Origin of the sequence: Corynebacterium sp. HMSC05E07 (assembly GCF_001807225.1) — a bacterium.
GTDB classification, from domain to species: domain Bacteria; phylum Actinomycetota; class Actinomycetes; order Mycobacteriales; family Mycobacteriaceae; genus Corynebacterium; species Corynebacterium singulare.
The window spans coordinates 1-57,529 of the sequence record NZ_KV788225.1; the positions used below are offsets into that span (position 1 = coordinate 1).

Below are 57,529 nucleotides of genomic sequence, written 5' to 3' on the forward strand. Positions count from 1 at the left end.
CAGTCAAGTCAGAAGATTTAAATCAATACGCCCAAACAACTTACTGTTATTTACAATGACGCCGCTTGAAAAAGCGCCATCCGGCATACACCAACCATGCCGCACACACAGCACAACACAGCCAGAACAATAAAAACCAACCAACACAAAAAAGTACATTGGCACACTATTGAGTTCTCACACATCATCCGCACGTTCTTCGCAGCTAACATCTGATGGTTGCTGCTCTGAGCGGCTGGAGTTCATACTCTAGCTAACAAGTTTAATCTTTGTCAACTAGGAGTTAATCTCCGTGTCATCCGCTTGTCGCGGCGACCTCGATAAATATACGCATGGCCCCATATTTCGACAAATCGTCAGGTCATGGCCGATTTTTACTATTCGAAAAGTTCTAAGCTTCGCAAACGGTCTAAAACGACCAATGCCCGTCGAGAATTTCGACGGGCATGATGGCGGTTGCCTTAGCAGCAGATGGTTCGGCTAGCTCAGCTTCGCACCGGCAAAGTTCTTCTTGCCGCGACGCAGCACGAGCCACACACCGTGAAGAAGATCCTCTTCCGCCGGCTCCCAATCATCGGATTCGATGCGCTGGTTATTGACGTACGCGCCGCCCTCCTTAACGGTACGGCGCGCAGCGCCCTTAGAGTCCGCAAGGCCGGAGGCCACTAAAAGATCGATAATGGTGCGCGGCTCGTCGGCTGCGATCTCCGCTACCTCAGTTTCAGAAAGCGCTCCTGCCAGAGTGCCTTCATCCAGATCTGCAAGCTCTGCCTTTCCGAACAGAGCTTGGGCGGCAAGCTCTACAGACTTCGTGGCCTTCTCGCCGTGGACCAGTGTGGTCATTTCCTGAGCCAGGCGTCGCTGTGCCTCGCGACGGAAAGGCTCGTCAGCTACCTTCTGCTCGTAGTCAGCGATTTCTTCCTGAGTCAGGAAGGTAAACCAACGAAGGTAGTCAATAACGACGGAGTCCCCGGCATTCAGGAAGTACTGGTACCAGGCGTAAGGAGACGTCTTCTCCGGATCCAGCCACAGCTTGCCGCCACCGGTGGACTTACCAAACTTTTGCCCCTGCGCATCCGTGACGAGCGGAACAGTCAGGCCATGGACTTTAGCCCCATTGACGCGGCGGTTGAGGTCTACACCGGAAACGATGTTGCCCCACTGATCGCCACCGCCGATTTGGAGTACGCAATCATGCTCATTGTGAAGGTGTACATAGTCATTGGCCTGAAGAAGCATGTAGGAAAACTCGGTGTAGGAAATGCCATCCGATTCCAAGCGGCGCTTCACGGTATCGCGATCCAGCATGGTGTTGAGGGAAAAGTTCTTGCCTACATCACGCAGGAAATCGATGACAGACATCTGAGAAATCCAGTCAGCATTGTTCACCATGGTGGCAGCATTGTCGCCGTCAAAGTTAATGAACTGACGCAACTGCTTCTTGATCGCCACCAAGTTGTCGTTGATGGTCTCCTGGGAGAGCATGGAACGCTCCCCTACATCGCGCGGATCACCAATCTGGCCAGTGGCGCCACCGGCCAAGGCAATTGGGTGGTGTCCTGCTTCCTGGAAACGACGAAGCATAATCATCGGAACGAGGTGACCAGCATGGAGAGAATCTCCAGTCGGGTCGAAACCACAGTACAGAGTGATGGGCTCCTCACAGGCCTCGCGAAGTGCGTCGAGGTCGGTGGATTGGTTAATGAGACCGCGCCACTGCAGCTCATCAATGATGTTCATGAAAGCTCCTTTTTAGATGTCGATACCGTGCTGTGCTGTGAGGACTATTTTTCGGGCGGCCACGGGATCGTGTGGTCGACCAACATGACGGGGATGTCGTTCTCAATGGGATAGGCCACGCCAAGGCGTTCGTTGACCAAGACTTGCTCCTCGGCCAAATATTTCAACGGACCTTTATCCTGCGGACACACCAGGATGTCAAGCAGCTTCGGATCGAGACTCATAGTCGCTAACCCTACACCTCCTTAGATTCGATAGAGGGAAGGGTCCCGTCGTATTCGAGTTTGAGTGCCATCGAGTGATTACGCAGGTTTCGTACCGAATTCTGCGCAATAGCTTCACGGATTTCATCCATCTCACGGCCCAGGATTCCCAGCGACTCGCTCATCTCCTGGACTGCGACGGGATTCTTCAGGTCGGTGACCTCAAGGTAAGACTTCACCAGCTCGTCGGAGTGCTCTTGAATCATGTCGCGTACCAAAGCCTGCTGGTGTGGAGCATCATCCAAACGATGCCAGTTGTTCAGTACCCACAAAGCAGATTCATCGAAGGAATCCCACGCATGCTGGACGGGACCAGGGACCTTGCGGCGACGCAAGTTATAACGGATTCCCTCCAACGTACTGACTAGCTGGCCCGGGCCGGCCTTCGGCGCTTCGAGAACCTTCTCCTGCTTCGGCGGCGTCACCAATCCTGCCGCTGCACCTGCACACACCGCCACAACCGGCCAGAGAAAGCCCAATCCACCGCCGGTGAGCACGTGCAGGATGACAACGAGGGCCGTCACCACACAACCGACGACAACTTTTCGCGAATTCACAGCGTTCATAGGGTTTGCCTCCTAGGAGTAGGCGGAGTTGCTTTACTGGTAGGCACGGATTTCTTCGAATGCCGCAGCGAGATCACCGTTCAGGGCGTCAAAGGTCTTGCCGCCGGTGAGTGCTGCCAGTTCCTGCATTTCCTGGATGTTGGCTTCACCATACAAGATGACGAAGACGGGAATCTCCTTCTTCTCCGGAGGGAGCTGCTCATATGCTTCCTTGAACTGCGCGAACGTGCGTCCGCGAGTCACTTCACCATCAGTCATGAGAACCACAGTGCCTATATCTCCGCTGCTGGTGTCTACCTCGTTGAAGGCGGAGAGGACTGCTTCGAAGGTGGCGGTGTCGCCGTCGGCAACGAGACGCTCCACTCGATCCGCTAGCTCCTTCGTCGTTGCGGGGTTGTCCTTGTCAACCCGGGCACGGGTTGGCTGTTGGGGCTCGGAGGAGTACGGGATGAGTTTAATTTGCTCGCGGTTACGGAAGGCGACCTGGCCCTCGCCGTCGGCGGAGCCATCAGCAGTTCCGTCAATCAACGGAAGCAAACTGTTCTTGAGAAGGTCGATGCGCTGCCCTTCCATCGACCCAGAGGTGTCAAGGACCAAGGCCGTATTGCCCGGATTACGAAGCTCGTGAGCGAAGGCATCCCCTAGGGCCTCCACCGTCTTTTCATTGGCCGGGTACGGCAGCTCAAAGACAGTGCCCGGCAAGTCAGTGTCGTCAACTCGCAGGTGGTAGTCTTTAAGTTTCTCTGGGTGCTCACCCAGCCATTCAGCTAGAGCCTGAACCTTGCCTTCGGCCTCAGTGTCTTGCGAGCTGGACAGCGCTGACAGCGGGTAATCCGCAGAAATGACACCGTCGGAAGGGATGACCACCTCGAGGTCGGCTCCCTCGTCCTTAAGTTGGTACAGCACCGACTCATAATTGAAAATCGCATCAGCCTGCTCTGGGTGCTCTCGGAACCGATCTGCCAGCCAGCCCGAGGAACCCGACGTCAAGGTTTGGTGAGCAAAGAGCTTCTGGACCTTGCCTGTGGCCTGACGGATGTCTGCCTCAGAAAGCGCTCGACCAGTGTCAGCAAACGCCGTCGTCGCCGCAGACAGGGCGGAGAAACCGGAATTCGACGTCGTTGGATCAGTCATACCAAACGTAATCCCGGAGTCCGCTATCTCCTGCCACGTCGGCTGCTTCGTGGTCCAGCCCTTCTCGGTCGCGACGGAGGACTGCACTCCGAGCACCACTGGGGAGCGCGCCACACTAAATTCTTTCCCCAGCTTTCCGTCGGCACCAATAATGCGTGCAAAGCGGTTGGTAGCAAACCACGTGGCATCGTAGGTGCCATCGAATCCGCCCTGCTTGAGGGTATGAGAATTCGCTAGGGTGCCGTCCTCGGTGGTCATCGTGATATCAAAGCCGAGGTCCCGGGAGGCGTCATCAAGCACCGGCGCCAAAGGCTTCAGCTCCGTTGCTGCCACAATGTTGAGGCCGCCGCTAAAGGACGTACCGGAGCCAGGAGTATCCGTGTCATCGAGCAGACCCTCCAAGGAACATGCTGACAACACCATGGCGCTCATCATGGCAAGCAGCACTTTCACAGAGCGAAACATTCGCATTTTCCTTCCTGATGTTCTCACTGTCCGGTCCTAGCTCAGTTCCTTCAACAGCATGTCGTATTGATCCCACATGGGCGGATTTACCTCGTCATCATGCTTGAGGATGTAGTAGCCGTGTTGCAACCCAAAGTTTGCGAAATACTCGGGCTTCACAGTCCGGAGGCCACGTTTCGCCGCCGCTTCTTGGAAGGGCTCCTGACCCAATGCCGCAGCCATCATGTCTCCTTCCTCTGTGCGAGGGACCACCGTGCTGTTGAGTGATGCCGATGGACTCAAAAGCAGCGAGGTGTAGGCCGACATATCCTTACCGTCACGGACAAGACGAAGGTACTGCGCCTCAGTCGTCAGCACCATGGGCATTTCCCCCTTGCCCATCCGTAAAAAGGCATCAAGCATTCCCTGTGATGTGGTCTCACCGTAACCTTGGTCCGCTACGAGAAGGCGGGTGATCTCACCTGCGCGTTCGCGTACTCTCGCCATGTCATCGCGACCAACTTCTTCGGCGGCAGGGCCCATGGCTACGGAATTAATCTCAGCGGCGTATCGCAGGGCGGCATTTGACTCCGTCACTCGCGGTACCGCCACATCTACAGCACGAGGGGAACCAAAAGCCGGACTAATGTCCCGCCAACGTTTATCCTCTAGCGAAAGATCGACCAGCGTGTGAAGGTTGAGCGTTTTGTAGCCATTTTCCTCAGTCACCACGTTATGGGACTTCATGTCTTCGACAAGGTCGCTGTGCACGAGCGCAATAAGTGGTGTGGAAAAGACTTGTGTGGAACTGCCGTCCGACTGCGTACGAACAGTATTAGCGTCCCATGTCTCAAGAGTGTGCGCGGCACCGTCCAGCTCGGTCATAAAAAAGTCATACTTTTTGGGTGAGTTCTCGATGAGCCCAATCATGTCTGGTGCTGAAAACACATCGACTTCAAGCTCAATGTGCCGTTCTTTCAAGGCTTTTATCGTTGCGGGATCCTTGAAGTACTCCTCGTGCTCAGGGCTAATGGCACCTGTGATGTGGTGGACATCCTCAGAGGAATCAAAGTCTGGCATGGAAATTCCCCCACGCCCGATGACGATTGACACCACCGCAATCACAAGAAAAACCGTGGCGGCCACGAAAGACTTGCTGCGTCCTTTCGACGATGGGCTGCTCATGACCTAAATCATAAAGAGTGCTTGCCCACATCGCTGAACTTCACACGCACTCACCCCCACAAAAGTCCCCCGAATTGTCAGGAGCTCAAGCATTCGGAGAATCTCCTGCGGTGAGAAATCACTGAGATGGAGCGCGAGCTCACTGCTCGTCTTTCCTCGCTTGCCTTCGCCGCCAACCACTTTCCTGGTTGCGGCTGCGTCTTTCTCACAGTGGACAGCGACTGGCCACCTTCATAGTTCACAGCCGATGCAACCCCTTGTGCCACCGCCGAGGTGGCAATACAGGGGCCACAGCTTGCTGCCGTGGGAGCTCTCTATGAGCTACGTGGCCGGAATCACAGGGGTACTGGCCCAGTCGCGGAAGCTCGCCGTGAGTTCGTCCACGCGCTGGCGCTGCTCGGCGACTCGTACGCCGGCAGTGCCGCCTTTGGTCGCACGGGAGGCGACAGCACCATCAATGGTGAGTACCTCACGAACCTCTGGAAGCAGGCGCTTATCGACGCCCCTCAGATCCTCGTCCGAGAGATCCACGAGGTCCACCCCGCGGGACTCTGCCAGCTGAACACAAGCGCCGGAAGCCTCGTGCGCCTCACGGAACGGTACTCCCTGACGGACCATCCACTCAGCCAAATCGGTAGCCAGGGTGAAGCCGCGCGGAGCAAGCTCGCGCATGCGGTCCTCGTGGAAGGTCAATGTCTCTACTAGACCAGTCATAGCCGGCAGCAGGAGGTTGAGCTGTGCCACGGAGTCCACGATGGGCTCCTTGTCTTCCTGCAGGTCACGGTTGTACGCCAAAGGTTGGGCCTTCAGGGTGGACAGGAGACCGGTGAGGTTACCGATGAGGCGGCCCGTCTTGCCGCGAGTGAGCTCCGGGACATCCGGGTTCTTCTTCTGCGGCATAATTGAGGAGCCGGTTGACCACGCATCATCCAAGGTCACGTAGCCGTATTCCGGAGTGCACCAATAGACGATTTCCTCCGCCAAGCGCGACATGTCAACGCAGATCTGAGTCAGAACGAAGGCCGTCTCAGCAGCGAAATCACGGGAAGAAGTTCCGTCGAGGGAATTCTCCGCAGAAGAATCGAAACCGAGCTCCTCTGCAATGGCCTCTGGATCCAGGTGCAGCGACGAACCAGCAAGTGCGCCCGAACCATACGGCGAGACCGCCAGACGCTTGTCCAAATCCTGCAAACGTTCTAGGTTGCGCAGCTGCGGCTGTGCATGAGCCAACAACGAGTGCGCGAGAAGCACTGGCTGGGCTGCCTGGGAGTGGGTCTTGCCCGGCATGATGGCATCCGGGTGGGCCGCTGCCTGTTCAGACAACGCCTTGACCAGGTCGGTGACTTGGAGAGCAATGTCGCGAACGGCATCGCGTACCCACATACGGAACAACGTTGCCACTTGATCGTTGCGGGAGCGTCCCGCGCGCAGGCGGCCACCTACCTCTGGGCCGACGATGTCAATAAGACCACGCTCCATGGCTCCATGGACGTCTTCGTCGGTGGGCAATGGCCCGAATTCGCCAGAAGCTACCTTCTCCCCCAGCTCGGTGAGGCCGGAGAGCATGGTGTCGAGGTCGGCGTCGGAAAGCAGCCCAGCCTTATGAAGGACCTTGGCGTGTGCCTTGGACGCTAGAACGTCGTACGGGGCAAGGACCCAGTCGAAGTGAGTAGATACAGACAGGGCGAACATCGCCTCAGAGGGGCCGCCGGAAAAGCGGCCGCCCCATAGGGCACCCTCGTTGGTCTTGTGCATTGCTTCCTTTACTTACTTACCGGTGGGGAAACCGCCGTCGCGGTCACGCTGGTTGGAGATCTGGGTGGACAGGCCGTGCAGCTGGACAAAGCCCTTGGCAGCGGTCTGGTCGAAGGTATCGCCGGTGTCGTAGGTAGCCAGGTCGAAGGAGTACAGAGACTGGCCGGAACGGCGGCCATTGACAGTCGCGGTGCCAGCGTGGAGGACCATGCGGATATCGCCGGTGACGTTCTCCTGAGTGGACTCGGTAAAGGCATCGAGAGAGCGCTTCAGCGGGGAGAACCAGAGGCCGTCGTAGACCTCCTCGGACCAGCGAGCATCGGTCAGGCGCTTGTAGCGGGCCAGCTCGCGTTCGACGGTGACATCCTCAAGCGCCTCATGCGCCTTGATGAGGACCATGGCACCTGGCGCCTCGTAGACCTCACGAGACTTAATGCCAACGAGGCGGTCCTCCACCATGTCGAGGCGGCCAATGCCCTGGGCGCCGGCACGGCGGTTGAGCTCCTCAATGGCCTGCAGCACCGTCACCGGCTTGCCATCGATGGCGGTCGGCACACCTTTATCGAAGGTGATGGTGACCTCATCCGGGGCATTGCCCAGGTCCGGCTGCTCGGTGTAGGCGTAGAGATCCTTTGTCGGCGGGTTCCACAGATCCTCGAGGAAGCCAGTCTCAACGGCGCGGCCCCACACGTTCTGGTCGATGGAGAACGGCGATGCTGCGGACTGCTCAATCGGTAGGTTAATTTCCTCGGCGAAGGCGATGGCCTTGTCACGAGTCCACGCGTAGTCACGTGCCGGTGCGATGATCTCAAGGGCTGGGTCGAGGGCGCGGAAGGATACCTCGAAGCGAACCTGGTCATTACCCTTGCCGGTGCAACCGTGGGACACGTGGGTACCGCCGTGCTCTTGGGCAGCCTCAACGAGGTGCTTGACAATGAGCGGGCGGGAAATGGCAGAAACCAGGGGGTACTGCTTCATGTACATGCCGTTAGCCTTGATGGTGGGCAGGCAGTACTCGTCAGCGAACTCGTCCTTGGCGTCCACTACGATGGACTCGACGGCACCGCAGTCCAAAGCGCGCTGACGCACAGACTCCATGTCCTCGCCGCCCTGACCCAAGTCGAGGGACACGGCAATAACTTCACCGCCGATCATCTTGGCCAGGTAAGGAATGGCGACGGACGTGTCCAGTCCGCCGGAGTATGCAAGCACAACACGTGCAGTCATAGTGAGTTGCTCCTTAGAGTCATACAGATGCTATAAAGCTGATCGGATTTATATTATACAGACTTGCGTATAAATGTTAAATGCTGCGGTTGGTGAGTTTCTCCGCCAGCTCGCGGCCACCAATGTCCTCGCGCGCCAGAATGAAGATAGTGTCGTCACCGGCGATACAGCCCACCACATCAGGCAGTCCAACGCGATCGATGAAGGACGCAAGATACTGCGCGGCACCCGCCGGAGTACGGAGCATAGCGATATTTCCCGAGTAATCATGGGATACCACGAGCTCGTCCAGCATGCGGCGCAGCTTTTCACGAGGTCCATTGAGCTGGTCCTCGAACTGCTCCAGTTCACCTCCCACGACATAAAAGGACCGGCCTCCATCACGCTTAACCTTCTTGGCACCAAGTTCATCGAGGTCGCGCGAGAGGGTGGCCTGGGTGATGTCGATTCCTTCGTCGAGAAGCAGCTCTGAGAGCTGCACCTGACTGGTCACTCGGGTTCGATCAAGAATCTCCAGGATCTTGGCCTGGCGCGCGTTGCGAGTCGTAGGAGTCGTCGTCATATTTTTAGCGCTCCTCCTGGTGAGCCAGAAGCCACACCAGCAGTGCCTTCTGCGCGTGGAGACGGTTTTCCGCCTCGTCGAAGACACGGGACTGCGGGCCGTCAATGACCTCAGCGGTCACCTCATTACCGCGGTATGCCGGCAAGCAGTGCAAAAAGATAGCGTCGTCCTTTGCACGGGCCATCAACTCACTGTTGACTTGGTACGGAAGGAAGGGAGTACGGCGATCTTTGCCATCATCCTCCTGCCCCATCGATACCCAGGTGTCAGTGATGACGACGTCCGCACCTGCAAGCGCCTCGAGGGAATCGGTCACCGTCACCGTACCGCGCTCGCGCGCTCGGTCTACGAACTTCTTCTCGGGCTGGAAACCTTCGGGTGCGATGATCACCATCTCCATGCCTGCGGTGGCGAAACCCAGCATGTAGGAGTTAGCCATATTGTTATTGCCATCGCCCACATACACAGCCTTTAGGCCAGCCAGCTCGCCGAAGCTTTCGCGGCACGTCACGAGATCCGCCAGAATTTGGCATGGGTGGAGATCATCGGAGAGCGCGTTGATGATGGGCACAGTGGCCGTTTCAGCCATCTCGAGCAAATTCTGATGGGCGTAGGTGCGCCACACAATGGCCTCAACAAAGCGTGAAAGCACGGCTGCAGTGTCCTGGTACGTCTCGCCTTTGCCCATCTGGGTGGACTTGGTTTCAGTCACGATAGCGTGGCCGCCGAGGTGGGCAATGCCCGCCTCAAAGGAAAAACGTGTGCGCGTCGAGGTCTTGTCAAAAAGTACCGCCACCGACTTCGGCCCCTCCAAGGGGCGCTCGGAGAACGGGTCCTTCTTGAGCTTCAGGGCGAGGTCAAGAACCTCGGCTTGCTCCTGTGGCGTGAGGTCATCATCTGCCAAGAAATGGCGAGGACTCATCCAACTTCCTCCAATACTTTATGCAAGCGTCCGACGGCCTGCGCTAGTTCGTCATCGGTGATTACCAGCGGCGGGGTCAGTCGAAGGACCTCGCTACTGGGGGCATTAAGGATGAGACCGTGCTTGAGACCCACGGCCACAGCCTCCTTTGCCACCGCTTTATTTAATACAACACCTAGCATAAGCCCTCGCCCACGCACAGATGACACGAACGGGGAGTTCCCTACTTCACGGCGCAGCCACTCACCCTTACGGGTGACATCGGCGAGGAAGGGGGCGTCAACAAGCTCGAGTACTGCTGACGCCGCCGCACAGGACACGGGATTGCCTCCGAAGGTGGTGCCGTGGCTTCCGGGAGTGAACAAATCCTTAGCCTGACCACGTGCAATTGTGGCACCGATGGGCATGCCAGCGCCCAGACCTTTGGCCATGGTAATGACGTCTGGGAGTACACCCTCGTGTTGGAACGCGAAGAAATCCCCGGTTCGACCCACGCCAGTTTGCACTTCATCAACGATCATGAGGATTCCATGTTTATGGCAGAGCTCACGAATCGCCGTGAGGAATCCCTCGGGCGCGGGAATGACGCCCGTCTCTCCTTGGATCGGTTCCACAATGATGGCGGCCGTGTTGTCAGGGTCCTGCTCCACCAGAGTGGTCAAATAATCACTGTCCCCGTACGTGTAAAACTCCACGCCACCAGGGAAAGGTTCAAAATCCTTGCGCTTGCCGGGCTGGCCGGTCATGGCTAAAGAACCCATCGTGCGACCATGGAAGCCGTGGTGTGCAGCGAGAATTCGACGACGGCCTGTCAAACGCGCAAGCTTGAAAGCAGCTTCATTTGCCTCGGCGCCGGAATTAGAGAAGAACACGCGCGCATCCTTGTCCCCCACCTTTTCCAGTAGCTTTCCGGCGGCGTCGACCACGGGCTTGCTGGCGAAAAGGTTGGACACGTGCCCCAACGTGGCAACCTGAGCATTCACCGCTTCCACGATCGCTGGATGCGCATGGCCCAACGAGTTCACCGCGATACCGGCCAAGAGGTCAATGTAGTCCTTGCCTTCTTCGTCCGTGACAGTGGAACCATGACCGGACACTAAAGCCACTGGCGGGGTTCCGTATGTGTTGCTGAGAACCTCTCCCCACCGTTCGGTCAATGTAATGTTTTCAGTCACTGCGTATCGTCCTTCCTAAAGACGGTTCCCTCTGGGTAATCCTCACGGTTGTAGTTGTTGGGCAGCACCATCGTGCCAATGCCTCCCATGGTGAGCAGTTCCAACAGCACGGCGTGGGCAATGCGACCATCAATGACGTGGGCAGCATTTACCCCACTCTCGACGGCCATAAGGCACGACTCCATCTTGGGGATCATTCCGGAGTCCAGGCCGGGAAGGAGGTTTTTCAGCTTGTCAATCTCAATTTTGGACACGAGTGAGTCACGATTAGGCCAGTCGGTGTACAAGCCCTCCACATTGGTGAGGATGACAAGGCGCTCCGCCCCCAGTGCCTTGGCCAGCGCTCCCGCGGCGACATCGGCGTTGATGTTGTACACCTCGCCGTCCTGACCGGGCGCGATGGTGGATACCACCGGAATGCGACCGGCTTCAATAATGTCCATCACCGCCGCCGGGTTGACGCTGACGATATCGCCCACCATCCCGATGTCCGTCGGCTCACCGTCCACCTGCACCAGGCGCTTGCGGGCCGAAAACAACCCTGCATCTTCGCCAGAGGTTCCTACCGCGTACGGGCCGTGGGAATTAATGAGGTTGACCAGGCCGCGGCCGACCTGCCCGAAGAGCACCATGCGCACCACGTCCATGATTTCCGGGGTGGTGACACGGAACCCACCCTTGAACTCGCCCTCGATGCCCAGCTTGCCCAGCATCTCGTTGATCTGCGGTCCCCCGCCGTGCACCACGACAGGCTTGGCCCCCACCGTGCGCAGAAACACCATATCCGCGGCAAATGCAGCCTTGAGGGACTCATCCACCATGGCATTCCCGCCATACTTGACCACGACAATCTTGTCGCGGTAGTGCTGCAGCCACGGGAGCGCTTCTGCGAGCACCGTCGCCCGATCAGCATTGTTGAGGCCTTGAATCATGAGCATGTCCTCCCTAGGAGCTATACGCGGAGTTGATCTCCACGTAGTCGTGGGACAGGTCGGTGGTGCGCACGAAAGCCGTGCCGGCTCCACCAGTTCCCAGGTCCACGCGGACGTCGATATCCGCACCGGACAGGTCCACCTCGCGCGCGCCGGGCGTGCCTGTGGAAGCAACGCACACGGGCTGATCATTGAAGTAGACGGAAATGTTGTCGGGGTCCATGTCGGCCTCGGCCATACCGACGGCGGCCAGCACGCGGCCCCAGTTTGGGTCGGAGCCGAACATGGCACATTTGAACAGGTTGTCGCGCCCCAGTGTGCGGGCAGCATTGAGTGCCTGGGCATCGCTGCCGGTGCCCTCGACGGTGATCTTGACGCGCTTGGTGACACCCTCGGCGTCGGCCTGCAGCTGGTCCGCGAGGTCGGAGCACACCGCAAGGACGGCGGCGTCGAGCTCCTCCTGGCTCGGCTCCACCCCTGAGGCCCCAGAGGCAAGCAGGACCACGGTGTCATTGGTGGAGGTCGAGCCATCGACATCCAGCGTGTTGAAGGTGAGGTCGCTGGCCTTCTGCAGGGCGGACTGAAGGGCCTGTGCGCTAGCGACAGCATCCGTGGTGAGGCACACCAGCATGGTGGCCAGCGAGGGCGCCATCATTCCCACGCCCTTGCCCATCGCACCCACGGTCCACCCCGGACCGTCATAGCCAGCTTCTTTGCTCACGGTGTCTGTGGTCAAGATGGCCTCGGCCGCGGCGTGCGCATAGGCGGAATCTGCACCAAGATCGTGAGCCACCGTCTCAATGCCCGCGAGCACCTTCTCCATGGGAAGGGGCTCCCCGATGAGTCCCGTCGAGCATACGGCGATGTCCGCTGCAGTGACACCAGCCTGCTCGGACACTGCGGCAACCATCGCGGCGGCGTCCTTGTCGCCCTGCGCGCCGGTGCACGCGTTGGCGTTGCCGGAGTTATACACCACCGCCTTAAGCTTCCCGTTGGCCACGGCCTGGCGCGAGAGCTTCACCGGGGAGGCGACCACGCGATTGCGGGTAAACACCGCCGCGGCGTCGAAACGCGGGCCTTGGTTGACCACGAGGGCCATATCAGGCTTGCCGGAGGGCTTGATTCCGGCGGTCGTGGCGCCGGCAAGAAAGCCGGCAGGGGTGGTAATCATGGGGGTTTCTCCTTGAGATGATGATGGGATGAGTGGGTTAAGCGGACCTACCACAGTGGCGCGGATTAGGGCGCTACGGCGGCCATGGGAAGGCCGAGGGTTTCCTCCCACTTCTGAGTCAGGTTGAGGCACTGGATGGCGGCACCGGCGGTGCCCTTGCACAGGTTGTCGATTGCAGCGGTAATGATCAGGCGCCCAGCGTTGTTGTCCACGTGCGCCTGTAGGTGCGCCATGTTGGTGCCCACGACGTTCTGGGTTTCCGGCTGCTGGCCCTCCGGCAGCACGTGACAGAAGGGCTCGTCTGCATAAAATTCATTGAAGACCTCCGTCACGCGGCGCTGATCCGTTCCGTGCGTCAGCGGGGCGGTCACCGTGGCGAGGATGCCGCGCGGCAGCGGCGCTAGGACGGGAGTGAAGCTGATACTCACCTCATGCTCAGTGAATGGCTGGAGGTTTTGGACCACTTCCGGGGTGTGGCGGTGAGTCCCGCCGGGTTTGTAGGCCTTGAGGTTGCCCATGGTTTCCGCACCCAGTTGGGCCACAGAGGCCTTCTTTCCCGCACCGGATACACCGGTGATGGCGATGACAGACAGGTCCGGTTCCACGAGCCCCCGGGCCACGGCGGGAAGCGCGGCCAAGGTAATCGCCGTGGGGAAACATCCCGGCACGGCCACCCGGTTACTCCCCCGCAGCTGCTCGCGGTTACCGGGAATCTCCGGGATGCCGTAGGGCCAACTCCCGGCGTACTCGCCCCCGTAATACGCATCCCAGTCCGCCCGGTTTCGCAGGCGGAAGTCCGCCGCACAGTCGATGACCGTAACGCCTTCTCCCAGCTGGCGCCCGATGTCGGCGGAGTGGCCGTGCGGCAACGCCAAGAAGACCACATCGTGCCCGGATAGCACATCGGCAGTGGTGTCCTCGATGACCCTGCCTGCCAGCTGCGGCAGGTGCGGCATGAGCCGGGAGACTTCTTGGCCTGCCGTGGAGTGCCCAGTCAGCGCGCCGAGGCGCAGCTCACCGGACAGAAATGCTGGGTGGGATAGCAGGAGGCGGAGTATTTCGCCGCCCGCATATCCCGTGGCTCCGGCAAGTGTTACTGAAATAGTCATACAGCCACACTAGCAAATAATGCAGTGGGCTGTATGTTATTCAGTATTCAATTCTTAATCCCGCTTCCCCTTACAGTGCGCGGGAGGACACCTGACCCAGGCCCTCGGGCCCGGACACTGCAGTCTTGCCGGCATATCCCTTGTAGCCCTGCGGGGAGACGAAATGCAGGCCACCCTTCGCGTCAGCGATAACGGTGAGCTCGTTGTACTGGCGCACCTGGCCCGGCTGGATGTGGTCGAATGACGTGGACATGAGCCCCTGGTTGTAGCAGCCCGCGTACGTGCGGCCGGCGTAATAGCTGTACTGCGGCGCCTTCTGCCCCGGAGGGTTGCACTCCGGACGGGTGACGCGCGCACCCTCGGAGAGGCAGCTGATGTAGGTACCGTCCATAGTGGTGAAGTCGCACTTCACGGATCCATCAGAATTGGCAAAACCTTGAGCAATATCGGCCGACGCTAGCGGCGCGGACACTAGCGCGCCGCCGACGAGGGCGGCTGCAGCGAGGCGGGACACAGAACGCATAATGTCGAATTCCTTTCGTGGTGAGTAACGCTCTACCGGAAAGAATATGGCGCAGGACACATATGCGCCACCGCTAGGGGATCTTTCCCCGGATAGACCACCGACCCGCCATCCCCCACAACGGCGAAAGCCGCCCGCAGGTACGTACTAGACACGTAAGCTGCGGGCGGCTGAGGCGGAACGCCCCCTAAAAGCGGGAGCGGGCTCTGCCGATTTCTTTAGGCGCGCATCTCCGCGTTGAGGCGCTGCTTAGCCAACTCGGCGGCGGCCAGGCGGTGCTCGTTGACTTCGTCATCGGTCAGCGTGCGGTCGCTAGCGCGGAAGAGAAGCTGGAAGGCCAGGGACTTCTTGCCTTCACCCAGTTGCTCACCACGGAAGACGTCGAAGAGTTCCACGGACTCCAGCAGCTCGCCGGCGCCTTCTTCGACGACCTTGCGGACCTGCTCGGCCGGGGTGGTCTCATCGACAACCAGGGCGATGTCCTGGTGCAGGGCCGGGAAAGCGGACAGCATCGGTGCCGGGAACTTCTCCTCCAGCGGCAGTGCCGTCACATCCAGCTCCATCGCGCAGGTGCGGGCCGGAAGATCCAGGGCCTCGAGCACCTGCGGGTGCAGCTCACCCGCGTAGCCCACGACGGTCTTCGCCTCGTCCGTGAGGACAATGGCAGCACAGCGCCCCGGGTGCCACGGCAGCTGCTCGGCGGACTCGACCTCGACGTCGACGCCAGCGGCGCGCGCCACCTGACGCGCGGACTCGATGGCATCGGCGTAGGTGTAGGCGCGTCCGGCACCCCACGGACCCTCGTGCTCGATTGCGCCGGTGGCGACGGTTGCTACGTGCAGCGGCTGCTCTGGAAGGGTACCGAGGAGATCGGCGACGACCTCATCAGACGGGCGGGACTCCACCGACGGCATCGGGGAGGCTTCAGCGCGTTTGAAGGCCACCTGTTGGAGGCCAAAGAGAGCCAGGTCGCTGCGGCCGCGGGCGACGTTGCGGGCGATGGCCTCAAGCATGTTGGGCAGCAGCGTGGTAGACAGCACCGCCTTGTCTGCCTCGAGTGGGTTCTGCACCGGCACGGTCTGACGGCGCGGATCGTCCTTGTCCAAGCCCCAGACGTCGAAGGTGTCGTTGGCAATAAACGGCGCAGGCAGCACCTCGGCGTAGCCGGCGTAGGCCAGGCCATGACCGATAGCGCGGCGGCGCTTCTGCGCCGGAGTCAGGCCGCGTCCGCCGGCCGGGGTCGGCAGCACGGTCGGGATATCCTCCAGACCTTCCAGGCGCAGGACTTCCTCAATGAGGTCCACGTCCATGGAGATATCCGTACGCCACGTGGCCGGGGTAACCTGCAGCTCATCACCGTTGTCGGTGACGTCACAGCCCACCTCACGCAGGCGCTGGATGACAGTCTCACGGGAGTACTCCACACCGGCGTACTCACTGGGCTTCGCTGTGCGAAGGGAGATGGGCTCGCGCTTGGCGACGTCCCCCACGAGCGTCCGGCCGGACTCGATAGTGCCGCCGGCAATCTGCTGTAGGAGTGCGCATGCCATATCGAGAGCAACCTCAACAATCGCCGGGTCAACGCCACGTTCGAAGCGGCGAGAAGCCTCAGAGGACAGCTTGTGGCGACGAGAGGTACGCGCAACGGTAATAGGATCCCAGATCGCGGCCTCAAAATAGACATCCGTGGTTTCATCCGAAATCTCGGAGGTCGTACCGCCCATGACACCGGCTAGGGACTGGATGCCGTTGTCATCGCAAATAACAACATCCCCTGCTGACAGCTCACGCTTGACGTGGTCCAGGGTCTCGAACTTTTCACCCTCCGTAGCGTTGCGGACCACTAGGTCACCGCTAACGATATTCGCATCGAACGCGTGCATTGGTGCTCCAAGAAGAAGCATGACGTAATTGGTGACGTCAGTAGCAACATTGACGCTACGCTGGCCAGAAAGCATAAGCTCACGTTCCATCCAGAACGGAGTGCGGGCAGCCGGGTCGATGCCGCTGACCTTGCGCACACCGAATCGCTGAGCCTTGGTCTCCTCGCGCAAGTCAACAGCGATGAGCTCGCCCTGTGCCTCCGGCACGGCAGAGGTATCGATGCCAGCCACGCCCGGGTCTTGGGACACATCCGGGAACGTCAGGTCGAAGGCCGAAGCGACCTCTCGCGTCAGTCCACGTGCAGACAGTGCGTATCCGCGATCCGGGGTGATGTTGACGTCAAAGACGGTGTCTGACAGCCCAATGATGGGACGGGCGTCCTCTCCAATCTTGTCCGCTACCTCATCACCCAGCACGATAATGCCGTCAGCCTTCGGGCCGAATCCGAGCTCGGCGGCGGAACACATCATGCCGTTGGAGATGTGGTCATAGGTCTCACGCGCGGCGATTTTGAAACCGCCAGGCAGCTCAGCCCCCGGAAGGGAGACCACCACGTAGTCGTTAAGGCGGAAGTTTCGGGCACCGCAAATAATGCCCTGCAGCTCCCCCGTACCATTGGCCTGCCCCACGTTGACCTGGCAATAGCGAATCGGCTTCTTAAACTGCGTGAGTTCCTCGATCTCAACGACCTGGCCAATCACGAGCGGGCCCGTAGTCTCCGGAAGCGCCTCGTAGCCCTCCGTTTCGAAGCCCACGCGGACGAATCCGGAATCGAGGTCCTCAGAGGACACGCTCCAGCCGGAGTTTGCAGTGCCCAGGATGCGGGTAACCCAGTCTTGGGAAATAAGCATTGTTCTTCTCTATCCTTTCTGGGTTCTTATGCCTGCACGCCGAAGGGCAGGGTGAAGCGGACATCGCCTTCGACCATGTCACGCATATCGGTCAAGCCATTGCGGAACTGCAGAGTGCGCTCCAGGCCCATGCCGAAGGCGAAGCCGGTGTACTCCTCCGGGTCCACGCCCACGGCACGCAGCACGTTCGGGTTGACCATGCCGCAGCCACCCCACTCGATCCAGCCGGCGCCGCCCTTCTTGTTGGGGAACCAGACATCGACCTCAGCGGAAGGCTCAGTAAACGGGAAATAATTGACACGCATGCGCGTGGTGGTCTCTGGTCCGAAAAGTACCTTGGCCAAGTGCTCGAGCGTACCGCGCAGGTGGGCCATCGTCAGGCCTTTATCCACGGCAAGGCCCTCCACTTGGTGGAACACGGGAGTGTGAGTCGCATCCAACTCATCAGTGCGGAAAACACGGCCGGGGCAGGCGATGTACAGCGGTACGTCGCGCTCCAGCATGGTGCGGACCTGTACCGGAGAGGTGTGGGTACGCAGCACCTGCTTAGACCCTTCCTTTCCTACGTGGAAGGTGTCCTGCAGTGTGCGGGCGGGGTGATCCGGCTTGAAGTTCAGGGCATCAAAGTTGAAGTACTCAGCCTCCACCTCTGGACCATCAGCGATTTCCCAGCCCATACCCACGAAGATATCGGCGATACGCTCCGACAAGGCAGTAATCGGGTGCAGTGCACCGGTCTGCGCACGGGTAGTCGGGATGGTGACGTCCACCTTCTCAGCCTTGAGCTGCGCAGCGCGCGCTTCCTGCTCCAAGACCTCACGAATCTGCGCGAAGGTCTTCTCCACCTTGCCACGCGCCATGTTCACTGCCCGGCCAGCGTCTTTGCGCTGGTCTTTCGGCAGTTGGCCAAGGGACTGACGGGCCTGCGGGATATAGCCACCGTCACCAAGGTGATCGCGGCGTGCCGCGCTGAGCTCGTCGAGATCACTCGCGGCCTCGAAGGCAGCGATGGCCTTCTGCGCGGCGGCCTCGAGGGCTTCTTCGGTCAATTCGATCTGAGGTGTATCGGACACGTGCCTTAATTACCTTCTTCTCGCAGAAAAACTAACGCGAGCTATCTTACCGTGCTACCAGACACCTGTGCCCACCAGCCCTAGGGCAGTCAGAATGCTAGTTGGCCTGTTGCTTGGCTGACTCGTACAGGCAAATGCTGGCCGCCGTGGCCAGGTTCAACGACTCTGCGCGACCAAGAATCGGAATGCGTACCCGCATGTCCGCCTCATCTTGCAGATCGCCGAGCCCATGGGCTTCGTTACCAAACAACCATGCCGTGGGCTGGGAAAGGTCTGCGTCCGCGAGGTCTACTTCCCCATCCGCTGCCGTGGCCAACACCTGCATCCCGGATGAGCGCAGCTTTCCTAGAACGTCCTTGATATTGGGGTCTCGGGCAACGGGGATGTGGAACAGCGAGCCTGCCGAAGCTCGCGCCACCTTGCAGCCCAACGGATCCACAGTCTCCCCTGCAAAAATAACGCCATCAGCGCCCATAGCATCGGAGGTCCTAATCAGCGTTCCTGCATTGCCTGGCTCGGACGTGAGCACTGGAACAGACACCAGCTTCGGCTTACCCGCCATAATCTTGCCCGCTGTCCACAGAACAGGACGGCACACAGCGAACAAACCTGTGCTCGTTGCGGTATCCGAGAGATGCTTCGCTGCCTTATCTGTGATGGGATGCACGTAGACGTCCATATATCCGCATGCCGTCACAATATGGGCAAAACGCTCCGCAGCTTTTTCGGTCACAAAAACGTCCGTCGCCGCACCCGTGGATACTGCCGCATCGACGGCGTTTTCGCCCTCAATAATGAAGCGCTCTGCCTTCTTGCGGTTGGCCGTTCGGTGCAGTTTGGCGGCATTGACCACGCGAGGGGTGCGCTCCGTAAAGGCAGCCGAAAAATCTAATTCCATGGCCTTGACCGTACCCACCAATCGGGGCATTGAAAAGTCCCGCCGCGAGTGTTACTCCCCCGTCTAAACATCAACCCTCACCCCAGGACAGTGCGAGGGTTGATGATGGTGATAACGGGGAAACGTCGACAAGCACGGCGCCGAATTTCGCCAAGAATTCCTAGCGCAGGCCAACCTTTTGAGCCAGGTGAACAAGTGCCTGCGGGTTGATGCTGACAAGTCCGGTCTGCTGAGCAAGTGTCGCAAGCGCTGCCACTACAGCTGCGAGGATGCCCATACCGGCGGCAACGCCAGCGCCAAAGTTCGTGCTGCTGCCAGCTTCCCCATCGTGTTTCGGGGTCTTGCTGGGCTCGGACGGTTTCTCATCTTCGGACGGCTTCGGGGCTTCCTCGGACGGAGACTCGTCGCCCGAAGCAGTGGCACCTTCAGTCCACCACTGGTCGAAGACGAGATTGGCCACCGTGGTGTTGTCAATGAAATCACCACGCACCGGATCGGTTCCCGCAGCGTGAGCCTTAATGTCCGCAGAACCTGCGCCCTTGAAGAAGAATGGAACAAGCTGGTTCGTGTGCTGGCCGGAGTACCAGCCGTGGCGGCCAACCTCCTCCTTTGCGCCTACCATAGCGTTGAACTTGTTGTCCGCTTCGGGGTTCTTGTCCGTCGGAACCTCGTTGGCACCAGACAAGTATCCAGTCTCGTGGTCAGCGGTGACGATGAGGAGGGTGTCCTCCCAGGAGGAGTTCTTTTCAACCCACTCAATCGCCGCATCGACGGCCTTGTTGAAGTCCTGGGTTTCCTCAATATCGCGTACCGGGTTATTGCCGTGTCCAGCCCAGTCGATGGCACCGCCTTCAATCATGACGGAGAATCCATCGTCATCCTGGCCCAGCGCATTCAGCGCACCGGTAGTCATAGTGGGCAGATCCACAACATCGTTGAGTTTGTCCGAGTACGGGGCCTCGGCCTCACCGGTGCGGGAATTCTGGAGGGTGGAGCCTACCTGGGCGATGCCCCAGTACTTCGTGCCCGGCTCGACGTCACCGCCGGCCATCTTCTGAAAGTCATCGTTGGACTCAAAGTAGGTCCAATCAGTCTGGCCCTCAGATAGCTTGGCGTAATCATCCTCGTAGATGAAGCTGTAGTCCGGAGTATCGAGCTTCTCATGGTCGTTGTTGTAGAAGGGGTGGCCAGCGGCCATCACAAGGTCGAGGTCGCTGCCGAGCATCTCCTTGGTAATGTCCTGCAGCTTATCGCGGTCCATGTTGTGTGCGGCCCACGCAGCGGGAGTTGCCTCGGAGTAGGCCACCGAAGAGACTACGCCGGCAGACTTTCCCTGCTTCTTCGCACGCTCCGACATGTTTTCTTCCTTCATGCCGTAGTGCGACATGCCGAGGATTCCGTTGTTGGTCTTAACGCCAGTCGCCATAGCTGTACCCGCGGCAGCAGAGTCCGTGATCTTGCCCTCCGTGACATACTCATGGGTCTTCCACGCCTGTTCCGGATCGTAGGAACCACCCATAGGGAACGTTGCCATGGACAGTCGGTTGAACTCCTCATAGGACTGAACCGGCTCGCCGTCCTTCTCTTTAAGTTCCTCATCGCCGAAGTCACCGTCGACGAGGTACTTCGACTGACCTGTCTCATAGAGATTGGTCAAAGCTAGGTGGCCATAGCCCATGCCATCACCAATCATGTAGATGATGTTCTTGGGGCCAGTGTGAGTATCCTCAGCGGCAACCGCTGGGCTCATACCCAGGGCAACAACGGAGGCAGAAGTTACAACTGCCACGGCAGAGGTGGCGAAACGCGAGAGTGTCATCTGTGAAGTTATCCTTGCGAAACGTGACGAGTAATGAACAGCTGGAAGATTAATATTCACGCGTGACAGCCGGGCTACTGGTCTGTATGTAGAAGATGAATAAATAAATAACAACTATCGCGTTGGATGGCGGAAGCGCCGAACCCCAGGGACGCACAAAGCCCACCTGCTCCCAGTGTATGGGAGCAGGTGGGCTCTGGATGACGCTTCTACGTCAGGTGCTTAGGCAGCCTTCGGAGCGTTGACATCCTCCGGCAGAGCAGCCTTTGCGGCCTCGCACAGTGCGGAGAAAGCCTCGAAGTCATTGACGGCAAGCTCAGCGAGGATCTTGCGGTCGACCTCGATCTCAGCCAGGCGCAGGCCGTGGATGAGACGGTTGTAGGTGATGTCATTCATACGAGCAGCAGCGTTGATGCGCTGGATCCACAGCTTGCGGAACTCGGACTTACGGGCGCGACGATCGCGGTAAGCGTAAGTCATGGAGTGCAGCCACTGCTCCTTGGCCTTACGGTACAGGCGGGAACGCTGGCCGCGGTAGCCCTTAGCGGACTTCAGGATCGCGCGGCGCTTCTTCTTGGCGTTAACTGAGCGCTTTACTCGTGCCACAGTAATACTTCCTTATCTTGATTGTGAGTGTGTGGGGATGGGGAGTTCGGCGCTAACTAGGCGCGGCCGAGAAGGCGCTTGATGCGCTTGGTGTCTGCCTTGGCAACGTCCTCGGTGCCCTTCAGGCGACGGGTGCGCTTGGACGGCTTGCCCTCCAGAAGGTGGCGGCGGTTAGCCTGCTCGCGACGCAGCTTGCCGGAGCCGGTCACCTTGATGCGCTTGGCGGTGCCCTTGTGAGTCTTCTGCTTCATGAGAATTAAATCCTTAAATCCTAAGTGGAGCGTGGTCTACTTCTTGCCCTTGCGGACGGGTCCCAGGACCATGGTCATGTTGCGACCATCCTGCTTGGGGCGCGACTCCACGACGCCGATTTCGGCGACGTCGTCAGCCAAGCGCTCCAACAGGCGGAAACCGAGCTCCGGTCGCGACTGCTCACGACCACGGAACATGATGGTCACCTTAACCTTGGAACCCTTCTCCAGGAAGCGCACCACATTACCCTTTTTGGTCTCGTAATCGTGATCATCAATCTTCGGACGGAACTTCTGTTCCTTCACCACAGTCTGCTGCTGATTCTTACGGGACTCGCGGGCCTTCTGAGCCTGCTCGTACTTAAACTTTCCGTAATCCATGATCTTGGCTACGGGCGGCTTCGCGTTCGGCGCAACCTCGACCAAGTCAAGATCCGCTTCGTACGCAAGCTTGCGAGCATCGTCAGTTCGAACGATGCCCACCTGTTCACCACCGGGGCCAACTAGACGGACCTCGGGTACTCGGATGCGCTCATTAATGCGAGCTTCAGCGCTGATTGTGGTTCTCCTCGATTGTGGGGTTAGTAGTGTGCCTACCGTGACCACAAACGAATAAATCCCGGGTGCCACTGGCAACCGGGAGTTTCTAACAAGCACGCACCACTCACGTGGCACCTACTCTTTACCTTTATCCTGCACCTACACAAAGTGTGAAGCGCGGCTTCGGGTGGGAGAAACTCCGCTTGCGGCCCAAGTACCTCCTGGAGGAGGCGCTACGGGCGGTAGTGGGATCAACCCTAACACCCACGAGGCACGGAACCAAATCACCGCGCGGAGGTGCGTGTCGAGGCGGTGCTTGACGACGCCCCCGAGGTCATTGTCACGCTTGACCGAGCCCCCGTCGCCGTCGCCGCGCTGCTCACGGAACTGGTGGCACTCGTGGGTTTCGGTTCACACTCCTCCACTGGTTTCAGCGTACCTGCATCAAGTGCCTCCGTGACCACACGATCAACACCAGCCGCAAGGACGTTCAGGGCTGGGATAGCCTGTTCAGCACTTACTCCTGGCATGGTGACCTCGATTGCCAAGCCCACGGAGCCGGCAATTCCGGTATCGCGCACGCCAAGCTGGCGGTGAGTGTAGCTGTTGTCTTCCTCGGACAGGCCCCAGCCACCCTTGGCGCGCGTGTCTGGAAGTTTGTCCAAACCGTTGTCCTGCCACGCAACAATCTGATCCATCACTTCATAGACGTACTCCGCTTCGGGGATACACGGCAGATGCGACCCAAACACAGCTTGGTCCTTCAACAACCAGGTTGAGTAGCCGAACGGTTCTTCCAGTTCGCCGCGGGAATCGTACTCCGCCAACAGCTTTTTCACGGCTTGCCCGGCGTCTCCCTCGTTCCACCTCACGTGGGACCACAAGGCATACGCCGCGTCGTTATCAGATTCCTTAATGGCCAAGTCAACAAGGTCGGAACTGGCACCATCACGCAGCGCAGCAATGGCAATCGGCACTTTGACTGTGGACCACGTCGGCTCCTCTCCTCGAAGCCCTACCTGCACTGCCCCAGTGCTATCAGCCACGGCCACGCCAGCACGGATCTCATAGTCCTCAAAGTCGGTTTCGACCCCACGGATGACCTCGTTTAGTGCGGCCTTGATGTCATAATCCGAGGCCTGCCCAGTACGCATGACGCTGTGGTCCGTCTCCTCCATCGGCCCAGGCGCATTGTCAGGCCGCGAGCAGCCGGTTACTGCTGCGCATGCAGCAAGACTCACGGCTGTTAACGACGCACCGAGGCGCGGGGGCGTCATGGTGGTTCGGATCACAGCATCTCCTTGAGGAAGCCTCCAGTATAGGAACCTTCGACTTTGGCCACGTCCTCCGGCGTTCCCTGCGCCACGACGGTACCGCCACCGGACCCGCCTTCCGGTCCCATGTCCACGATCCAGTCCGCCGCCTTGATGACGTCCAAGTTGTGCTCGATGATGATCACTGAGTTGCCCTTGTCCACGAGGCTCTGAATGACGAGCATAAGCTTGCGAATGTCTTCGAAATGCAGACCGGTAGTCGGCTCATCCAGGATGTAGACGGTGCGCCCCTTCGTGCGCTTTTGCAGCTCGGAAGCCAGCTTCACGCGCTGGGCCTCACCACCCGACAAGGTCGTGGCTGCTTGACCAAGACGCACGTAGCCAAGGCCCACCTCCGCCAAGGTGTCGAGGTATCGGTGGATAGAGCTAATCGGTTCGAAGAACTCAGCCGCCTCTGCGATGGGCATGTCAAGGACTTCAGCGATGTTCTTACCCTTATAGAGCACTTCGAGGGTTTCGCGGTTATAGCGCGCACCTTGACAGACCTCACACGGCACGTAGACATCCGGCAGGAAGTTCATCTCAATCTTGATGGTGCCGTCACCCTGGCACGCCTCGCAGCGCCCGCCCTTGACGTTGAAAGAGAAGCGTCCTGGTTTATAGCCACGGACCTTGGCTTCCTGGGTCTCAGCAAAGAGGTTACGAATCTTGTCGAAGACACCCGTATACGTCGCTGGGTTGGAACGCGGGGTGCGGCCGATTGGGCTCTGGTCAACCTGCACAAGCTTGTCCAGGTGCTCGACACCTTCCACACGCTTGGCGCGTCCTGGTACCTGGCGGGCACGGTTTAGTTTGTTCGCCAGGGTCTTCGCCAGAATCTGGTTGACAACGGTGGACTTGCCTGAACCTGAGACGCCGGTGACACAGACGAGTACGCCAAGGGGAATCTCTACGTCAATGCTCTGCAGGTTGTTCTCGCGTGCGCCCACGACCTTGAGCATGCGCTCGCGGTCAATCTCGCGGCGCGAATCCGGAACAGCGAGTTCCTTCTTCCCGGACAAGTACTGGCCGGTGAGGGACTCTTCGACATCCTCAATACCTGCGGGCTCACCTTGGTAGACCACCTGGCCGCCGTACTCGCCAGCACGTGGGCCGACATCAACAAGCCAATCGGCTTCGCGGATGGTGTCCTCGTCGTGTTCAACAACAATGAGGGTGTTGCCAATATCGCGTAGGCGCTTGAGGGTCTTGATCAGACGTTGATTGTCGCGCTGGTGCAGACCAATAGAAGGTTCATCCAGCACGTAGAGCACGCCGGCGAGTCCGGAACCAATCTGGGTGGCCAGACGAATTCGCTGCGCTTCACCACCAGACAACGTCGAGGCGCCGCGGTCGAGAGTGAGGTAGTTGAGGCCGACGTCGAGAAGAAAGCGCAGGCGGGCCTGAATTTCCTTCAGAACAGCACCGGCAATGATCTCCTCACGGTGGCCCAGCACCAGCGAGTCCAAGAACTCCGCCGCGTCCTCGATGGACAGCGCGGTCAGACCTGCAATGGATTGCTCGCCGTGGGCAGTCGACGCCAAGCGCACCGCAAGAATCTCCGGCTTAAGACGAGTACCGCCACAGGCATGACACGGCACGCGGCGGGTGTACTGCAGCAGGCGGTCCTTCTGTGATTCAGAATCTGTTTGCTCCAGCTTGCGCTCCAGGAAGCCAATGGCTCCCTCAAACGGCGCGGACCAATTCCGCTGGCGGCCGTAACGGTTCTTGTAGCGCACCGTCACTTCCGCATCCGAGCCATAGATCAGCGCGTGGCGCTGCTCCTTGCTGAGCTCGGACACTGGCGTCTGTGGGTCAAAGCCGAGAGTCTTGGCTAGACCCTCGACAAGCTTGACAAAGTACCGGGAATTCGGGCTCGATGTCCACGGCTGAATCGCCTCCACCGCCGGTGCATCGGGGTCTGGGATAAGAAGATCCACGTCCACCTCAAGGCGGGTACCCAATCCGTCACAGACGGGGCAGGAACCGAACGGTGCGTTGAAGGAAAATGCCCGCGGCTCATATTCCTCGATCGCCAGCGCATGACCGTTGGGGCAGGCAGCCTTTTCTGAGTAGGTATGCGTCAGTTCTTCACGGTCAACGAAATCGAGGGTCACTAGACCGTCCGCTAGTCGCAGCGCCGTCTCCACTGAATCGGTGAGGCGCTGTTTTTGGGACGCCTTGACTTGCAAACGGTCCACCACGACATCAATATCGTGTTTAATCTGCTTCTTGAGCTTCGGTGGATCGCTAAGCTGGTGCAGTTCACCGTCCACGCGCACACGAGAGTAACCCTGCGCTGCCAAGTCCTTGAACAGGTCTACGAACTCACCCTTGCGGCGGCGGACCACAGGGGCCAACACCTGAAATTTCAGCTTCTCCTCATGGCCCAGCACTTCGTCGACGATTTGTTGTAGGGTCTGTCGCTCGATGACCGCATCACATTCCGGGCAATGCGGGGTACCCGCACGGGAAAACAGCAGACGCAGGTAGTCATAGATTTCCGTAATCGTGCCCACAGTAGAGCGCGGGTTGTGGTTAGTGGACTTCTGGTCAATAGACACAGCCGGAGATAGTCCATCAATAAACTCGACATCCGGCTTGTCCATCTGGCCGAGGAACATACGAGCATACGAGCTCAAGGACTCCACATAGCGGCGCTGGCCTTCGGCAAAGATGGTGTCAAAGGCCAAGGAAGACTTGCCTGAGCCCGACAGACCGGTAAACACCACCAGTTTATCGCGTGGGATATCGATATCCACGCCCTTGAGGTTGTGTTCACGAGCGCCTCGTACGACCAAACGATCAGCCACTGATTGCTGCCTTCCTACACAAGAGAATGTTCGTTCTAGGGGGTTCTGGATCAGAATCTACCCGTAAGGTGGGACACATGAACAACGCACTCGAGCTTCATAAAATTTCCGTCTCCGAGATGGACAACAATTGCTACCTGTTGTGTGCTGGCGATGAGGCGCTGCTTGTCGACGCCTCCGCAGACGCCCCCGCCCTCCTGTCCCTCGCTGCCGATCACGGCGTTTCCATCACCGCGGTGCTCACCACACACCGCCACTGGGACCACGTCCGTGCACTTGAAGAGGTCCTTGAGAAGACCGGTGCCACGCACTATGCCAGCTTCCTCGACTCCCCTGCCCTGCCGGCGGCTGTCGATGTCGAACTGGAACATGGTGACACTCTGCCTTTCGCGGGCTATGAGTTTCCGGTCACGATTCTGCGTGGCCACACCCCAGGCGGTGCGGCCATCGCGGCGGACATCGACGGTGTGACCAACCTTTTTGTGGGCGATTCCCTGTTTCCCGGCGGCGTGGGCAAGACCACCTCGGAAGGAGACTTTGTTCGCCTGTACAAGGACGTGACACAAAGACTTTTTGACGTATTCCCTGACGAGGCCATTGTCCGGCCCGGACACGGTGATTCCACCACCCTTGGCGCGGAACGTCCACACCTCGAGGAATGGTGGGAGCGCCGGTGGTAACAGCGATTGCTGGGTGATCCGCGTACTATGGTGTGACGAACGTCTTTACATATCTAATGAATGGAGCACGTCATGATTCGTAAGCTTGCCCGTCCTATGCTGGCCTCTGTGTTTGTCTGGGATGGTGTGGATACCCTCCGCAACACCTCGGAGCACGTCGCGGACACCGAGTCCGTGCTTAAGCGCCTTCGCAAGGTACTGCCCCGTGAGTACGCAGGCTACATCCCGAATGACCCGGAGCTGGTTACCCGTGCACTTGGCGGTGCCAAGACCGCAGCCGGCACGTCCTTTGCGCTGGGCAAGGCTCCACGCACCTCGGCAGCTGTGCTGGCACTGACTCACATTCCGAATCTTGCGGGTAACTCTTTCTGGTCTGCTGATTCCAAGAAGGACAAGGAAGCCCAGCGCACCAACTTCATCACCAACACGGCGCTTCTCGGTGCACTGGCCATTGTCACCCAGGACACCGAGGGCAAGCCGTCCCTGCGCTGGCGCACCGCGAAGGCGTCCGAGCGCGCCAACAAGAAGATCCAGGCTGCCCTCCCGGGCAAGTCCGATCAGCAGAAGTTCGCGGAGGACGTGTCCAACCGTGCGAGCGACATCTCCTCCGATGTGACTGCAAAGGCCACTGATTGGTTCGAGACTGCCAAGGACTACGTCGAGGACAACCGCGATGATTGGGAGTCCACCGGCCGTGACTTGCTTGATAACGCTCGCTCCTTCGTTGAGGACACCGCTGAAAGCGCCCGCGAGTTCTTCGACGACAACAAGGATGACTGGCTCAACGCCGCCCGCGATAACACCGAAACCGCTCGCAAGGGCCTGGTGAAGGCTGCTGGCAAGGCCCAGGATCGCGCCGATGTGGCCCTGGCCAAGGCAGATTCCATCGACAGCAAGCGTGCCAAGAAGAAGGCTCGTAAGCGCGCCGAGAAGCTGCAGAAGGTTGCGTCCAAGAAGCTGGACAAGGCCTTCAAGAAGTTCGGCGACAGCTTCTAAAAGCTTCCTGTACTGCGGATCTTTCCCGTAGACGCACCGTCCGCAATGAGGGCGGTGGAGAGGACAACGGCTCAGCGACTATGCTGGGCCGTTGTCCTTTTTCTATTACCTCCGTGTCGTCGAGAAGCCTTCACACGCACCCAAGGAGCCTCGTGTCTGATTCCTCTCCCACAACTCACGCCGCTACCACGAACGAACTGAACTCTGAGATTGCCAAAGAGCAGGTTTATGTCGACGGCCTGTTTGCGCGTCTCGACAATGAGGTGCAGACGGCGAATGAGCGGCTTAATGAGGTCCAGGCGGCTGTAGATCCACACACACCTGATGCTGATGCGTTGGTGCGCCGCGAGACCGAGTACCACGGCTTGCAAGCCAAACTCGATCGCCTCAATCTTGCTCAACTGGGACTGGTGTTTGGACGTATCGATATCGATGCCCCCGGTGACAACCCCACTCCAGAAGGACTCGATCGCCGCTATATCGGGCGCATGGGCCTTGATGCCCGTGAAGAGGACTACCGCACTCTTCTCTTGGACTGGCGCGCGCCTATGGCTAGGCCTTTCTACCTCGCGACTACAGCACACCCGGAGGGTGTGCACATGCGTCGCCATATCCGAACAACGGGCCGAACCGTCACTGGGGTTAGTGATGAAGTTCTCGATGGCGAATCAGCAGTTGAGGATAGTGACGTGGCCAGTGAATCCGCGCTACACCACGTCATGCAGCGCGCACGCACCGGTCACATGCCTTCCATTGTGGAAACCATCCAACGCGAGCAGGACGAGATCATTCGCGATAGCACGCGTGGCGTCATGGTGGTCGAAGGTGGCCCAGGCACGGGTAAGACCGCGGTAGCGTTACACCGCGTGGCCTACCTGCTGTACACCTACCGTGAGCAGCTCGCCGCCACCGGTGTGCTTATCGTGGGCCCCAATTCCACCTTCTTGGAATACATCTCTCGGGTGCTGCCCGAGCTCGGTGAGACCGGCGTGGTTCTGTCCACGATCGCTTCTCTCTTCCCCGGCATCGATGCAACTCACCCCGAATCCTTGCTCGCCCGCGAGATCAAGGGCTCTGAGGCTATGGCTGAGATCCTGAGCAACGCCGTCAAGGATTATCAGTGTCTTCCCGAGGAACCCCGCGTTATCGATATCGACCGCCTTGAGCTCACTGTCACGGCAGACATGGTCAAAGCCGCTCGTACCCGCGCGCGGCGCTCGAGAAAGCCTCACAATGATGCTCAAGGCGCTTTTGCCGAGCACCTCATCGAATCATTGGCTCAGCAGATGGCGGAGCGCATCGGTGCGGACCCACTCGGCGGAGCCAACCTGCTCTCCCGCGCTGACGTCGACCAACTCCACGATGATCTTGCTGAGGAACCGCTCATCACCGATCTCGTCGACGAGTTCTGGCCTCACTTGTCTCCCACCGAGGTCCTCGCAGAGCTGCTCAGCAACCGCGAGCGTATCGACTCCGCGGCGAGTGCCTATGACGAGGAGACACGCGGGGCGCTGTACCGCGTGAATGGTACAGCTTGGGCCGCATCGGACGCAGCGCTTCTCGACGAGCTCGCGGTGCTCATCGGCATGCCCGACCCTGAAGCCGAACGCGCCGCCGAAGACAGGCAATGGCGCGAACAAGTCGCCGAGGCTGAGGACGCTCTGGACATCCTGAGCTCCTCTGACTCGACCGATAATGACGATGACATGTTCGAGGCCGAAATTCTCTCTGCCCACGACGTCATTGACGCCGAGCATCTCGCCCGCCGTCACGAAGTGCGTGACTCCCGAACCACCGCGCAGCGCGCCCGGGAGGATTACACGTGGGCCTACGGACACGTCATCGTTGACGAAGCACAGGAGCTCACCCCCATGGAGTGGCGAATGATCTTCCGCCGCAGCCCGTCACGGTGGATGACTCTCGTGGGCGATACCTCCCAAACCGGCTCCCCCGCCGGCGTGGATGAGTGGGCAGCAACGCTGGAGCCTTTCGTGGGCCAGCGCTTCCGTCAACATGGGCTCACGGTCAACTACCGCACCCCACGTCCCGTCACGGAACTAGCAAACCGCCTCCTAGCGGAGATTAACCCGGACGCCACGCCAAGTATTGCGGTGCGAGATGGGGATGATGTCACCTGGCATGCTAGTGCCCCTGATCAGGAGCCTGGAACCTTCACTGGCCCCGACGGACGCCTCCATGCCGTCATCACTGCCGCGAATGTCGAGGAAGTAAAAGGCCTCGAATTCGACCACGTCACGGTGATCAACCCCGACGATATTGTGGCGGCCTCCACGCAAGGTATCCACAACCTCTATGTGGCGCTGACCCGCGCAACCCAGACGTTGACGATCGCTGGGCGCTACTCGGAGGTTTTCGGATAATCTGGTGCGCATGGCACTTTCCGATATCGCCCGTAAGATTGAGTTCACCACTAATTCCGTGACGCTGAAGCGCTCAGCCCGCAAGGGCTGGCAGCCCTCTATTACCGGATATTCCGGGTATGGAAATGAACATTTCGTCCATGTTTTGGGCCGAGTACTCATGCACGATCCCGAATCACAGGACACTGATACGTGGGCGCAACGCGGCTACCGCCAGTTCTTCACTATCCAGGTTCCACGTCACGAGGTAGAAGTCACCGTTGGAGGAAAGACTGTCGCCGGCACCAGCAATCACAACGGCTACATCGATGTTCTTGTCCATGACCATGGTCTCGAGCCTGGCTGGCACGAAGTCAGCATTCGCGCCAAGGGAGCGGAAGAAGTTACGGCTGAAGTCCTCATCGTGAGTGCGGACACTGAATTCGGCGTAATCAGCGATATCGATGACACCATCATGGTCACCTGGCTCCCCCGCGCCATGATCGCGGCCTGGAACTCCTGGGTTAAGCGCACCAATACCCGCACTCAGGTTGAAGGCATGGCGTCCTTCTACCGTGAGATTGCCGCGGAGAAGCCTGGTGTGCCCTTCATCTACCTCTCTACCGGTGCGTGGAACACCTACGACACCTTGGTCACCTTCATGGAGGAGAACGGTTTCCCGCGCGGACCGCTGCTGCTCACTGACTGGGGTCCCACTCCTACCGGGCTGTTCCGCAATGGCCAGGAGCACAAGCGCGTGCAGCTTCGAAACCTGTTCATCGCTTTCCCAGCGCTGCGGTGGTTGCTCATTGGGGATGATGGCCAGCACGATCCGCTGACCTATGCGGATGCTGTGGCCGAGCACCCAGACCGGGTGGCCGCGGTGGCGATTCGAAACCTCTCCCCACAAGAGCAGCTACTCTCGCACGGTTCATTGGCTCCACTTGCCAGGGTCAACGACCAAACGTCCTTCAACATCCCCCTTATCCAAGGCGCTGACGGCACGGCCCTCGCGCGTGCTTACCGCAAGCTACGTTTCTGACCCTGAGCCCAACAGACCCCTCGAAAACAAGAAACGCGCGGCCCCGGTAGGGAAACCGCGCGGTGGCTTTGTGGGGCCTAGTTGACCGTGTGAACGATCATGACGTCACAGTCGGATTGACGAGCCACGTCAGCCGGAACGGACCCCAGCAGGCGGCCGGTCAAGGAGTTGATGCCGCGGTTACCCACGACGAGCAGGTCAGCCTGATTGTCGTTGACGATAGACATCAGGGCCTGAACCGGGGTACCCGGGCGGACAGCGGTCTCGACGTTCTTCACGCCAAACTTCTCTGCATGCTCCTTGCCGGAGGTTAGGTTGGCCTGGGCCTTTTCATCACCGAGGATGGTGACGGAATCCTGGCGCAGAGTCTTGGACGCCTGCTCCTGGTTCTCGTAGTAGGCACAGCCGATGATGAGGGTGGCATCGAAGGCTGCAGCGATCTTGGAGGCACGCTCCACTGCGAGCAGGGAAGACTTGGAACCGTCGGTACCGACCACGATCTTGTTGTAATCGCTCATGATGACCTTTCTTCGCGAGCCTCCAATCACGGGAATCTCGCTTGACAATCAATTAAACTTTTCGCGCACCCGCTAGTTTAACAACGCGGGTGCCAACACGTCGATTGGAATCCTAATCTTCGGTCGTGTTGACCACGACCACGTCGGCGTGAGCCTTGCGGGTGAGCTCCGTAGCCACGGAACCAAAGACACGTCCACGCACGGAATGGATGCCCTTATTACCCACAACGAACAGGTCCACATCGTGGTCACGGCCGACCTCGATGAGCGCATTGACGGGGTCACCGGACTTGGCAATGATCTCGATGCGCTGAGCACCTTCGCTGTGCGCGATCTCGGCAGCGTTGTTGAGGTAATTCTCCGACATTTCCTCGCTCACCACGGGCACGCGAGCATCCTCGGCGTTCGGGGCACCCAACATCGAACCGGAGTGATTGTAGAACGCGGAAACAATGATCAGCGTTGCGTCGTAGGCACGTGCCATCGATGCGGCGGACTGCACCGCGCGTAGGGAGGTCTTCGATCCATCAGTGCCGACGGCGATAACGTTGTAGCTCAGCATATTTCTCCTTATAAGTGGTGTTTAATCTGTAAATAGTATGGCACGATACCGCGCTGCAGGCGCGAACATCCCCGCCTAAATTCCAGCTTCCTTAAGGCCGCGCTGTTCCTTCTTCAAATCAGCGATTTCATCGCGCAGACGCCCCGCCAACTCAAATTTGAGCTCACGGGCGGCATCACGCATTTGAGCCGTCAAATCGTCGATAAGCGCCTGCACCTCATCCGCCGCCATGGAGGACACATCGCGCTTTTCGACGATCGCCGTTGGATCGGCATCCGCCCCTCCCTCGCCGTCCTTGTCAGCATCCTCATAGACCTGGTCGAGGATGTCCGCAATCTTCTTGCGCAGCGGCTGCGGGTCGATGCCGTGTTCGGTGTTATACGCAATCTGCTTCTCGCGGCGGCGCTCCGTCTCCTCGATGGCCTCTTGCATCGAATCAGTGATCTTATCCGCATACATGATGACCTCGCCCGACACGTTACGTGCGGCACGGCCAATGGTCTGGATCAATGAGGTGGTCGAACGCAGGAATCCTTCCTTATCGGCATCGAGGATGGCCACGAGGGACACCTCCGGAAGGTCCAGGCCCTCACGCAGCAAGTTAATACCAACGAGGACATCGAATTCACCCAAGCGCAACTGACGCAGTAACTCCACGCGCTGCAGAGTGTCGATATCGGAGTGCAGGTAGCGCACCTTGATTCCGTGCTCGAGGAGATAGTCCGTCAAGTCCTCCGCCATTCGCTTGGTCAGCGTGGTGACAAGCACGCGCTCTTCCTTGGCGGTACGGGCACGAACCTCATCAATGAGGTCATCGATCTGCCCCTTCGTAGGCTTGACCGTCACCTTCGGATCCACCAGACCAGTCGGGCGAATAACCTGTTCAACGAATTCTCCCCCCGAAGCCGTCATCTCAAAATCGCCCGGGGTGGCCGACATGTAAACGGTCTGCCCCACTCGTTCCTCGAACTCATCAAAGGTCAGCGGGCGGTTATCAACCGCCGATGGCAGCCGGAATCCAAACTCGACGAGGTTCCGCTTACGGGCCATATCACCTTCATACATGCCACCAATCTGCGGCACGGTGACGTGCGACTCGTCGATAATGGTGAGAAAATCTTCCGGGAAGTAATCCAAGAGGGTGGCCGGTGCGGATCCAGCTGGGCGGCCGTCGACATGGCGCGAATAGTTCTCAATGCCCGAGCAGAAACCTACCTGCTCAATCATCTCAAGGTCATATTCGGTGCGCATGCGAAGGCGCTGCGCTTCGAGCAGCTTGCCGCGGTTCTCCAAATCCGCCAACCGCTCTGCCAGCTCCTCTTTGATGTCCTCGATCGCGCGTGCCATGCGTTCTGGCCCGGCGACATAGTGCGTCGCTGGAAAGATCCGGACCTCATCAACGCGCTCAATCACATCACCGGTGAGCGGGTGAATGTAGTAGAGCTCATCCACGTCATCACCAAAGAACTCGATGCGCACCGCGCGTTCCTCATACGCTGGGATAATGTCCACGGTGTCGCCCTTGACTCGGAAGGTACCACGGGTAAAGCCCACATCATTGCGCTCATATTGGATATCCACGAGAAGGCGTAGGAAGCGATCGCGGTCAATCTCTTCACCTTCTTCCAACACGACCGAGCGATCCAGGTAGGACTGCGGTGTACCCAAACCATAAATGCAGGACACAGAGGAGACTACGACGACATCGCGGCGCGAGAGCAACGCCGAAGTCGCGGAGTGACGTAGGCGCTCCACGTCCTCGTTAATAGAGGAATCTTTCTCAATGTAGGTATCCGTCTGCGCGATATAGGCCTCAGGTTGGTAGTAGTCGTAGTACGACACGAAGTACTCCACCGCGTTGTGCGGCAGCAACTGCCTAAGCTCATTGGCTAGCTGGGCGGCCAGCGTCTTATTCGGCGCCATGACCAAAGTGGGGCGCTGCTGTTGCTCGATGAGCCACGCTGCGGTGGCAGACTTACCGGTACCGGTAGCACCCATGAGAACGACATCGCGTTCACCGCGGTTGAGGCGTTCGTCTAGTTCCGCAATAGCCGCGGGTTGGTCACCAGCGGGTTTGTATTCAGACTCAACCTTGAATTCAGCCGAGCGGCGCTCGACTTCGCCCACAGGGCGGTGCTCAGAAACTGGCAGGATGGGGTGTTCAGCAGCAAAAGCCATGCCGACCAGTCTAACGCGCTCGTCACGGCATTGCGGCGCGCGTGGTGCGCAGCCAGTCCTCCAACTCGTCGGTAGTTTCCCACAGCGCATATATCGGTGATGAATCCGGCTCCATAGCTTTGTTCATACGCTTGCGAAGCCACGCCCTAGTTTGTGGGGTGCGCAGGATACGAACATCTGCCCCGCACAATCCGCCTGGGAGCTTCTCGAAAGGGGTTGAAGCCAGGGCGCCGAGCGCAATGATGGTTTCGGCATCATCCACATCAATGGGTGCCTCCGCGCAGCTTCGCTTAAAAGTTTCTAGGTCGAAAGAGCCATCACGAAGTTGCGCGAGCACTGCGCGCGCGGCGTGATTGTCGAATGGCCCGACGTCCCAGGTTCCCATGAGGAGTGAGGTTAAGCATCGAACATGAACGAGATGAGAGCGAAAGGTAAATTTTGTCTACCATGTCCTTTAAATGTTGCTGCGCTCCTTTAGAATCGGCTGTCATGAAGTTTCGTTCCCTTGCTAGCGCAGTAACCGTTACCGCGCTTCTCCCCGTCGCCCTTGTTGCCCACGCCCCACAAGCCGTGGCCGCGCCCTGTACGCCATACTCCAAGTCCGGAAGCTTCACATCGAAGCCGTCCGCGTCCGCCCCAGCCGGTGGTTCCTCACTCGGCGGGCTCAGCGCACTGTTGAGCGGCTCCTCGAAGCCTTCCCAGCCGGAGCGTGCCAATAGCGGTCAGCGCAGCAACTACAACCAGCGCCAGATCACTGGTGGGCCAACACAGATCATGCAGCTCATCACCGGTGCCGGCTCCCCTAACCGTACTGACCTCGACTTCGGTGTCTCGGGTACTGACCTCGGCATTGCCTATGCCGATGGGGCCGGCCGCTCCTACTATGTGTTTGGTGACACCATGGACTGCGTCGGCGAGGGCGATGGCTGGCGCTCCAACGTTCTCCTGCGCACGACCGATCAGGACTACGGCGATGGTCTGCGCCTCGATGACGCTTTGACTAGCCGCGGCTGGTCCGCCACTGGCTATGCCAAGGAGTTCATCCCCTCTCAAAAAGTCGGTGACGCTGACATGAACGGCGAGCGCACCACCATTCCCACAGCCGGAATTGTGGTTGACGGCGTGCATTACATCGATTACATGTCAGTGCGTTCCTGGCACGATCCGAAGACCGGCTGGTCCACCAACTTTGCCGCAACGGTGAAGTCGACCGATGGTGGCGTGTCATGGACGCCAGTCCCAGAAGCAACCCGCACGAACGCCAGCCACGGCGCGAACGCCCCGATCCCAGGTGGTGCGAATTACCGCCCGGGCTTCGAAAAGCTTCAACAGTCGGCCTACATCGAACACGGAGACTACATCTACCGCTTTACCACCGGGCAAGGCCGTCGCGGTCCGGCATACCTCTCCCGCGCACTGAAGTCGCAGTTTCCCAACGAGAACGCCTTCGCGTACTACGCGGACGGCGGATGGGTCCACGATCCCTCCCAGGCCAGCGTTGTGTTAGATGGCAAAGTCTCTGAGCTCTCGGTGGCGTACAACGACTACCTGGGCAAATTCGTCACCATGTACGGTGTTGAGGGCGAGGGCATCGTCATGCGCACGGCGCCCTCCCCCGAAGGCCCGTGGTCCCCGCGCCGCAAGCTCGTGGACGCTGAAACAGCGAAGGTCATCAGCGGCGAGCCGCTCAATGACACTTACGCTCCTTACGTATTGCCTCATCAGGACGATCAGCACCTGTATTACACACTGACGTCGTGGCGCGACTACAACACCATGCTCATGCGCACGGATCTTGATTTCGTGGGCGAGGACATGGAGAACAACGACCACATCGCTGTCTCTGATGTGGTAGCAACGCGCTAATTAAAGCGACGCTTCAACTCTTCTGCGACCCTCTCGACCTGCGCATCGAGCGCTTCGAGGGGGCCGTTGTTGTCTATGACATAATCCGCTGCAGCAAGGCGGACGTCATCAGGGATCTGCGCTGCAATGCGGCGGCGCGCGTCTTCTTCATCCAGTCCTCGAAACTCCACGAGGCGGCGTACGCGCTCTTCAATCTCAACATCGACAACGATGGTGACATCCATGCCCTTGTTGAGACCATTGTCCACGAGCAACGGCATGTCATAGACCAGGAACGCTTCGCCCGCCGCGCGCGCAGCCTCGAAACGGGCTTGGGTTTCTTCGTGGATACGCGGATGCGTGATGGAATTGAGCACGTCCGTTTTCTCGCGGCTCGCGAAGGCCCGCGAGGCCAGTAGCCCCCGGTTAAGGGAGCCATCGGCGTTGAGAATGTCCTCCCCGAACGCATCGGCCAGCTCGGAGAGAGCCGGTTGGCCTGGTTCGACAATGTCGCGGGCGATCTGGTCGGCATCGACAAGCGCCCAGCCCTGCTCCACCAACAACTGGGCCACAGTAGATTTTCCGCTTCCAATACCGCCGGTGAGTCCAATGAGTTTCATACCCGCCCACGATACGCGAGAGACATGCACAAAGGCCGTCTCTCCCACAATGGCGTGGGGAGAGACGGCCTTGAGTACTCAGAACCTCAGGCGCTAACGCGCCCTGAGATTGCAGAGTGTGGCTTAGTTGCCGGCGAGCTTGTCGCGCAGAGCAGCAAGCTGCTCGTCAGATGCGAGGGAACCGCCAACCTCTGCCTCGGTCTCGGATGCCGGAGCTGCATCCTGGGACTCGGAGGAGTAGTTGGAGTTGTTCGCAGCGGACTCGGCGGCTTCAGCGGCTGCTGCACGGTTGCGCTCGATCTGAGCGGTGTGCAGGTTGAAGCGACGCTCGGACTCGGCGTAGCGAGCCTCCCATGCCTGGCGCTGCTCGTCGAAGCCTTCCTTCCACTCGTTGGTCTCCGGGTCGAAGCCCTCGGGGAAGACGTAGTTGCCCTGCTCGTCGTAGGAGTCAGCCATGCCGTACTTGGACGGATCGAACTCTTCGGTGTAGTCCTCGTCTGCCTGCTTAACGGACAGGGAGATACGACGACGCTCGAGGTCGATGTCGATGACCTTGACCATGACTTCCTGGCCAACGGTGACAACCTGGTCCGGAACCTCCACGTGGCGCTGAGCCAGCTCGGAGATGTGGACGAGGCCCTCGATGCCCTCTTCGACGCGAACGAAGGCGCCGAACGGAACAAGCTTGGTGACCTTGCCCGGGACGATCTGGCCCACAGCGTGAGTGCGGGCGAAGACGCGCCACGGATCTTCCTGGGTTGCCTTCAGGGACAGGGACACGCGCTCGCGGTCCAGGTCGACGTCAAGAACCTCGACGGTGACCTCGTCGCCCACGGTGACAACCTCGGACGGGTGGTCGATGTGCTTCCAGGACAGCTCGGAAACGTGAACCAGGCCGTCGACACCGCCGAGATCGACGAAGGCGCCGAAGTTGACGATGGAGGAGACAACGCCCTTGCGGACCTGACCCTTCTGCAGCTGGTGCAGGAACTCGGAACGGACCTCGGACTGGGTCTGCTCCAGGTATGCGCGGCGGGACAGGACAACGTTGTTGCGCTGCTTGTCCAGCTCGATGATCTTGGCCTCGAGCTCCTGGCCGATGTACGGCTCCAGGTCGCGAACGCGGCGCATCTCAACGAGGGAAGCCGGGAGGAAGCCACGGAGGCCGATGTCGAGGATGAGACCACCCTTGACAACCTCGATGACGGTACCGGTGACCGGCTCTTCCTTGGCGTGCAGCTCTTCGACGGCGCCCCAGGCGCGCTCGTACTGTGCGCGCTTCTTGGACAGGATCAGACGGCCTTCCTTGTCCTCCTTGGTGAGAACAAGTGCGTCGATCTCGTCGCCGACCTCGACAACCTCATCTGGGTTGACGTCGTGCTTGATGGAAAGCTCGCGGGACGGGATGACGCCCTCGGTCTTGTAACCGATGTCGAGCAGGACCTCGTCGTGGTCAACCTTGACCACGGTGCCCTCGACGATGTCACCATCGTTGAAGTACTTGATGGTGGCGTCGACAGCTGCGAGGAAGTCCTCTGCGGTTCCGATGTCGTTAATCGCAACCTGAGGGGTGTTAGAAGTTGGCATGTAGTTATGCTCCGAATAAACGTAGGAGATCGTATTTGGACAGTTACGTGTCTCTTGAAAAGCGTCATTAAGCAGCGCAAAAGCGCAAGACTTAAGATGGATTTCAATCCCGACTCGCGGTCCGGCTGAACCCTCCTACAGTGGCTCAGTGCGTCCCGAGTCATAGACACGCTCGTCCCACACTACATTCATGCAGCTACAACGGCAAATGCGCCACGCGAAAGGAACCATGTTTTCTGCCTCAGCGGCTAACCGAACCTATTGGGACGCCGACGCCGATGCTTACCACGCGACCCACCCAGAGTACCTGTCATCTTTCTATTGGTGCCCGGAGATGCTCCATGAGGGGGATGTGCAGCTGCTTGGCGACGTCTCCTCCGCCACCGTCCTCGAACTTGGTTGCGGCTCTGCTCCATGTACGCAGTGGCTACAGGGGCGCGCGAGGTTCGCGACGGGTTTCGACCTTTCTGCCGGAATGCTATCCCACGCCCAGAAGGGCCTTCCCCTCGTCCAAGCAGACGCGCTCGAGCTTCCCTACCGTGATGCATCCTTCGACGTAGTTTTTTCTGCCTTCGGCGCCTTGCCTTTCATCGCTGATCTCGACGCTGCCCTAGCCGAGGTACACCGTGTACTTCGCCCACAGGGGCGCTTCGTCTTTTCTGTGCCGCACCCCATGCGGTGGGTCTTCCCCGACGACCCTGCGAACCTTACCGCTGAGTTGCCGTACTTCGACCGCGCCTACCTTGAGCAGAATGCCGAGGGCGAACTCACCTACGCCGAGTTTCATCGCACACTGGGTGATTGGCTCCGCGCCCTGCAGGGACGCGGAGCCTTCCACATTCTCAACCTGATAGAGCCCGAGTGGCCCGACAACCTCGACACCACCTGGGGCCAATGGTCCCCGCAACGAGGCGCGATTTTCCCGGGCACCGCTATCTTCATCTGCCAGGCCACCTAGCGGCGTTGCCCATTCTTGGTTTCTGCGCTTCTTTCTCCCTGCGCCCCCTGCCGCACAGTGTGGCCATGCGGAGAACGTAAGCTTGCTGCCATGCTTCAAGAACGCTTCGGGATACTGCTACGCCGGGTCGTGGCGTGGTGGATTGACGCTTTTCTCGCCGCCGCCATCATCCTGGTCCTCAAGTGGATGGTGAATCTGGTGTCCGGTGGCGTGCTGACCGGACGCGCGGGCGAGATCTATGACATCACCGCGCTGGCCCTCGTGTTTTACGTTTACCGCGTGTGGGCCGAGGCAACGAAGCACACCTCCCTGGGCAAGTGGTCCCTCAAGCTGGAGGTCATCGCTCAACGTCCAGGACTCGCCAGCGCCGCCATTCGCAATAGCTGGCTGCTCCTCACCCTCCTCGCGCTGACTGGAGTGCCGATGGTCGAGGGAATCCTCCTCGCGGTCTTGGGGCTCAGCGTCCTGGCACTCGGCCAAACTCCCTTCGACCTTCTGGCTGGGTGCCTCGTGGAGCGCCGCACGCCCACCGACGATGAACGCGCCGTGGGCCTGAGCTAGAGAACCACATCTCGGGAGTTAGTGCGCAGCAGCATCCCAGTTCTCGCCTTTACCTACGGAGACCTCAAGCGGCACGGTCAACTCGATAGCCTTGTCCATTTCGCGCTCGACGATGTTGTGCACCTCATCAGCTTCTCTTGGAGCAACCTCCACGACAAGCTCATCATGGACTTGGAGCAGCACCCGAGAGCTCATGCCGTCAAGCGCCTTATCCACACGAATCATGGCGACCTTGATGATGTCGGCAGCAGTGCCCTGGATGGGCGCGTTGAGCGCAGCACGCTCGGCGTTCTCTCGCGCCACGCGATTATCGGAGTTGAGCTCCGGCAAGTAGCGGCGACGGCCAAACACCGTTGAGGTGTAGCCATCCTTGCGGGCTTGAACGACGACCTCGTCGAGGTAGCGCTTGACACCGCCAAATCGCTCAAAGTAGCTCTCCATGATCTGCTTGGCCTCGCCCGCGGGGATTCCCAACTGCTGCGACAGACCGAATGCAGACAGACCATAGACCAGGCCATAGGACATGGCCTTGACGCGACGACGCAACTCCGGAGTGACGTCGTCGACAGGGACATCAAAGACCCTTGAACCCACGTAATTGTGCAAGTCCTCGCCGTCACGGTAGGCCTCAATCAAGCCAGGATCTGCCGAGAGATGCGCCATGACGCGCATTTCAATCTGTGAGTAGTCCGCCGTAATGAGCGTGTCATAGCCCTCACCCACCACGAAGGCTGAACGAATCTGACGGCCAGCTTCCGTGCGCACCGGAATGTTTTGAAGGTTGGGCTCCGTCGAGGACAGGCGGCCTGTGGAGGTGACCGTCTGGTTGAAGGTGGTATGAATGCGACCATCCGGTTGAATCGTCTTGATGAGGCCCTCCAGCGTGGTCTTCATCTTCTGATACTCGCGGTGGGCCAAGAGATGATCCAGGAAGGGATGCGGATGGCTCGCAGCTAGTTGTTCGATTTCCTTGGCAGCCGTGGAATAGCCCGTCTTGGTCTTCTTTGTCTTCGGCATATCGAAAGTATCGAAGAGCACAGACTGCAGCTGCTTCGGGGAATTCAGGTTGAGGGAGTCATCCCCCGCCAATTCGCGCGCGGCGCGCTCTTGTTCGTTGACCTGCTCGATGAAGGCATCACGCTGGGTTTCCAGAATGTCGCGGTCCACGGCGATGCCGGCGGCTTCCATACGTGCCAGGATTCCCACCAAGGGCAGTTCAAGGTCGGTATAGAGCTCGAAGGAGGCAATGTCCTGCAGCTGCTGTGTCAGCTCCGCTGCCAGCTCCATGATGGCGCCAGCCTGATCTGCCAATGGGTTCTCATCGAGGATAGACAGCTGCTCGCTGGCCTGACCTAAAGACTTCTTCAAGTGGCGCTGATAGACATCACTCAGCTCATACGTGCGCTGGCCGGGGCGAAGTAGGTAAGCAGCAAGTGCGGTGTCATGAGCAATGCCGCGCAGCTCGATGCCACGGCCGGCCAGCATGTGGTAGGCGGCCTTGGCCTCGTGGAAGTATTTCGGCGCATCCGAGGACAGCCAAGCAGCCAAGGCCGCATCCTCCTCCGCGGACAGGTCCCCGAGTTCGAGGTGGAGGCCTTCGAAGGAGTCGTCGACAAGCGCGATCGCCGCCGCGTCACCCGCACCAGGGGTGCCATCGCCCTGGACATACACCGCAACGTTTTCCTTGCCAGCTAGCCATTCCATCAGGGGCGTGTCGGTGATGCTCACGGATACATCCGGTGTCTCTACTGCCGCTGCAGCCTCCGCGTCAGCATCATGTGGGATAGCGCCCAAGACACGCTCTCGCAGATTGGTACCGAACTCCAGCTCATCAAAGCGCGCAGCAACCTCGCTCGCTGCCGCACCTTTGAAGCTCAGGTCGGCCGGCCCCACTTCCAAGTCCATATCGGTCACCATCTGGGTGAGCTGGCGATTCAGCTTGACTTGCTCAATGCGGTCGCGGAAGTTTTGACCCGCCACACCCTTGATCTCGTCCGCGTGGGCAATGAGTTCATCGAGCGAACCATACTGGGTGATCCACTTAGTCGCGGTCTTTTCACCAACTTTGGGAACATTGGGCAGGTTATCCGAGGGATCTCCGCGTAGAGCGGCGAAATCCGGATACTGCTGTGGAGTTAAACCATACTTCTCCTCCACTGCGGCCGGGGTAAACCTGTGAAGTGTCGACACGCCGCGCATGGGATACAGGACGGTCGTGGACTCGTTGACAAGCTGCAGATAATCGCGATCACCCGTCACGAGCAAGGTCTCATAGTCAGATCCCGCCTGCGTGGACAGCGTCGCCACAATGTCATCGGCCTCGAAGTTCTCACGGGACAGCGTAGTGATGCCGAGTGTCTCCAGTACCTCGCGGATAAGCTCCACTTGTCCGCGGAACTCCTCGGGTGCTGCCTCTCGCTGCGCTTTGTAATCCGGGAACATCTCCGTGCGGAAAGTCTTACGTCCCACGTCGAAGGCGACGGCGACAAAGTCCGGCTTCTCCTCGGCCAAAATGTTGGCCAACATCGAGAGGAAGCCGTACACGGCATTGGTGTGTTGGCCTCCTGAAGTGGAGAAATTCTCCGCAGGAAGTGCATAAAATGCGCGGAAGGCCATCGAGTGGCCGTCGATAAGCAAAAGTCGGGGCTGAGAAGTAGTCACCCAGCCCATCCTAACGTGTTGTCTGCGGCACCACCGCTCCCCCTCCGCCAGTGTCCCAAGCACTTTCACACCATGCCCTGACAGGCAATTAGGTTAGTGTCGCACCGCTGCGCTAGTATCTTTGCCAGTGCGCCCCTGTAGCCCAATTGGCAGAGGCAACGGATTCAAAACCCGTGTAGTGTGAGTTCGAGTCTCACCAGGGGCACAAACCCACCCCACAGCAGAGTACGTTGTGGGGTGTTAGCGTTTTCTCGATCGAAAGGTTTCCCTGACCTATGCGCCGCACCATCATCGCCGTGAGCACTGCCGCTGCTCTTGCACTGTCTGGAACGACCGTGGCCACCGCCGCACAAAAAAGCTCCAACTCCAGCACGGGCACCACCATGTCGTCCAAGGTGGAGGAATCCTCCTACTACCAAAAGCTCCACGAGACCGCAGCGTCCTCCGACGACCCCGACCTCAACCGCTTCTACGCCGTGCTACTCGATGGCTTGGTGGGCCTCGCCGCCTTCGCTGTTCTCGGCTCGGTTTATGGTGAGCTAGCCAAGCGCCTGCAGCTTTAGACGCGTTAGCGCATATCCTTCTCCCAAGTGAATAGTTTGCATAGGCCCGTGGTGCAGTGAGAGAATAGGAGTCATCTGCTCACCACCTTCGCCCCTCGGCACGGCATCCCCACCCCAGGGGCAGTCAAGGATAATTTCGGTTTATGCACTTTATTCTTAACGCCATTCGAGGCGCCCTCATTGGCATGGCCGAGCTGGTCCCCGGCATTTCCGGCGGAACCGTCGCGCTCATCGTCGGCATCTATGAGCGCGCCCTGCACAACGCCAATGACCTCATCTCCGGCCGATTCAAGAAGGTCGAATGGGGTTTCCTCCTATCTGTCGCCGTCGGCATGTTCATTGCTGTCTTCGGGTTCTCCACTCTGCTTCACAACTTTGTTGAGGGCCAAGTATCGCTCTCCAGCGCCCTCTTCCTGGGCATGGTGGCAGTTTCTATCATCGTTCCTTTGCGCATGATGTCGCGCTTCTCACCTGCCGCTATCGCCGCTTTCGTCATTGCAACGGTGGCCATCTTCGTCGTTACCGGTTTCACGTCCACCCCAGTGGAGGATCCCAACCTCATCGTGGTGTTCTTCGCCGCCATGATTGCCGTGTGCGCACTGATCCTTCCCGGCATATCCGGTTCACTCATCCTCCTGACTATGGGCCTCTACCAGCCGGTGATCGGCGCGGTCTCAGACCGCGACATGGTCACTGTCGGTGTATTCGCACTCGGTGCTGTGTGCGGCCTCGCGGCATTTGTCAAGGTTCTTAACTACCTGCTGGATAATCACCGCGACCCTACCCTTGCTGCCATGGCCGGTTTCATGCTCGGCTCGCTGCGCGCACTGTGGCCGTGGGGAGCGGACCAGGATGCATCGACCCCGATGATCCTGCTCATGCTCGTCATTGGCGGCGTCATTGTGTCCATTTTCATCGTTGCGGATTGGCGCAAAGCCGCAACCTACCAAGAGAGCTAGACCATGAAGAAAAGCACGGCCATCGTGGGCGCAGCCGGGCTGGCGTTGACCGCCACGCTAACAGCTTGCGTCACCAACGAGGAGCCAGCGCTACCGGAGGGCTGGTCCGCGCCTGATGTGGACGCGGTACCTGAGATCGCGGCCATGTACGACGATGCTGACGGCGTCCTCACCGTGGGCACGAACCCTCCGTTTGCGCCCTTTGAGTTCAAAGACTCAGATGGGTCCATCATCGGTGTGGAGATGGATCTGGCGCATGCCGTGGCGCAGGTTCTCGGGCTGGAATTTCGCCCGGTGGAACAGGATTTCTCAATGATCCTCCCAGCCGTCCAGGCAGGCCAAATTGACCTTGGTGCTTCCGGCTTCACAGACACCGAGGAGCGCCGTGAGAACTTTGACTTCATCAACACCCTCTACGCGGGTATTCAATGGGCTGCGCTTGCCAAAGGCCCCCATGACGTCGACCCTTCCAACCCGTGTGGTCTCACCATCGCCGTTCAACGCACCACCGTCTCTGAGACGGATGACCTGCGCCCCAAGCAGGAAGCCTGTGATGGCAACCTGACTATCTTGCCCTATGACACGAGCGACAACGCCGCGTTGGCGGTCCTTATGGGTCGTGCCGATGCGCTGTCGGCCGACTCCCCTGTGTCCGCTTGGTCCGTAAACCGCTCCGATGGACGCATGGAGATGGTCGGCGAGATGTTTGATGCTGCTCCTTATGGCTTTGCCGTTCCCAAGGACTCCGACTTAGGTCCGGCCATAGCCGCGGCATTCCAGCACCTTATCGATACTGGCGTCTATGCAGAGATTCTTGCTCAATGGGGTGTTGACGAAGGCCTCGTCGACCACGCCATGATTAATGAAAGGCCGATCAATGACTAACTCTTCCTCTCCGGCGTCTTCGACCCCGCCACCCAAGATTGAGGCCCGCCCCCTGCGACACCCGTGGCGCTGGGTTTTTGCCGCCGTGCTGGTGGTGCTAGCGGTATGGTTCATCATCTCTTCGGCCCGTAATGAGGCCTTCGGATGGAGCACCTACTTCCAGTACCTCTTCGATACGCGCATCGCCACCGCTGCCCTCCACACCATCGCCATTACCATTTTGGCTATGGTTATCGGCGTCGTGGGTGGCGCCGCGCTAGCTGTGATGCGCATGTCCCCCAACCCCGTCCTTGGCGGTGTGTCCTGGGTCTTCCTGTGGCTCTTCCGTGGCACCCCCATCTATGTTCAGCTCGTGTTCTGGGGCCTGCTCTCCGCCCTGTACCAATCCATTAACCTCGGTTTCACGGAGATTTCACTCACTGCCGTGCTGACGAACGCCTTCCTGTTGGCCGTCCTAGGCCTGGGCCTCAATGAGGCGGCCTACATGGCTGAAATCGTACGCTCCGGCATCTCCTCGGTGCCGGAAGGCCAAAAAGAGGCCTGCAAGGCCCTGGGCATGGGCTGGTGGATGACGATGCGCCGCACGATTCTGCCGCAGGCCATGCGCATCATCATCCCCCCAACCGGCAATGAGTTCATCTCTCTGCTCAAGACCTCTTCCTTGGTGGTGGCCATTCCCTACACTGCAGAAATCTTCGGCCGCGCAACCGACATTTCGGCCGCCCTCTTCGAGCCGATTCCTCTGCTCATGGTGGCGGCTACGTGGTACCTCGTCATCACTTCCCTTCTTATGGTGGGACAGTACTTCCTCGAGCGCCGCTTCGAGCGTGGCGCCACCCGTGAGCTCACCGGCCGCCAGCTCGCCGCGCTTGCCGACGCCGAAGGCACCATCCCCCGCAACGTTTCCGTCATCCCGGAGGTGAAGAACTAATGGCCACTCCCATGATTTCCGCGCAGAACGTGCACAAATCTTTCGGACAACTCGAGGTTCTCAAAGGTATCGACATCACCGTCATGCCCGGCGAGGTTGCGTGCCTGCTTGGCCCATCCGGCTCCGGTAAGTCGACCTTCCTGCGCTGCTGCAACCACTTGGAGAAGGTCACAGCCGGCCGCTTGTACATCGATGGAGAAATCATCGGGTACCGAGAGCGTGACGGAGTACTCTTCGAAATTTCCGAGAAGGAAGCTGCGGCCCAGCGCCAAGACATCGGCATGGTGTTCCAGCAATTCAATCTCTTTAGCCACCGCACGGTCCTCGAGAACATCATCGAGGCCCCCATCCAGGTCAAGAAACAGAACCCGGAGCAGGCTAAGAAGAAGGCCATGGAGCTGCTCGAGAAGGTCGGCCTGGCCCACAAGGCGGATGCGTACCCGGTCCAGCTCTCTGGCGGACAGCAGCAGCGTGTGGCCATTGCCCGTGCCGTGGCAATGGATCCAAAACTCATGCTTTTTGACGAACCCACCTCCGCCCTCGACCCTGAGCTTGTCGGTGAGGTCCTACGCGTCATGAAGGAGCTAGCTGCCGATGGCATGACCATGCTCGTCGTGACCCACGAGATGGGCTTTGCCCGGGAGGTTGCGGATAAGATCTTCTTTATGGACGGCGGCAGTGTCGTCGAATCCGGTTCCCCGGAACAAGTCCTGGATAACCCGCAGCACCAGCGCACCAAGGACTTCCTGTCCTCGCTGCTCTAGCTGTTGACAACGGACACCCGCCAGAAAAGCACAGGTCCGGCCTGATCGTTCTGATCGTGGCCGGACCTGTGCTTGTGTCTGGGGAGTAAGCGACCTACTCGTTGTCGGAAGATTCCTCAGCCGGAACCTCCGTGGCGGTGTCAGCTTCCTCAGTGGGGTCTTCCCCCACAACAGCGTCGTCTGCAGCAGCAGAGGACGCCATAGGGTTGTCCGCAGACTGGGCTTGGATGACATCATCCAGTACGGCGTGGATGTACGGCGCGGCCTGGTGGTTGGAGTACTCCGACGCCAGTTCCACTCCCTCGACAAGGGCGGTGGCGTTCGGAACCTCATCATTGAAAAGAATCTCCCACACGGACACGCGCATGATGGCGCGGTCCACAGCCGGGATACGCTCGAGGGACCACTCATCGGAGAGGTAACGAGCGATGGCCTCATCGATGGCGTCAAGTTCCTCCGCAGCACCAGAGACAATGGCACGGGTGTACTCAGCAATGGGAGCAACCCCGTTTTCCGGATCGCGGGCCAAAGCAACGCGATCCTCCACAATGGCTACGGGATCGACGTCACGTGATTCGGCTTCGAAGAGGATATCGGCGGCGCGACGGCGCGCACGGTAGCGCGCCGTGTGGCGCTTATAATTCGGCTCAGGCTGGGTCATCTTAGTTGTTGACGCGGGAGAGGTACTCGCCGGTACGGGTATCGATCTTCAGGACGTTGCCGATCTCAATGAACAGCGGAACCTGGATCTCAGCGCCGGTCTCCAGCGTGGCCGGCTTGGTGCCACCGTTAGAACGGTCGCCCTGCAGACCCGGCTCGGTGTGCTCAACCTTGAGGTCAACGGAAATCGGCAGCTCGCCGAAGAGTGCCTCACCATCGTGGAAAGAAACCTGCACGCGCATGTTCTCCAGCAGGAACTTGCCAGCGTCACCGAACTTGTCGAAGGGAAGCTCGTACTGCTCGTAGGTCTTGTCATCCATGACCACGTAGTTCGTGCCATCGTTGTACAGGTAGGTCATGTCGCGGCGGTCGACGTTAGCAGTCTCCACCTTGACACCAGCGTTGAAGGTCTTGTCCGTCACCTTGCCAGAGACCACGTCCTTGAGCTTGGTGCGCACGAAGGCTGGGCCCTTGCCCGGCTTCACGTGCTGGAACTCAACGATCTGCTGCAGCTTGTTGTCGATCTTCAGAACCAGGCCGTTCTTGAAGTCAGTGGTATCTGCCATGTAATGACTCTCCTGAATACATTGAAGTAGAAACTATGAAAACAGTGTCCAAGCATACCGTATGGCAGGCTCATACTGTGGAACGGGGGTCGGTGCTCGCCGCTCCGACTCCCTCCCTGCACCAGGCCCGTCTAGAGGACCTGAAGGTCCTTTGGATAGGCGGTGATAATTTTCGGAGCGCCGGAGGTGATGATGAGGCTGTCTTCAATGCGCACGCCACCTTTGCCCGGCACATAGATGCCTGGCTCAATGGTTAGCGTCATGCCTTCTGCTAGCTCACCCTTACCAGTTTTGGCGGCCGAGGGGCCCTCATGGACGTCGAGACCAATACCATGGCCGGTCGAGTGCACGAAGTACTCGCCGTATCCGGCCTCGGTGATGATGTCGCGGCAGGCCGCGTCAACGTCGACAAGCGCGGTGCCCGGCACCGAAGCCTTAACACCCGCCTCTTGGGCACGCAGAACGATGTCATAAATTTCCTTGGCGAACTCGGTGGCCTCACCGATAGCAAAGGTGCGGGTGCAATCAGAGTTGAAGCCGCGCAGATGCGCGCCGAAGTCAATGGTGACGAGGTCTCCGTTGCGCAGTTCACGGTCATCGGCACCGTGGTGAGGCTTCGCAGAGTTCTCGCCGGATGCGACGATGGTATCGAAGCTCACGCGCTCAGAACCGAGCATGCGCATGCGGTACTCCAAGTCCGCAGCCACCTGGCGCTCGGTGCGACCAGCAGCGATTTCACCATTTTCTACAAGTTCGATAAGAGCTTGGTTTGCCAATGCCGCGAGTTCCTCGAGCTTCTCCAGCTCAACACGATCCTTGACCAGGCGGATATCCTCTATCACTCCGCTGACTGGCACAAGGGTAACGCCTTCCGGAGCGGCCTTCTCCAAACGCTTGAGTTGGGACACACTGACGTAATCGGCTTCATAACCCACGCGCAACTCACCGGAGAGCTGGCTCAGCAAGTGCGGGCCAACGTCGCGACCGAGAACGGCCTCAATGTCCGGCACTTCCTCAGCGATCTGCGTGGTGTAACGGCCGTCGGTGGCCATGAGCGCGGAGAGGTCCTTGCGCAGCAGGAGGCCGCCGTTGGAGCCAGAGAAGCCCGTCAAATAGCGCACGTGTGTCAGATGCGTAATGACGACGGCGTCAATGCGCTGCCCAGACAACGTGGAGGCGAGCTTGCGACGGCGGTTACCAAAGCGAGTATCAGCTAAAGCCATGTGAGAACCACTCCTATCAATTTTTAGGCGAGACTCCATCATAGCTAATCCGCCAGGAAGTACCCCAGAGCCGCGATATAGCCATAAGAGCCTAGACCGGCGATAACGCCGCGTGCGAGAGGACTGAGATAGGAGTGCTGACGGAACTCCTCACGAGCATGCACGTTCGACAGGTGAACCTCTACGAAGCCGGCTCCGTCGGCGACCTCTGCCAACGCGTCGCGCAATACCACCGAGGTGTGAGTAAAGCCGCCAGGGTTGATAATAACTGGCCATCCCTCGTCCGCCGCGCGGTGGACCTGCTCGATAAGTTCGCCCTCGTGGTTGGACTGGAAAAAAATGATCTCCTCCTGCCCCGCAGCCTCTCGAACTCGCTTTTCGACGTCCCCCAGACTCTCACTGCCGTAGATCTCCGGCTGACGTTTGCCCAAGCGGTTGAGGTTGGGGCCGTTGAGGACGAGGATCGTCATGACATTCTCCTGTACGTATGGTGGTTTTAAAGCCTAGGCGCTGAGCTTGGTGTACGCAGCTCGGAGGTCATCATCGGTGGCGTCTTCAATTCGAGTGGTTTCCCCGATTCCCGTGAGCGCTACAAAGCGGATGTGGCCACCGCGGTTCTTTTTATCGTGGCGCATGCCTTCCACCAACTCTTCGAAATGGCCTTGTTCATAGGTGGTGGGAAGCCCCACGGACGCCAGAATCTCGCGGTGGGTCTGCACGAGGTCGGCGCTTATCAACCCACGGGCGTGGGACAGGTGGGCGATGAACATCATTCCTACCGCTACCGCGCGGCCATGGCGCCAGATGTAGCGCTCACGCCGCTCCACTGCATGGCCGAAGGTATGGCCGTAATTGAGAGTTTCTCGCAGACCGGATTCCTTGAGATCCTGGCCCACAACGTGGGCCTTAACCGCGATAGAGCGCTCAATGAGTTCCGGTAGAATCCCGTCTGGATCAAGGCACAAGGCTGGATTCTTGATGTAGTGCTCGATGATGACCGGATCATGAATAAATCCTGTCTTGATGATTTCGGCCGAGCCCGCCACGATTTCATCGTCCGGAAGGGTGCGCAAACGCTCAAGGTCCACGAAGACGGAGTCTGGCTCGTGGAAGGCGCCCACTAAGTTCTTGCCGGCAGACGTGTTGATACCGGTCTTTCCACCTACGGCAGCGTCCACCATGGCCAACAAGGTCGTCGGTGCTTGGATAACGGGAATGCCACGCATCCACGTTGCCGCTGCAAACCCCGCAAGGTCCGTGACGGCCCCGCCGCCCAAGCCGATCACCGCATCGCGGCGGCTAAAACCTGCCTGCCCTAGGACATCCCACAGATGGGCCAGTACGTCGAGCTGCTTCGCTGCTTCGGCATCAGGAACCTCTGCAAGAGTGGCCTCCACCCCGCGCTTCTCGGCTGCGGCGGCGAGGGCGTGTGCGGCCGCGAGAAGAGGTGGCTGGTGGATGATAGCCACCTTAGCCGCGCCGATGGACGCGGCGCGCTCCACAATGCTTTCGCTCAGGTCTGTGCCGATGGTCACCTCATAGGGCGAGGGGCCGTTAACCGGGATGATGTGCATGGTCGGGGCGCTCCTTGTGCGGTGAAGAAGGGATAGAACTTACAGGGTTTCGAGGAAGCTGAGGATATCGCCCACCACCTGCTGCGGGGAACGCACGCCGGTACGCACTTTGAGGTCAGCAACCTCCGCGTACAGCGGACGGCGGGTCTCAAGCAGCTGGGCATAGTGTGCGAGGGGATCGGCCGAGTTGAGCACGGGACGGTTGGCATCCCCCAGCGTGCGAGCCACGCCCTCTTCCGGGGTGATGTCGAGGAAGACGACGGTGAGATTATCCAACAGCGTGCGAGTGGACTCGGTCAGGACGGCTCCGCCGCCTAGGCTCACCACGCCTGGTGTGGTCAAAGCTTCGCGGACGACTTCAGCTTCAACTTCGCGGAAAGTGGGCTCTCCTAGCGCCGAGAAAACCTCGCCGCAGGGCTTACCTTCTCGAGCCTCAATGAGCTCATCGGAATCCACGAGCTCGCAGTTCAGAGCGCGCGCAAGGCGGCGCCCAATGGTGGATTTTCCGGCGCCGGGCGGGCCAACGAGGACAACGTGCGGGGAACTCATGCGTCACCCCACTCGAGGCGTCCAGCAACGTACTCCTGATAGGCAGCGATATTGCGCTTAGTCTCCTCAAGGGAGTCACCACCGAATTTCTCCAGGACAGCGCGAGCCAACACGAGCGCCACCATGGCTTCTGCAACGACACCTGCGGCTGGCACAGCACAGACATCTGACCGTTGATGGATGGCGGTGGCCGCATCACCGGACGCCATGTCCACGGTCTTGAGAGCGCGCGGAACGGTGGAAATCGGTTTCATGGCTGCGCGAAGGCGCAGGGTCTGGCCATTGGTCATGCCTCCTTCAAGCCCACCGGCGCGGTTGCTTTCGCGTTCTACTCCCCCGTCCACGCGCACCATTTCATCGTGGGCCTCGCTACCACGGCGGCGTGCCTCCTCGAAACCATCACCAACTTCCACGCCCTTAATAGCCTGAATGCCCATGAGCGCAGCAGCAAGCTGTGCGTCCAGGCGGTCCTCGCCAGAGGCGTGAGACCCCAAACCGATAGGGAGGCCTTCGACGATAACCTCGACGATACCTCCGAGGGTATCGCCTTGTTTCTTGGCAGATTCGATCTCCGAAATCATCGATTCCTCCGCCGCTTTATCGCAAGCGCGGACCGGTGAAGCATCGATGGATTCGAGGTCAGCGAAGCGTGGGTGCGGACCCTCATAAGGATCAGATGGACCGATGGAAATGACATGGGACAGCACCTCCACGCCAAGAGTCTCGCGCAGGAAGTTGCGCGCAACGGTTGCTGCCGCCACGCGGGCAGCAGTCTCGCGGGCAGAAGAACGCTCGAGGATAGGGCGTGCCTCCTCGTGCCCAAATTTCACCATGCCAGCGAAGTCAGCGTGGCCCGGGCGTGGGCGTGTCAGGGGCGCGCCACGGCCAGAGGCCATGGCCTTGGCTACCTCGGGATCATCGACGTCAAGAGCGTCCGGAGACATGATGGTAGTCCACTTCGGCCACTCAGTATTACCGATCATGATGGCAATAGGGCTGCCCAGGGTCTTTCCGTGGCGAATACCACTAAGCAAGGTCAGATCATCAGCCTCGAACTTCATGCGGGCGCCACGGCCATAGCCCAAACGGCGACGAGAGAGCTGGAGAGCAATGTCATTCTGAGAGACGGGAACCCCGGCGGGCATGTGCTCGATCAGTGCGATGAGCGCTTGGCCGTGGGATTCACCTGCGGTAGTCCAACGAAGCATGCCGACCATTATCGCACGCCAGGTGTACTTTCGGTGCCACTGGGCTATCAATCACACCGTGTTGGTGCTAAACATCACTACAAGTGCGGCTGAGATCAGCATGCCAGGCCCGTGTGCAGGAGCTTTGTCTCTCACCACGATTCCCCACAGCACAGTGCTGAGTGCCGCCCCCATCATCGCCCCCAACACCCCCACCACTCCCCCAACGTGGGCAACCATCATGCCCAGCGGTAGCGCCAACTTCAGGTCACCGCCCCCGATGCTGCCAGTGCGGAAAGTCAGCGCCAACGCTAGGTACATTCCGGGCCACACAAGCCCAGCTGGACTAAACCACCACAGCGACACAGCGGCCGCGGGAAGTGTGAGGAAATTAGGCAGGCGTTTGTACCGCACGTCATAGACAAATAAGGCGCACCCCCACGCCAGGAATATAAGAACCCCCATGGGCCTTGACACTACAGTGCCGGGGCGCCTCGCGCCTGGTGACTAGGTCAGCGCGGCGTTGAGAGCCGCAAGCATCTCCTGACGCGGTGCAGTGTGACCAGTGAATTGCTCGAACTGTGAATAGGCCTGGTTAGCCAACATGATGTGGCCACCCACGGTGGCAAAACCATCAGCGGCCGCATACACGGTCAAGGGTGTTGGCCAGGGATCATAAATCACATCAAACACAGGAGCTTGAGCCAGCTGTGAGAGGTGACCCTCAAGTGCAGCCGCGGGCACGGTCGACACGATGAAGTCTGCCGATCGAGCTAAACCCATAAGATCCTCGGTGAAGGTGGCGGCACGGAGGGTGATCCCGAGGGCGTCGGCAAGCGGGCGCAACTCAGCACGACGATCGGAACGATTGAGCACCGTAACGTGCGTTACTCCGCGCTGTGCTAGACCCCACAGGACTGGACGTGCGGTGCCCCCAGCCCCGATGAGCAACGCAGTGGCAGGCCTAGTCTCTCCCAACAGCTCCTCCAGCGCACCAAGAACACCTTCAGTGTCGGTGTTGTCCGCACGCCACCCAGAATCCGTGCGCACCAGAGTGTTGGCGGAGCCGATCAGCTCGGCGCGCTCGCTAACGATATCGGCGCACTTCAAAGCATCAAACTTGAGCGGCATGGTGACGGAGAAGCCGCGATAGTCCTCCCCGACCGTCTCCAAGAAGGAGGGCAAATCGGTCACCTCATGCTTGGTGTATTCCCATTCCTCAAGCATCAGCGCGGCATAGCCGGCATTGTGGAGAACTGGGGACAGCGAATGGGCAATGGGACTGCCTAGAACCGCGGCGCGGGGCATGAGCCTACTGCCCCTCAGCCGGCGCATCGGCAGGTGCCTCGTCGGCGCCCTCCGCATCACGCTGGCTATCCAGAATGCCCGAGCGTACTGCCTCATCCACGTTGGCAAGGTGCTCGTCGTAGTTGTCCGTAAATACCGTGGTGCCCTGGCTATCTACGGTAACGAAGAAGAGCCAGTTGCCCTCCACCGGGTTTTCCATAGCCTCAATGGCCTCGTTCGATGGCGACGCAATTGGGGTATCCGGCAAACCATCCTTGGCGTAGGTGTTCCACGGTGTCTCGCGGCCGCGGTCATCATCTGTGGTAGCCAGCTCGACGTCCTCAAGCCCGTAGTTCACCGTGGAATCAAGTTCCAAGCGCATCGGCTCATCGAGGCGGTTAAGGATAACGCGGGCGACCTTATCGAACTCTCCGGCCGGGGTCTCACGCTCCACCAAGGAAGCGGAGGTAAGCAGCTCATACGGAGACAACCCAACGGCCTCGGCGCGCTCGACGATGTTCGTGTCGTTGTACTTCTTCGTCGAACGACTAATGAGGTCGGTAAGGATTTCCTGGGCATCCATGTTCGGGTCAAGAACGTACTGGCCTGGTGCGATAAGGCCCTCGAGGCGCTTTGGATCTTCACCACGCGCACGGATGGCATCCAGAGCCCACTCAGGAGCGCCCAACTCTGCAGGGTCTACAGTGGCAGCAATCTTCTCAAGTTCCTCCGCCGAAACACAGCCGCCCTCCTTGCAGGAGACCTGGGAGATCAACGAGTAAATACCGTAACGAACATCGCCGCCGAGCACGTTGACGTCACTCAACGTAGCGCCTCCCTGCACATCCAGGAGATCAACCATGTTGGCATCATCGAGAAGAGCTTCCACGGCAGACTTTGCACTCATCTCCTCTTGGAGACGGTAGAAGCCCGGCTTAACTTGGCTCGCGCGGGGGTTACTATTGGCCGCGGAGGAGAAGGCTTCCGCAGTCTTAACCACGTTTCTTTCGGCGAGCTCAGGGGCCAGATGGCTCATGGACGATCCCTCGGGAACTTCAACGAGCTGGACAACACCATTGCCCTGTCCTTCGTAATCCAAACTGCTTCCTCCTCCCAGAAGGCGAAATCCGATGTAACCCAGTGCACCGATGATGAGAACTAGGCTGGCGATAAGTACTGCCAGTCCTCGCTGGCGGCGCTTAACGTGGTGGGGCTCCATCGAGCGTCCAATGCGTGATGGTTTACGGCTCACGTACTTCGTCTCCTAGGTTTGAAGTTTGGTGGCCGTTCAACGCGAAATGGCGCGCATCCAGCCAGGATTGCAAAATTTCCACCGCAGCCGCTTGGTCAATGACCGAGCGGCCACGTTTTTCTGACACGCCGGAGGCTCGCAGCGCGGAGGTAGCCACCACTGTAGTCAGGCGTTCATCCACCAAACGCACGGGCGGAGTTGCCTTCATCGTGTCATCTTTTGCCAAGCGACGGCGGATACGAAACGCTATTTCCTTGGCATGTTTCACACTCTTTGAACCATTGCCTTTGAGATCGCGCGGCAGCCCGACGGCCACCTCCACGGCTTCATATTCACGAATGATTTCGAGGATGCGATCAATGTCGCCCTTATCGCGGTCCTTGAAACCGGTTTCGCGTTGCACGGTTTCAACCGGCATGGCCATGCGTGCCTCTCGGTCCGACACCGCCACGCCGATACGCACGGTGCCCACGTCGAGCCCAAGACGACGGCCTGGGCCTGGGTCATCTACTCCTGGCTTATCCGGTTCAACGGCCATGCAGTTCCTCCTCCGAGTGGTCCTCGTTGCTATAGAGCAGAAAGCTCGTCTCGAACAGCGTTGAAGGCCGCATCCAGGCCGGCTGCAGTGGCACCGGAGCCCTGAGCCATATCCGGCTTACCGCCGCCCTTACCATCAACGTAACCAGAAATAGTCTTGACCAGGTTACCGGCCTTGACGCCTCGCTCATTCGCGGCCTTGGTGGCGCCAACGATGAACGGCAGCTTGCCGCCCTCGTTCTCGGAAGCGAGCACCACGATTCCGGCAGCGTCTCCGAGGCGGTTCTTGATGTCAGAAGCCAACGTGCGCAGGTCACCGCCGTTAACTCCATTCGGCAACTTGGCGGACACCACGGTGAAACCGTTGACGTCGGTCGCCCCCGCAATCATGTCCGCGGTCTGGGACATGAGCTGGGCCTTGTGCAGGTCAGCGATCTGCTTTTCTGCGGCCTTAAGCTTTTCAGTGAGCTGGGCGATGCGCTCCGGCAAGTCTTCTGTCTGCACCTTGAGCTCACGGGATACGCCCTCGACAAGGGCCGTCTCCTTGGAGTAGTAGCGGAAGGCATCCAAACCCGAGTAGGCCTCGATGCGGCGCGCGCCCGAGCCCACGGAGGACTCGCCCAAGACGGAAACCGGCCCGATTTCGGAGGTGTTCGCCACGTGGGTACCGCCACACAGCTCGATGGAGAAGGGGCCGCCCATCTCAACAACGCGAACCTCAGAGCCGTAGTTCTCACCAAAGAGCGCCATGGCGCCCATTTCTTTAGCCTTGTCCAGGGAAGTCTCGATGGTATGAACCGGGAAGTGCTGGTCCACGGCCTGGTTGGTAATGAGAGCAATCTCTTCGAGCTGCTCCTGGCTGAGCTGCTCGGTGTAGTTGAAGTCAAAACGCAGGTAACCCGGACGGTTCAAGGAACCAGCCTGGACTGCGGTGGGGCCGAGCACCTGACGCAAGGCGGCGTGGATGAGGTGCGTCGCAGAGTGCGCCTGGACGGCACCGTGGCGCCACTGCTGATCTACCTCGGCGGTTACGCCGGTTCCCAGCTCCAGTCCTCCGGAGGTCACGGTAGCCTTGTGAACCCAGAGCTTCTTGCCCACCTTTTGAACATCGCCGACCTCGAGCAGGGTCTCGCCGGAGATGATGCGGCCACGGTCAGCAGTCTGACCGCCAGACTCGGCGTACAGCGGCGACTGGTCAAGTATGACCTCGACGGTGTCTCCCGCCTGCACCTCGGTGACCTTCTCACCGTCGCGTACAAGGCCAATCA

The 57,529-nt window shown here is 59.5% G+C and carries 54 protein-coding genes and 1 tRNA gene (1 of these 55 cut by a window edge); 13 read left to right on the plus strand and 42 right to left on the minus strand.

Features of this window, described 5'->3' with window-relative positions; all coding sequences use genetic code 11:
- Nucleotides 1-480: 480 nt before the first annotated feature.
- From tyrS to uvrA, 23 genes are all read right to left on the minus strand, one after another.
- Nucleotides 481-1,740 (minus strand): tyrosine--tRNA ligase, encoded by a 1,260-nt coding sequence (tyrS, locus tag HMPREF3149_RS06065; protein WP_042530980.1) that lies wholly within the window; start codon nt 1,738-1,740, stop codon nt 481-483.
- 44 nt (nt 1,741-1,784) lie between these two features.
- On the minus strand, nt 1,785-1,964 hold the full coding sequence (locus HMPREF3149_RS06070; protein ID WP_042530982.1) for a Trm112 family protein: 180 nt from the start codon (nt 1,962-1,964) through the stop codon (nt 1,785-1,787).
- Nucleotides 1,965-1,975: 11 nt separating this feature from the next.
- Entirely contained in the window at nt 1,976-2,569 is a 594-nt protein-coding gene (locus HMPREF3149_RS06075; RefSeq protein ID WP_042530984.1) for a hypothetical protein, read from the minus strand.
- A gap of 33 nt (nt 2,570-2,602) precedes the next feature.
- The gene (locus HMPREF3149_RS06080; RefSeq protein WP_070537126.1) at nt 2,603-4,168 is read right to left on the minus strand and encodes a vWA domain-containing protein; all 1,566 of its coding nucleotides are present in this window, start codon (nt 4,166-4,168) and stop codon (nt 2,603-2,605) included.
- A gap of 36 nt (nt 4,169-4,204) precedes the next feature.
- Nucleotides 4,205-5,227 carry a hypothetical protein gene (locus HMPREF3149_RS06085; protein WP_141741460.1) on the minus strand — a complete coding sequence of 341 codons (1,023 nt, stop codon included), beginning with the start codon at nt 5,225-5,227 and terminating at the stop codon, nt 4,205-4,207.
- Between the two features lie 426 nt (nt 5,228-5,653).
- Nucleotides 5,654-7,087 carry an argininosuccinate lyase gene (gene argH, locus HMPREF3149_RS06090; protein WP_070537128.1) on the minus strand — a complete coding sequence of 478 codons (1,434 nt, stop codon included), beginning with the start codon at nt 7,085-7,087 and terminating at the stop codon, nt 5,654-5,656.
- A gap of 12 nt (nt 7,088-7,099) precedes the next feature.
- Nucleotides 7,100-8,314, minus strand: a complete 1,215-nt coding sequence (locus HMPREF3149_RS06095) for an argininosuccinate synthase (protein WP_070537129.1) — start codon at nt 8,312-8,314, stop codon at nt 7,100-7,102.
- Between the two features lie 76 nt (nt 8,315-8,390).
- Nucleotides 8,391-8,876 carry an arginine repressor gene (locus HMPREF3149_RS06100; RefSeq protein WP_042530992.1) on the minus strand — a complete coding sequence of 162 codons (486 nt, stop codon included), beginning with the start codon at nt 8,874-8,876 and terminating at the stop codon, nt 8,391-8,393.
- A gap of 4 nt (nt 8,877-8,880) precedes the next feature.
- Nucleotides 8,881-9,798 (minus strand): ornithine carbamoyltransferase, encoded by a 918-nt coding sequence (argF, locus tag HMPREF3149_RS06105; RefSeq protein ID WP_070537130.1) that lies wholly within the window; start codon nt 9,796-9,798, stop codon nt 8,881-8,883.
- Nucleotides 9,795-10,961, minus strand: coding sequence for an acetylornithine transaminase (locus HMPREF3149_RS06110; protein ID WP_070537190.1), 1,167 nt, complete (start codon nt 10,959-10,961; stop codon nt 9,795-9,797). The genes argF and HMPREF3149_RS06110 overlap by 4 nt, the downstream gene beginning before the upstream one ends.
- An 8-nt stretch (nt 10,962-10,969) precedes the next feature.
- Nucleotides 10,970-11,905: an acetylglutamate kinase gene (gene argB, locus HMPREF3149_RS06115; protein ID WP_070537189.1), complete on the minus strand. Its 936-nt coding sequence runs from the start codon at nt 11,903-11,905 to the stop codon at nt 10,970-10,972.
- A 13-nt stretch (nt 11,906-11,918) separates the two neighbouring features.
- Entirely contained in the window at nt 11,919-13,076 is a 1,158-nt protein-coding gene (argJ, locus tag HMPREF3149_RS06120; RefSeq protein WP_070537131.1) for a bifunctional glutamate N-acetyltransferase/amino-acid acetyltransferase ArgJ, read from the minus strand.
- Between the two features lie 65 nt (nt 13,077-13,141).
- Complete coding sequence (argC, locus tag HMPREF3149_RS06125) at nt 13,142-14,185, minus strand: N-acetyl-gamma-glutamyl-phosphate reductase (RefSeq protein ID WP_070537132.1); 1,044 nt, start codon at nt 14,183-14,185, stop codon at nt 13,142-13,144.
- Between the two features lie 70 nt (nt 14,186-14,255).
- Nucleotides 14,256-14,708: a hypothetical protein gene (locus HMPREF3149_RS06130; protein ID WP_070537133.1), complete on the minus strand. Its 453-nt coding sequence runs from the start codon at nt 14,706-14,708 to the stop codon at nt 14,256-14,258.
- Between the two features lie 218 nt (nt 14,709-14,926).
- Nucleotides 14,927-17,443, minus strand: coding sequence for a phenylalanine--tRNA ligase subunit beta (gene pheT / locus HMPREF3149_RS06135; RefSeq protein WP_070537134.1), 2,517 nt, complete (start codon nt 17,441-17,443; stop codon nt 14,927-14,929).
- 26 nt (nt 17,444-17,469) lie between these two features.
- Nucleotides 17,470-18,516 carry a phenylalanine--tRNA ligase subunit alpha gene (gene pheS, locus HMPREF3149_RS06140; protein WP_070537135.1) on the minus strand — a complete coding sequence of 349 codons (1,047 nt, stop codon included), beginning with the start codon at nt 18,514-18,516 and terminating at the stop codon, nt 17,470-17,472.
- Nucleotides 18,517-18,613: 97 nt separating this feature from the next.
- Nucleotides 18,614-19,414 carry a TrmH family RNA methyltransferase gene (locus tag HMPREF3149_RS06145; RefSeq protein ID WP_070537191.1) on the minus strand — a complete coding sequence of 267 codons (801 nt, stop codon included), beginning with the start codon at nt 19,412-19,414 and terminating at the stop codon, nt 18,614-18,616.
- Between the two features lie 160 nt (nt 19,415-19,574).
- Complete coding sequence (locus HMPREF3149_RS12965; protein ID WP_083280788.1) at nt 19,575-21,233, minus strand: alkaline phosphatase; 1,659 nt, start codon at nt 21,231-21,233, stop codon at nt 19,575-19,577.
- Between the two features lie 222 nt (nt 21,234-21,455).
- Entirely contained in the window at nt 21,456-21,839 is a 384-nt protein-coding gene (gene rplT, locus HMPREF3149_RS06155) for a 50S ribosomal protein L20 (RefSeq protein ID WP_005323264.1), read from the minus strand.
- Between the two features lie 56 nt (nt 21,840-21,895).
- Nucleotides 21,896-22,090: a 50S ribosomal protein L35 gene (rpmI, locus tag HMPREF3149_RS06160; RefSeq protein WP_039675593.1), complete on the minus strand. Its 195-nt coding sequence runs from the start codon at nt 22,088-22,090 to the stop codon at nt 21,896-21,898.
- Nucleotides 22,091-22,126: 36 nt separating this feature from the next.
- A complete protein-coding gene (gene infC / locus HMPREF3149_RS06165; RefSeq protein WP_083280789.1) occupies nt 22,127-22,696 on the minus strand; it encodes a translation initiation factor IF-3 in 570 nt (189 codons plus the stop codon).
- Nucleotides 22,697-22,914: 218 nt separating this feature from the next.
- Nucleotides 22,915-23,922, minus strand: coding sequence for a serine hydrolase (locus HMPREF3149_RS06170; RefSeq protein ID WP_210385419.1), 1,008 nt, complete (start codon nt 23,920-23,922; stop codon nt 22,915-22,917).
- Nucleotides 23,919-26,756 carry an excinuclease ABC subunit UvrA gene (gene uvrA / locus HMPREF3149_RS06175; RefSeq protein ID WP_070537137.1) on the minus strand — a complete coding sequence of 946 codons (2,838 nt, stop codon included), beginning with the start codon at nt 26,754-26,756 and terminating at the stop codon, nt 23,919-23,921. The genes HMPREF3149_RS06170 and uvrA overlap by 4 nt, the downstream gene beginning before the upstream one ends.
- Nucleotides 26,757-26,833: 77 nt before the next feature.
- On the opposite strand from uvrA, the gene HMPREF3149_RS06180 reads away from it, so the two are divergent.
- The 4 genes from HMPREF3149_RS06180 (at nt 26,834) to HMPREF3149_RS06195 (ending at nt 31,834) form a co-directional block, all read left to right on the plus strand.
- A complete protein-coding gene (locus HMPREF3149_RS06180; RefSeq protein ID WP_070537138.1) occupies nt 26,834-27,436 on the plus strand; it encodes an MBL fold metallo-hydrolase in 603 nt (200 codons plus the stop codon).
- A gap of 72 nt (nt 27,437-27,508) precedes the next feature.
- Nucleotides 27,509-28,432 carry a DoxX family protein gene (locus tag HMPREF3149_RS06185; protein WP_070537139.1) on the plus strand — a complete coding sequence of 308 codons (924 nt, stop codon included), beginning with the start codon at nt 27,509-27,511 and terminating at the stop codon, nt 28,430-28,432.
- Nucleotides 28,433-28,512: 80 nt separating this feature from the next.
- A complete protein-coding gene (locus HMPREF3149_RS06190; protein WP_210385420.1) occupies nt 28,513-30,813 on the plus strand; it encodes a HelD family protein in 2,301 nt (766 codons plus the stop codon).
- Between the two features lie 10 nt (nt 30,814-30,823).
- On the plus strand, nt 30,824-31,834 hold the full coding sequence (locus HMPREF3149_RS06195) for an App1 family protein (RefSeq protein WP_070537193.1): 1,011 nt from the start codon (nt 30,824-30,826) through the stop codon (nt 31,832-31,834).
- Nucleotides 31,835-31,911: 77 nt separating this feature from the next.
- Here the strand turns inward: HMPREF3149_RS06195 and HMPREF3149_RS06200 are convergent, their stop codons facing one another.
- The 4 genes from HMPREF3149_RS06200 to HMPREF3149_RS06215 form a co-directional block, all read right to left on the minus strand.
- Nucleotides 31,912-32,352, minus strand: a complete 441-nt coding sequence (locus tag HMPREF3149_RS06200) for a universal stress protein (RefSeq protein WP_042531016.1) — start codon at nt 32,350-32,352, stop codon at nt 31,912-31,914.
- A gap of 112 nt (nt 32,353-32,464) precedes the next feature.
- The gene (locus tag HMPREF3149_RS06205; RefSeq protein ID WP_042531017.1) at nt 32,465-32,914 is read right to left on the minus strand and encodes a universal stress protein; all 450 of its coding nucleotides are present in this window, start codon (nt 32,912-32,914) and stop codon (nt 32,465-32,467) included.
- A 75-nt stretch (nt 32,915-32,989) separates the two neighbouring features.
- On the minus strand, nt 32,990-35,092 hold the full coding sequence (gene uvrB / locus HMPREF3149_RS06210) for an excinuclease ABC subunit UvrB (RefSeq protein WP_042531019.1): 2,103 nt from the start codon (nt 35,090-35,092) through the stop codon (nt 32,990-32,992).
- 22 nt (nt 35,093-35,114) lie between these two features.
- Nucleotides 35,115-35,477 carry a DUF4259 domain-containing protein gene (locus HMPREF3149_RS06215; RefSeq protein ID WP_042531022.1) on the minus strand — a complete coding sequence of 121 codons (363 nt, stop codon included), beginning with the start codon at nt 35,475-35,477 and terminating at the stop codon, nt 35,115-35,117.
- 104 nt (nt 35,478-35,581) lie between these two features.
- Between HMPREF3149_RS06215 and HMPREF3149_RS06220 the strand changes: the two genes are divergently transcribed.
- The gene (locus tag HMPREF3149_RS06220; RefSeq protein ID WP_070537141.1) at nt 35,582-36,958 is read left to right on the plus strand and encodes a DUF4185 domain-containing protein; all 1,377 of its coding nucleotides are present in this window, start codon (nt 35,582-35,584) and stop codon (nt 36,956-36,958) included.
- Here HMPREF3149_RS06220 and coaE read toward each other — a convergent pair.
- Entirely contained in the window at nt 36,955-37,557 is a 603-nt protein-coding gene (coaE, locus tag HMPREF3149_RS06225; protein WP_070537142.1) for a dephospho-CoA kinase, read from the minus strand. The genes HMPREF3149_RS06220 and coaE overlap by 4 nt on opposite strands.
- Before the next feature lie 123 nt (nt 37,558-37,680).
- Entirely contained in the window at nt 37,681-39,144 is a 1,464-nt protein-coding gene (gene rpsA / locus HMPREF3149_RS06230; protein ID WP_042531028.1) for a 30S ribosomal protein S1, read from the minus strand.
- A 229-nt stretch (nt 39,145-39,373) separates the two neighbouring features.
- Here rpsA and HMPREF3149_RS06235 point away from each other — a divergent pair, with 229 nt between their 5' ends.
- Together HMPREF3149_RS06235 and HMPREF3149_RS06240 are read left to right on the plus strand one after the other, a co-directional pair.
- Nucleotides 39,374-40,102: a class I SAM-dependent DNA methyltransferase gene (locus tag HMPREF3149_RS06235; protein WP_070537143.1), complete on the plus strand. Its 729-nt coding sequence runs from the start codon at nt 39,374-39,376 to the stop codon at nt 40,100-40,102.
- A 90-nt stretch (nt 40,103-40,192) separates the two neighbouring features.
- A complete protein-coding gene (locus tag HMPREF3149_RS06240; RefSeq protein ID WP_070537144.1) occupies nt 40,193-40,663 on the plus strand; it encodes an RDD family protein in 471 nt (156 codons plus the stop codon).
- 18 nt (nt 40,664-40,681) lie between these two features.
- Here the strand turns inward: HMPREF3149_RS06240 and polA are convergent, their stop codons facing one another.
- Complete coding sequence (gene polA / locus HMPREF3149_RS06245) at nt 40,682-43,333, minus strand: DNA polymerase I (RefSeq protein ID WP_070537145.1); 2,652 nt, start codon at nt 43,331-43,333, stop codon at nt 40,682-40,684.
- Between the two features lie 122 nt (nt 43,334-43,455).
- On the opposite strand from polA, the gene HMPREF3149_RS06250 reads away from it, so the two are divergent.
- From HMPREF3149_RS06250 to HMPREF3149_RS06275, 6 genes are all read left to right on the plus strand, one after another.
- Nucleotides 43,456-43,529, plus strand: a tRNA-Leu gene (locus tag HMPREF3149_RS06250).
- Nucleotides 43,530-43,599: 70 nt separating this feature from the next.
- Nucleotides 43,600-43,887: a hypothetical protein gene (locus HMPREF3149_RS06255; RefSeq protein ID WP_042531036.1), complete on the plus strand. Its 288-nt coding sequence runs from the start codon at nt 43,600-43,602 to the stop codon at nt 43,885-43,887.
- 143 nt (nt 43,888-44,030) lie between these two features.
- Entirely contained in the window at nt 44,031-44,846 is an 816-nt protein-coding gene (locus tag HMPREF3149_RS06260) for a DUF368 domain-containing protein (RefSeq protein ID WP_042531038.1), read from the plus strand.
- A gap of 3 nt (nt 44,847-44,849) precedes the next feature.
- On the plus strand, nt 44,850-45,731 hold the full coding sequence (locus tag HMPREF3149_RS06265; RefSeq protein WP_070537146.1) for an ABC transporter substrate-binding protein: 882 nt from the start codon (nt 44,850-44,852) through the stop codon (nt 45,729-45,731).
- Complete coding sequence (locus HMPREF3149_RS06270) at nt 45,724-46,662, plus strand: amino acid ABC transporter permease (protein ID WP_042531042.1); 939 nt, start codon at nt 45,724-45,726, stop codon at nt 46,660-46,662. The genes HMPREF3149_RS06265 and HMPREF3149_RS06270 overlap by 8 nt, the downstream gene beginning before the upstream one ends.
- Nucleotides 46,662-47,426 (plus strand): amino acid ABC transporter ATP-binding protein, encoded by a 765-nt coding sequence (locus HMPREF3149_RS06275; protein ID WP_070537147.1) that lies wholly within the window; start codon nt 46,662-46,664, stop codon nt 47,424-47,426. Before HMPREF3149_RS06270 ends, HMPREF3149_RS06275 begins: the two co-directional genes overlap by 1 nt.
- Nucleotides 47,427-47,520: 94 nt before the next feature.
- Here HMPREF3149_RS06275 and nusB read toward each other — a convergent pair whose 3' ends face one another.
- From nusB to alaS, 12 genes are all read right to left on the minus strand, one after another.
- Nucleotides 47,521-48,087, minus strand: coding sequence for a transcription antitermination factor NusB (nusB, locus tag HMPREF3149_RS06280; RefSeq protein WP_070537148.1), 567 nt, complete (start codon nt 48,085-48,087; stop codon nt 47,521-47,523).
- Between the two features lies 1 nt (nt 48,088).
- Nucleotides 48,089-48,652 carry an elongation factor P gene (gene efp, locus HMPREF3149_RS06285; protein ID WP_042531048.1) on the minus strand — a complete coding sequence of 188 codons (564 nt, stop codon included), beginning with the start codon at nt 48,650-48,652 and terminating at the stop codon, nt 48,089-48,091.
- Nucleotides 48,653-48,783: 131 nt separating this feature from the next.
- The gene (locus tag HMPREF3149_RS06290) at nt 48,784-49,875 is read right to left on the minus strand and encodes a M24 family metallopeptidase (protein ID WP_070537149.1); all 1,092 of its coding nucleotides are present in this window, start codon (nt 49,873-49,875) and stop codon (nt 48,784-48,786) included.
- A 44-nt stretch (nt 49,876-49,919) separates the two neighbouring features.
- Complete coding sequence (gene aroQ / locus HMPREF3149_RS06295; protein WP_070537150.1) at nt 49,920-50,345, minus strand: type II 3-dehydroquinate dehydratase; 426 nt, start codon at nt 50,343-50,345, stop codon at nt 49,920-49,922.
- 33 nt (nt 50,346-50,378) lie between these two features.
- On the minus strand, nt 50,379-51,449 hold the full coding sequence (gene aroB / locus HMPREF3149_RS06300; RefSeq protein WP_070537151.1) for a 3-dehydroquinate synthase: 1,071 nt from the start codon (nt 51,447-51,449) through the stop codon (nt 50,379-50,381).
- A gap of 39 nt (nt 51,450-51,488) precedes the next feature.
- Nucleotides 51,489-51,998, minus strand: coding sequence for a shikimate kinase (locus HMPREF3149_RS06305; RefSeq protein WP_042531056.1), 510 nt, complete (start codon nt 51,996-51,998; stop codon nt 51,489-51,491).
- Entirely contained in the window at nt 51,995-53,206 is a 1,212-nt protein-coding gene (gene aroC / locus HMPREF3149_RS06310) for a chorismate synthase (RefSeq protein WP_083280793.1), read from the minus strand. Before aroC ends, HMPREF3149_RS06305 begins: the two co-directional genes overlap by 4 nt.
- A 51-nt stretch (nt 53,207-53,257) precedes the next feature.
- Nucleotides 53,258-53,650, minus strand: coding sequence for a prepilin peptidase (locus tag HMPREF3149_RS06315; protein ID WP_042531060.1), 393 nt, complete (start codon nt 53,648-53,650; stop codon nt 53,258-53,260).
- Between the two features lie 42 nt (nt 53,651-53,692).
- Entirely contained in the window at nt 53,693-54,493 is an 801-nt protein-coding gene (locus tag HMPREF3149_RS06320) for a shikimate dehydrogenase (protein WP_070537153.1), read from the minus strand.
- Nucleotides 54,494-54,497: 4 nt separating this feature from the next.
- Nucleotides 54,498-55,691, minus strand: a complete 1,194-nt coding sequence (gene mltG / locus HMPREF3149_RS06325; protein WP_070537154.1) for an endolytic transglycosylase MltG — start codon at nt 55,689-55,691, stop codon at nt 54,498-54,500.
- A gap of 22 nt (nt 55,692-55,713) precedes the next feature.
- Entirely contained in the window at nt 55,714-56,262 is a 549-nt protein-coding gene (gene ruvX / locus HMPREF3149_RS06330; RefSeq protein ID WP_070537155.1) for a Holliday junction resolvase RuvX, read from the minus strand.
- 29 nt (nt 56,263-56,291) lie between these two features.
- On the minus strand, nt 56,292-57,529 hold the 3' end of the coding sequence (alaS, locus tag HMPREF3149_RS06335; protein ID WP_070537156.1) for an alanine--tRNA ligase. It continues 1,450 nt past the right edge of the window; only the last 1,238 of its 2,688 coding nucleotides appear in the window; its start codon lies beyond the right edge, outside the window; the stop codon is at nt 56,292-56,294.

Coding starts and splice junctions, on each gene's coding strand:
- tyrS (WP_042530980.1), bottom strand. CDS start 1,740: ATGAACATCATTGATGAGCTGCAGTGGCGCGGTCTCATTAACCAATCC.
- HMPREF3149_RS06070 (WP_042530982.1), bottom strand. CDS start 1,964: ATGAGTCTCGATCCGAAGCTGCTTGACATCCTGGTGTGTCCGCAGGAT.
- HMPREF3149_RS06075 (WP_042530984.1), bottom strand. CDS start 2,569: ATGAACGCTGTGAATTCGCGAAAAGTTGTCGTCGGTTGTGTGGTGACG.
- HMPREF3149_RS06080 (WP_070537126.1), bottom strand. CDS start 4,168: ATGTTTCGCTCTGTGAAAGTGCTGCTTGCCATGATGAGCGCCATGGTG.
- HMPREF3149_RS06085 (WP_141741460.1), bottom strand. CDS start 5,227: ATGCCAGACTTTGATTCCTCTGAGGATGTCCACCACATCACAGGTGCC.
- argH (WP_070537128.1), bottom strand. CDS start 7,087: ATGCACAAGACCAACGAGGGTGCCCTATGGGGCGGCCGCTTTTCCGGC.
- HMPREF3149_RS06095 (WP_070537129.1), bottom strand. CDS start 8,314: ATGACTGCACGTGTTGTGCTTGCATACTCCGGCGGACTGGACACGTCC.
- HMPREF3149_RS06100 (WP_042530992.1), bottom strand. CDS start 8,876: ATGACGACGACTCCTACGACTCGCAACGCGCGCCAGGCCAAGATCCTG.
- argF (WP_070537130.1), bottom strand. CDS start 9,798: ATGAGTCCTCGCCATTTCTTGGCAGATGATGACCTCACGCCACAGGAG.
- argB (WP_070537189.1), bottom strand. CDS start 11,905: ATGATTCAAGGCCTCAACAATGCTGATCGGGCGACGGTGCTCGCAGAA.
- argJ (WP_070537131.1), bottom strand. CDS start 13,076: ATGATTACCACCCCTGCCGGCTTTCTTGCCGGCGCCACGACCGCCGGA.
- argC (WP_070537132.1), bottom strand. CDS start 14,185: ATGACTATTTCAGTAACACTTGCCGGAGCCACGGGATATGCGGGCGGC.
- HMPREF3149_RS06130 (WP_070537133.1), bottom strand. CDS start 14,708: ATGCGTTCTGTGTCCCGCCTCGCTGCAGCCGCCCTCGTCGGCGGCGCG.
- pheT (WP_070537134.1), bottom strand. CDS start 17,443: ATGCTTATTTCCCAAGACTGGGTTACCCGCATCCTGGGCACTGCAAAC.
- HMPREF3149_RS06145 (WP_070537191.1), bottom strand. CDS start 19,414: ATGGAATTAGATTTTTCGGCTGCCTTTACGGAGCGCACCCCTCGCGTG.
- HMPREF3149_RS12965 (WP_083280788.1), bottom strand. CDS start 21,233: ATGACACTCTCGCGTTTCGCCACCTCTGCCGTGGCAGTTGTAACTTCT.
- rpmI (WP_039675593.1), bottom strand. CDS start 22,090: ATGAAGCAGAAGACTCACAAGGGCACCGCCAAGCGCATCAAGGTGACC.
- HMPREF3149_RS06180 (WP_070537138.1), top strand. CDS start 26,834: ATGAACAACGCACTCGAGCTTCATAAAATTTCCGTCTCCGAGATGGAC.
- HMPREF3149_RS06185 (WP_070537139.1), top strand. CDS start 27,509: ATGATTCGTAAGCTTGCCCGTCCTATGCTGGCCTCTGTGTTTGTCTGG.
- HMPREF3149_RS06190 (WP_210385420.1), top strand. CDS start 28,513: ATGCTGGGCCGTTGTCCTTTTTCTATTACCTCCGTGTCGTCGAGAAGC.
- HMPREF3149_RS06195 (WP_070537193.1), top strand. CDS start 30,824: ATGGCACTTTCCGATATCGCCCGTAAGATTGAGTTCACCACTAATTCC.
- HMPREF3149_RS06200 (WP_042531016.1), bottom strand. CDS start 32,352: ATGAGCGATTACAACAAGATCGTGGTCGGTACCGACGGTTCCAAGTCT.
- HMPREF3149_RS06205 (WP_042531017.1), bottom strand. CDS start 32,914: ATGCTGAGCTACAACGTTATCGCCGTCGGCACTGATGGATCGAAGACC.
- uvrB (WP_042531019.1), bottom strand. CDS start 35,092: ATGGCTTTTGCTGCTGAACACCCCATCCTGCCAGTTTCTGAGCACCGC.
- HMPREF3149_RS06215 (WP_042531022.1), bottom strand. CDS start 35,477: ATGGGAACCTGGGACGTCGGGCCATTCGACAATCACGCCGCGCGCGCA.
- HMPREF3149_RS06220 (WP_070537141.1), top strand. CDS start 35,582: ATGAAGTTTCGTTCCCTTGCTAGCGCAGTAACCGTTACCGCGCTTCTC.
- coaE (WP_070537142.1), bottom strand. CDS start 37,557: ATGAAACTCATTGGACTCACCGGCGGTATTGGAAGCGGAAAATCTACT.
- rpsA (WP_042531028.1), bottom strand. CDS start 39,144: ATGCCAACTTCTAACACCCCTCAGGTTGCGATTAACGACATCGGAACC.
- HMPREF3149_RS06235 (WP_070537143.1), top strand. CDS start 39,374: ATGTTTTCTGCCTCAGCGGCTAACCGAACCTATTGGGACGCCGACGCC.
- HMPREF3149_RS06240 (WP_070537144.1), top strand. CDS start 40,193: ATGCTTCAAGAACGCTTCGGGATACTGCTACGCCGGGTCGTGGCGTGG.
- polA (WP_070537145.1), bottom strand. CDS start 43,333: ATGGGCTGGGTGACTACTTCTCAGCCCCGACTTTTGCTTATCGACGGC.
- HMPREF3149_RS06255 (WP_042531036.1), top strand. CDS start 43,600: ATGCGCCGCACCATCATCGCCGTGAGCACTGCCGCTGCTCTTGCACTG.
- HMPREF3149_RS06260 (WP_042531038.1), top strand. CDS start 44,031: ATGCACTTTATTCTTAACGCCATTCGAGGCGCCCTCATTGGCATGGCC.
- HMPREF3149_RS06265 (WP_070537146.1), top strand. CDS start 44,850: ATGAAGAAAAGCACGGCCATCGTGGGCGCAGCCGGGCTGGCGTTGACC.
- HMPREF3149_RS06270 (WP_042531042.1), top strand. CDS start 45,724: ATGACTAACTCTTCCTCTCCGGCGTCTTCGACCCCGCCACCCAAGATT.
- HMPREF3149_RS06275 (WP_070537147.1), top strand. CDS start 46,662: ATGGCCACTCCCATGATTTCCGCGCAGAACGTGCACAAATCTTTCGGA.
- nusB (WP_070537148.1), bottom strand. CDS start 48,087: ATGACCCAGCCTGAGCCGAATTATAAGCGCCACACGGCGCGCTACCGT.
- efp (WP_042531048.1), bottom strand. CDS start 48,652: ATGGCAGATACCACTGACTTCAAGAACGGCCTGGTTCTGAAGATCGAC.
- HMPREF3149_RS06290 (WP_070537149.1), bottom strand. CDS start 49,875: ATGGCTTTAGCTGATACTCGCTTTGGTAACCGCCGTCGCAAGCTCGCC.
- aroQ (WP_070537150.1), bottom strand. CDS start 50,345: ATGACGATCCTCGTCCTCAACGGCCCCAACCTCAACCGCTTGGGCAAA.
- aroB (WP_070537151.1), bottom strand. CDS start 51,449: ATGCACATCATCCCGGTTAACGGCCCCTCGCCCTATGAGGTGACCATC.
- HMPREF3149_RS06305 (WP_042531056.1), bottom strand. CDS start 51,998: ATGAGTTCCCCGCACGTTGTCCTCGTTGGCCCGCCCGGCGCCGGAAAA.
- aroC (WP_083280793.1), bottom strand. CDS start 53,206: ATGCTTCGTTGGACTACCGCAGGTGAATCCCACGGCCAAGCGCTCATC.
- HMPREF3149_RS06315 (WP_042531060.1), bottom strand. CDS start 53,650: ATGGGGGTTCTTATATTCCTGGCGTGGGGGTGCGCCTTATTTGTCTAT.
- HMPREF3149_RS06320 (WP_070537153.1), bottom strand. CDS start 54,493: ATGCCCCGCGCCGCGGTTCTAGGCAGTCCCATTGCCCATTCGCTGTCC.
- mltG (WP_070537154.1), bottom strand. CDS start 55,691: ATGGAGCCCCACCACGTTAAGCGCCGCCAGCGAGGACTGGCAGTACTT.
- ruvX (WP_070537155.1), bottom strand. CDS start 56,262: ATGGCCGTTGAACCGGATAAGCCAGGAGTAGATGACCCAGGCCCAGGC.